The organism is Allobosea vaviloviae (assembly GCF_001298265.1).
In the GTDB taxonomy this organism is placed as follows: Bacteria; Pseudomonadota; Alphaproteobacteria; order Rhizobiales; family Beijerinckiaceae; genus Allobosea; species Allobosea vaviloviae_B.
Window position 1 is genome coordinate 56697 of the sequence record NZ_LGSZ01000019.1, and the last position, 55405, is coordinate 112101.

Annotated in this window: 56 protein-coding genes (2 of these 56 only partly in view); 20 read left to right on the forward strand and 36 right to left on the reverse strand. The window is 66.2% G+C overall.

The window, feature by feature from the left end:
• Positions 1-135: the 3' portion of a hypothetical protein gene (locus AE618_RS03100; RefSeq protein WP_054207593.1), read on the forward strand. It extends 87 nt beyond the left edge of the window; only the last 135 of its 222 coding nucleotides appear in the window; its start codon lies beyond the left edge, outside the window; it ends in the stop codon at positions 133-135.
• A 329-nt stretch (positions 136-464) separates the two neighbouring features.
• Here AE618_RS03100 and AE618_RS27175 read toward each other — a convergent pair whose 3' ends face one another.
• Entirely contained in the window at positions 465-869 is a 405-nt protein-coding gene (locus AE618_RS27175; RefSeq protein ID WP_082364955.1) for a type II toxin-antitoxin system PemK/MazF family toxin, read from the reverse strand.
• A 101-nt stretch (positions 870-970) separates the two neighbouring features.
• On the opposite strand from AE618_RS27175, the gene AE618_RS27180 reads away from it, so the two are divergent.
• Entirely contained in the window at positions 971-2008 is a 1038-nt protein-coding gene (locus AE618_RS27180) for a P63C domain-containing protein (RefSeq protein ID WP_082364956.1), read from the forward strand.
• A 58-nt stretch (positions 2009-2066) separates the two neighbouring features.
• On the opposite strand, the gene AE618_RS03105 is transcribed toward AE618_RS27180, so the two are convergent.
• The 3 genes from AE618_RS03105 to AE618_RS03115 are packed head-to-tail and all read right to left on the reverse strand — an operon-like array spanning position 2067 to position 5313.
• Positions 2067-2699, reverse strand: coding sequence for a hypothetical protein (locus AE618_RS03105; protein ID WP_054207594.1), 633 nt, complete (start codon positions 2697-2699; stop codon positions 2067-2069).
• Positions 2699-4852, reverse strand: coding sequence for a xanthine dehydrogenase family protein molybdopterin-binding subunit (locus AE618_RS03110; RefSeq protein ID WP_197280664.1), 2154 nt, complete (start codon positions 4850-4852; stop codon positions 2699-2701). The genes AE618_RS03105 and AE618_RS03110 overlap by 1 nt, the downstream gene beginning before the upstream one ends.
• Positions 4853-4854: 2 nt before the next feature.
• On the reverse strand, positions 4855-5313 hold the full coding sequence (locus AE618_RS03115; protein WP_054207596.1) for a (2Fe-2S)-binding protein: 459 nt from the start codon (positions 5311-5313) through the stop codon (positions 4855-4857).
• Between the two features lie 191 nt (positions 5314-5504).
• Here AE618_RS03115 and AE618_RS03120 point away from each other — a divergent pair, with 191 nt between their 5' ends.
• Positions 5505-6119: a TetR/AcrR family transcriptional regulator gene (locus AE618_RS03120; RefSeq protein WP_054207597.1), complete on the forward strand. Its 615-nt coding sequence runs from the start codon at positions 5505-5507 to the stop codon at positions 6117-6119.
• A gap of 46 nt (positions 6120-6165) precedes the next feature.
• On the opposite strand, the gene ppdK is transcribed toward AE618_RS03120, so the two are convergent.
• Entirely contained in the window at positions 6166-8850 is a 2685-nt protein-coding gene (gene ppdK, locus AE618_RS03125; protein ID WP_054207598.1) for a pyruvate, phosphate dikinase, read from the reverse strand.
• A 341-nt stretch (positions 8851-9191) separates the two neighbouring features.
• Positions 9192-9686, reverse strand: a complete 495-nt coding sequence (locus AE618_RS03130) for a YcgN family cysteine cluster protein (RefSeq protein ID WP_054207599.1) — start codon at positions 9684-9686, stop codon at positions 9192-9194.
• A 303-nt stretch (positions 9687-9989) separates the two neighbouring features.
• Here AE618_RS03130 and AE618_RS03135 point away from each other — a divergent pair, with 303 nt between their 5' ends.
• Positions 9990-12218 carry a transglycosylase domain-containing protein gene (locus AE618_RS03135; protein ID WP_054207600.1) on the forward strand — a complete coding sequence of 743 codons (2229 nt, stop codon included), beginning with the start codon at positions 9990-9992 and terminating at the stop codon, positions 12216-12218.
• 24 nt (positions 12219-12242) lie between these two features.
• On the opposite strand, the gene mazF is transcribed toward AE618_RS03135, so the two are convergent.
• Positions 12243-12620: an endoribonuclease MazF gene (gene mazF / locus AE618_RS03140; RefSeq protein ID WP_248310728.1), complete on the reverse strand. Its 378-nt coding sequence runs from the start codon at positions 12618-12620 to the stop codon at positions 12243-12245.
• Entirely contained in the window at positions 12583-12825 is a 243-nt protein-coding gene (locus AE618_RS27185; protein WP_082364957.1) for an AbrB/MazE/SpoVT family DNA-binding domain-containing protein, read from the reverse strand. The genes mazF and AE618_RS27185 overlap by 38 nt, the downstream gene beginning before the upstream one ends.
• Positions 12826-12994: 169 nt before the next feature.
• Here AE618_RS27185 and AE618_RS03145 point away from each other — a divergent pair, with 169 nt between their 5' ends.
• Positions 12995-13570 (forward strand): DUF1214 domain-containing protein, encoded by a 576-nt coding sequence (locus tag AE618_RS03145; protein WP_054207602.1) that lies wholly within the window; start codon positions 12995-12997, stop codon positions 13568-13570.
• On the forward strand, positions 13567-14223 hold the full coding sequence (locus tag AE618_RS03150) for a DUF1254 domain-containing protein (protein WP_082364958.1): 657 nt from the start codon (positions 13567-13569) through the stop codon (positions 14221-14223). Before AE618_RS03145 ends, AE618_RS03150 begins: the two co-directional genes overlap by 4 nt.
• 16 nt (positions 14224-14239) lie before the next feature.
• Here AE618_RS03150 and AE618_RS03155 read toward each other — a convergent pair whose 3' ends face one another.
• Positions 14240-15043 (reverse strand): hypothetical protein, encoded by an 804-nt coding sequence (locus AE618_RS03155; RefSeq protein WP_054207603.1) that lies wholly within the window; start codon positions 15041-15043, stop codon positions 14240-14242.
• 377 nt (positions 15044-15420) lie between these two features.
• Here AE618_RS03155 and AE618_RS03160 point away from each other — a divergent pair, with 377 nt between their 5' ends.
• Entirely contained in the window at positions 15421-16551 is a 1131-nt protein-coding gene (locus tag AE618_RS03160; RefSeq protein WP_054207604.1) for a hypothetical protein, read from the forward strand.
• 23 nt (positions 16552-16574) lie between these two features.
• Here AE618_RS03160 and AE618_RS03165 read toward each other — a convergent pair whose 3' ends face one another.
• From AE618_RS03165 to AE618_RS03175, 3 genes are read right to left on the reverse strand one after another with little or no spacing between them, the layout of a single operon-like run.
• Positions 16575-16910, reverse strand: a complete 336-nt coding sequence (locus tag AE618_RS03165) for a DUF1491 family protein (protein WP_054207605.1) — start codon at positions 16908-16910, stop codon at positions 16575-16577.
• Between the two features lie 9 nt (positions 16911-16919).
• Complete coding sequence (locus AE618_RS03170) at positions 16920-17507, reverse strand: hypothetical protein (RefSeq protein WP_054207606.1); 588 nt, start codon at positions 17505-17507, stop codon at positions 16920-16922.
• A 15-nt stretch (positions 17508-17522) separates the two neighbouring features.
• A complete protein-coding gene (locus AE618_RS03175; protein WP_082364959.1) occupies positions 17523-19328 on the reverse strand; it encodes a PAS domain-containing sensor histidine kinase in 1806 nt (601 codons plus the stop codon).
• A 339-nt stretch (positions 19329-19667) separates the two neighbouring features.
• Between AE618_RS03175 and AE618_RS03180 the strand changes: the two genes are divergently transcribed.
• Together AE618_RS03180 and AE618_RS03185 are read left to right on the forward strand one after the other, a co-directional pair.
• Positions 19668-19964, forward strand: a complete 297-nt coding sequence (locus tag AE618_RS03180) for a hypothetical protein (RefSeq protein WP_054207608.1) — start codon at positions 19668-19670, stop codon at positions 19962-19964.
• A 124-nt stretch (positions 19965-20088) separates the two neighbouring features.
• Positions 20089-20517: a SufE family protein gene (locus tag AE618_RS03185; RefSeq protein ID WP_054207609.1), complete on the forward strand. Its 429-nt coding sequence runs from the start codon at positions 20089-20091 to the stop codon at positions 20515-20517.
• 28 nt (positions 20518-20545) lie between these two features.
• Here AE618_RS03185 and AE618_RS03190 read toward each other — a convergent pair whose 3' ends face one another.
• Together AE618_RS03190 and AE618_RS03195 are read right to left on the reverse strand one after the other, a co-directional pair.
• Positions 20546-21370 carry a DUF6456 domain-containing protein gene (locus AE618_RS03190; RefSeq protein WP_156330071.1) on the reverse strand — a complete coding sequence of 275 codons (825 nt, stop codon included), beginning with the start codon at positions 21368-21370 and terminating at the stop codon, positions 20546-20548.
• On the reverse strand, positions 21367-21738 hold the full coding sequence (locus tag AE618_RS03195; protein WP_054207611.1) for a helix-turn-helix domain-containing protein: 372 nt from the start codon (positions 21736-21738) through the stop codon (positions 21367-21369). Before AE618_RS03195 ends, AE618_RS03190 begins: the two co-directional genes overlap by 4 nt.
• Positions 21739-21865: 127 nt before the next feature.
• Here AE618_RS03195 and AE618_RS03200 point away from each other — a divergent pair, with 127 nt between their 5' ends.
• On the forward strand, positions 21866-22789 hold the full coding sequence (locus AE618_RS03200) for an IS1595 family transposase (protein WP_054207612.1): 924 nt from the start codon (positions 21866-21868) through the stop codon (positions 22787-22789).
• A gap of 162 nt (positions 22790-22951) precedes the next feature.
• Here AE618_RS03200 and AE618_RS27770 read toward each other — a convergent pair whose 3' ends face one another.
• From AE618_RS27770 to AE618_RS03210, 3 genes are all read right to left on the reverse strand, one after another.
• Entirely contained in the window at positions 22952-23902 is a 951-nt protein-coding gene (locus tag AE618_RS27770; protein WP_156330072.1) for a hypothetical protein, read from the reverse strand.
• Positions 23868-24389, reverse strand: a complete 522-nt coding sequence (locus tag AE618_RS03205) for a DUF6932 family protein (protein ID WP_432704482.1) — start codon at positions 24387-24389, stop codon at positions 23868-23870. The genes AE618_RS27770 and AE618_RS03205 overlap by 35 nt, the downstream gene beginning before the upstream one ends.
• A 268-nt stretch (positions 24390-24657) precedes the next feature.
• The gene (locus tag AE618_RS03210) at positions 24658-25074 is read right to left on the reverse strand and encodes a MucR family transcriptional regulator (protein ID WP_054207614.1); all 417 of its coding nucleotides are present in this window, start codon (positions 25072-25074) and stop codon (positions 24658-24660) included.
• 392 nt (positions 25075-25466) lie between these two features.
• On the opposite strand from AE618_RS03210, the gene AE618_RS03215 reads away from it, so the two are divergent.
• Positions 25467-27641 carry a S9 family peptidase gene (locus tag AE618_RS03215; RefSeq protein ID WP_054207615.1) on the forward strand — a complete coding sequence of 725 codons (2175 nt, stop codon included), beginning with the start codon at positions 25467-25469 and terminating at the stop codon, positions 27639-27641.
• A gap of 190 nt (positions 27642-27831) precedes the next feature.
• Here AE618_RS03215 and AE618_RS03220 read toward each other — a convergent pair whose 3' ends face one another.
• On the reverse strand, positions 27832-29427 hold the full coding sequence (locus AE618_RS03220; RefSeq protein ID WP_054207616.1) for a hypothetical protein: 1596 nt from the start codon (positions 29425-29427) through the stop codon (positions 27832-27834).
• Positions 29428-29780: 353 nt separating this feature from the next.
• Between AE618_RS03220 and AE618_RS03225 the strand changes: the two genes are divergently transcribed.
• Positions 29781-30383, forward strand: a complete 603-nt coding sequence (locus AE618_RS03225) for a superoxide dismutase (protein WP_054207617.1) — start codon at positions 29781-29783, stop codon at positions 30381-30383.
• 204 nt (positions 30384-30587) lie between these two features.
• Here the strand turns inward: AE618_RS03225 and AE618_RS03230 are convergent, their stop codons facing one another.
• Positions 30588-32216: a methyl-accepting chemotaxis protein gene (locus AE618_RS03230; RefSeq protein WP_054207618.1), complete on the reverse strand. Its 1629-nt coding sequence runs from the start codon at positions 32214-32216 to the stop codon at positions 30588-30590.
• A 173-nt stretch (positions 32217-32389) separates the two neighbouring features.
• On the reverse strand, positions 32390-33217 hold the full coding sequence (locus tag AE618_RS03240; protein WP_054207620.1) for a ChbG/HpnK family deacetylase: 828 nt from the start codon (positions 33215-33217) through the stop codon (positions 32390-32392).
• Between the two features lie 199 nt (positions 33218-33416).
• Here AE618_RS03240 and AE618_RS03245 point away from each other — a divergent pair, with 199 nt between their 5' ends.
• Together AE618_RS03245 and murJ are read left to right on the forward strand one after the other, a co-directional pair.
• Positions 33417-34376 carry a glycosyltransferase family 2 protein gene (locus tag AE618_RS03245; protein ID WP_248310729.1) on the forward strand — a complete coding sequence of 320 codons (960 nt, stop codon included), beginning with the start codon at positions 33417-33419 and terminating at the stop codon, positions 34374-34376.
• 212 nt (positions 34377-34588) lie between these two features.
• Positions 34589-36115 carry a murein biosynthesis integral membrane protein MurJ gene (murJ, locus tag AE618_RS03250; protein WP_054207621.1) on the forward strand — a complete coding sequence of 509 codons (1527 nt, stop codon included), beginning with the start codon at positions 34589-34591 and terminating at the stop codon, positions 36113-36115.
• 3 nt (positions 36116-36118) lie between these two features.
• On the opposite strand, the gene AE618_RS03255 is transcribed toward murJ, so the two are convergent.
• The 4 genes from AE618_RS03255 to AE618_RS03270 all read right to left on the reverse strand — a co-directional run bounded on the left by AE618_RS03255 (position 36119) and on the right by AE618_RS03270 (position 39231).
• Complete coding sequence (locus AE618_RS03255; protein ID WP_054207622.1) at positions 36119-37099, reverse strand: NAD(P)H-dependent flavin oxidoreductase; 981 nt, start codon at positions 37097-37099, stop codon at positions 36119-36121.
• A 5-nt stretch (positions 37100-37104) separates the two neighbouring features.
• Complete coding sequence (locus AE618_RS03260) at positions 37105-37971, reverse strand: branched-chain amino acid aminotransferase (protein WP_054207623.1); 867 nt, start codon at positions 37969-37971, stop codon at positions 37105-37107.
• 248 nt (positions 37972-38219) lie between these two features.
• Entirely contained in the window at positions 38220-38537 is a 318-nt protein-coding gene (locus AE618_RS03265) for an AzlD family protein (protein WP_054207624.1), read from the reverse strand.
• The gene (locus tag AE618_RS03270) at positions 38524-39231 is read right to left on the reverse strand and encodes an AzlC family ABC transporter permease (RefSeq protein ID WP_054207625.1); all 708 of its coding nucleotides are present in this window, start codon (positions 39229-39231) and stop codon (positions 38524-38526) included. Before AE618_RS03270 ends, AE618_RS03265 begins: the two co-directional genes overlap by 14 nt.
• A gap of 418 nt (positions 39232-39649) precedes the next feature.
• On the opposite strand from AE618_RS03270, the gene AE618_RS03275 reads away from it, so the two are divergent.
• Entirely contained in the window at positions 39650-40258 is a 609-nt protein-coding gene (locus AE618_RS03275) for a 4'-phosphopantetheinyl transferase family protein (protein ID WP_054207626.1), read from the forward strand.
• Between the two features lie 10 nt (positions 40259-40268).
• Here the strand turns inward: AE618_RS03275 and AE618_RS03280 are convergent, their stop codons facing one another.
• The 9 genes from AE618_RS03280 to pheS form a co-directional block, all read right to left on the reverse strand.
• Positions 40269-41009 (reverse strand): TerC family protein, encoded by a 741-nt coding sequence (locus tag AE618_RS03280; protein ID WP_054207627.1) that lies wholly within the window; start codon positions 41007-41009, stop codon positions 40269-40271.
• A gap of 19 nt (positions 41010-41028) precedes the next feature.
• Positions 41029-41733 carry a TerC family protein gene (locus AE618_RS03285; RefSeq protein ID WP_156330073.1) on the reverse strand — a complete coding sequence of 235 codons (705 nt, stop codon included), beginning with the start codon at positions 41731-41733 and terminating at the stop codon, positions 41029-41031.
• A 92-nt stretch (positions 41734-41825) separates the two neighbouring features.
• A complete protein-coding gene (locus AE618_RS03290) occupies positions 41826-42905 on the reverse strand; it encodes a tartrate dehydrogenase (protein ID WP_054207628.1) in 1080 nt (359 codons plus the stop codon).
• A complete protein-coding gene (locus tag AE618_RS03295; protein ID WP_082364962.1) occupies positions 42902-43813 on the reverse strand; it encodes an alpha/beta fold hydrolase in 912 nt (303 codons plus the stop codon). Before AE618_RS03295 ends, AE618_RS03290 begins: the two co-directional genes overlap by 4 nt.
• Positions 43814-43962: 149 nt before the next feature.
• Complete coding sequence (locus tag AE618_RS03300; protein ID WP_054207629.1) at positions 43963-44205, reverse strand: hypothetical protein; 243 nt, start codon at positions 44203-44205, stop codon at positions 43963-43965.
• Positions 44206-44328: 123 nt separating this feature from the next.
• A complete protein-coding gene (locus AE618_RS03305; RefSeq protein ID WP_054207630.1) occupies positions 44329-44880 on the reverse strand; it encodes a TonB family protein in 552 nt (183 codons plus the stop codon).
• Between the two features lie 197 nt (positions 44881-45077).
• On the reverse strand, positions 45078-47501 hold the full coding sequence (pheT, locus tag AE618_RS03310) for a phenylalanine--tRNA ligase subunit beta (RefSeq protein WP_054207631.1): 2424 nt from the start codon (positions 47499-47501) through the stop codon (positions 45078-45080).
• A complete protein-coding gene (locus tag AE618_RS03315) occupies positions 47498-48685 on the reverse strand; it encodes a glycosyltransferase (protein ID WP_054207632.1) in 1188 nt (395 codons plus the stop codon). Before AE618_RS03315 ends, pheT begins: the two co-directional genes overlap by 4 nt.
• 28 nt (positions 48686-48713) lie before the next feature.
• A complete protein-coding gene (pheS, locus tag AE618_RS03320; protein WP_054207633.1) occupies positions 48714-49796 on the reverse strand; it encodes a phenylalanine--tRNA ligase subunit alpha in 1083 nt (360 codons plus the stop codon).
• A gap of 127 nt (positions 49797-49923) precedes the next feature.
• Between pheS and AE618_RS03325 the strand changes: the two genes are divergently transcribed.
• The 5 genes from AE618_RS03325 to AE618_RS03345 all read left to right on the forward strand — a co-directional run bounded on the left by AE618_RS03325 (position 49924) and on the right by AE618_RS03345 (position 53349).
• Entirely contained in the window at positions 49924-50364 is a 441-nt protein-coding gene (locus AE618_RS03325; RefSeq protein ID WP_156330074.1) for a hypothetical protein, read from the forward strand.
• Between the two features lie 3 nt (positions 50365-50367).
• Positions 50368-50895, forward strand: coding sequence for a hypothetical protein (locus AE618_RS28380; protein ID WP_054207635.1), 528 nt, complete (start codon positions 50368-50370; stop codon positions 50893-50895).
• 8 nt (positions 50896-50903) lie between these two features.
• Positions 50904-51536 carry an SCO family protein gene (locus AE618_RS03335; protein WP_054207636.1) on the forward strand — a complete coding sequence of 211 codons (633 nt, stop codon included), beginning with the start codon at positions 50904-50906 and terminating at the stop codon, positions 51534-51536.
• 33 nt (positions 51537-51569) lie between these two features.
• Positions 51570-52367: a TIGR00730 family Rossman fold protein gene (locus AE618_RS03340; protein ID WP_054207637.1), complete on the forward strand. Its 798-nt coding sequence runs from the start codon at positions 51570-51572 to the stop codon at positions 52365-52367.
• A gap of 187 nt (positions 52368-52554) precedes the next feature.
• Complete coding sequence (locus AE618_RS03345) at positions 52555-53349, forward strand: hypothetical protein (protein WP_210166440.1); 795 nt, start codon at positions 52555-52557, stop codon at positions 53347-53349.
• Between the two features lie 207 nt (positions 53350-53556).
• Here AE618_RS03345 and rplT read toward each other — a convergent pair whose 3' ends face one another.
• The 3 genes from rplT to AE618_RS03360 form a co-directional block, all read right to left on the reverse strand.
• Complete coding sequence (rplT, locus tag AE618_RS03350) at positions 53557-53937, reverse strand: 50S ribosomal protein L20 (RefSeq protein ID WP_054207639.1); 381 nt, start codon at positions 53935-53937, stop codon at positions 53557-53559.
• A gap of 28 nt (positions 53938-53965) precedes the next feature.
• A complete protein-coding gene (gene rpmI, locus AE618_RS03355; RefSeq protein ID WP_054207640.1) occupies positions 53966-54166 on the reverse strand; it encodes a 50S ribosomal protein L35 in 201 nt (66 codons plus the stop codon).
• Between the two features lie 161 nt (positions 54167-54327).
• On the reverse strand, positions 54328-55405 hold the 3' end of the coding sequence (locus AE618_RS03360; protein WP_054207641.1) for a chemotaxis protein CheW. It continues 1508 nt past the right edge of the window; only the last 1078 of its 2586 coding nucleotides appear in the window; its start codon lies beyond the right edge, outside the window; it ends in the stop codon at positions 54328-54330.

Consider the following 55405-nt stretch of genomic DNA (forward strand, 5'->3'; position numbering starts at 1 on the left):
AATGCGACCAGCATCTGGCCTATGGCAAACGGTTTTTCCGAGATTTGGTTCTTCGCCGCTGGCGACGATGCGCGAAGGTTTTACGTTCGCGAGACGCCGACAGAAATCTTAGCCCTGCGCAAACGCCATGCCTAAAGCCCCCCAAAAGGCGAGAAGCGCCCCGCCGACGTGATCGGCAACGCCGTCCATATCATGCGAATTGCGACGGGCAAGGCCGCGCGGCGCTCGGCCCAACGGCGGGCGCAAGCGAGCCGAGAGCAAGAGCCCTGAACGCCGCGCCGAGATTGCTAAGACGGCAGCGGCGAAGCGTTGGGGGCCTATAACACAAAGCCCCGCGTGAGCGGGGCTTTGGGACGTGACAATATCTAGGCTTCCTCGAAGCTTGTCATCGCTCATTGAGGGGCCTGCCCAGCAAGCTAGGTCTTAGCGCCCGACAACCGGGCTACCAAGCCTATATAGCCGATTCAGTCCTGCTTTTCAATGCGGTCGAGGCCGAGCCCGCAAAGGACCGAGCGCCGAACGCCGGCCAAATCCTCAGCGCTCAATGCAGGGTATTCATATTTCCGCCTACCGACCTTAATTGCTGACAGTCTGTATAGACCAATATTCATCAGCATATCCGCCTTAGCCCAACATGGAAGATCATCATCTTCCATGGGGTGATAATTTTTGGACAGGCGGAAACAGAAAGGCAGATCATGTCTCGGCGGCGTTAAGCTAATCGGAACGATCGCGACAATGTCGGAACGATAGGGTAGCTTTGGTGATACCACGATGACTGGTCGCGGCTTGACCATCTCAGGAATGCGGAAGCCGGAAAAATCGCATATCAAAATCTGCCCCGCACGCGGGTGAAACTGCAGAGCCATCGCGCCCTCGTATAGCAAGCTTGCCAGGCCGGACAGTTAGCATGCTTGCGGTAACATATGCAAGCATGCTAACTCCATCTCCGCAAGCAAGGAGCGCTCTAATGTCCGATGACAGCCCTAAAAGCAAAGGTGGCCGCGCGCGCGCTATCGCGTTATCCCCAGAACGGCGTCGCGAGATCGCGCGCAACAGCGCCGCTTCAAGGTGGGCAGCGGCGGCCGCAATTCCAAAAGCTGAGTTTGGTTCAGATCAATCGCCACTTAAAATCGGCGACATCGAGTTGGATTGTTTTGTCCTGAACAATTCGCTGCGCGTCATATCGCAACGGGGCATGTTCCGAGGCCTCGGCGTCACGCGAGGCGGCCCCCGAGAAGACATGAAGCCCGACGAGGGCGGCGCCGAACTACCGCGTTTTGCTACTCAAAATTGGATTTTTAAGCATCTTTCCAGCGACTTAACGATGGCGCTGAGAAATCCAATTTTGTTCAGCGCCCCCGGCGCTCCGCGCGGCTTAGGCTACCCGGCAACAATCTTGCCTGAAATTTGCGATGCGATCCTTGCCGCTCGGGCCGCCGGCGACACAACGGAAAGGCAAGATGGAATTGTTGCGCGTGCCGAAGAGCTTATTCGTGCGTTCGCTCGGGTTGGCATTATCGCCCTCGTTGATGAGGCTACGGGCTATCAAGAGTATCGCGCGCGCGACGAGCTACAAAAAATCCTTGCTGCCTATGTATCGCCAGAGCTTTTGCCTTGGACGCAGCGCTTCCCGCAAAATTTTTACGCGGAGCTGCATCGCGTTCGGGGCTGGAATTATGCGCCGGGCTCGAACAAGAGAAACCATTACATAGGAAAATTAACAAACGAACTCATTTATAAACAATTGCCGGATGGAGTTTTGGATGAACTTCGGGCAAAAAATCCAGTAGATTTCGAAAAAAAGCGACGTAAAAACCTTCATTATAGATACCTAACCGAAGAAGTGGGCGATCCACACCTACAGAAACAAATTATCGCTGTGACAACTCTGCTTTCGGTATCCGACGATTGGACCGAATTCACTCGTTTGTTCTGCAAGAAATTCAAACCGCAAGCAGGCGACTTATTTGCCCTTCCACCGCCGCCAAGCGAAGATGATGCTTGACGCCAGCGCGGCGGGCTCGCTGGAGCCCGCCGCGCTGTCTTGTCTGCCGATTTGAGTCTCAAGGCGGGCAGACCGCGCCGGTCTCAGCCCAGGCCTTGAACAGCGCGCCGAACTGGTCCTGCGTGCCGGGCGCCGGCTGGCGGCCCGGCCCCGGGCGCCAGGCCCAGCCGACCAGCGTGTCCTCGGCGACATGCTTGATCAGCGCCGCGAGATCGCGGCTGCCATTGCGGTTGGGGTCCTTCATCTGCTCGCAGATCTGGCCCAGCGTCTTGCCTTCCCACGCCATCGAGGCCGGGGCCAGCGCCCAGTGGCCGTCGCCCGGCACGCGCGCCGGATCGAAGTTCTCCTTGCCGTGGCAGGTCGAGCAGGCCATGCCCGGCGCGCCATGGCCGTCCTTGCCGCGCACGACGAGCGGCTGGTGGGGACGCTGGAGATCGGTCTGGCGCGGCCGCTCGGTCGCCGGGTGGCAGTTCACGCAGCGCGGATGCTGCAGAACCTTGCCCATCTCGGTGAAGATCGCGGCAGAACGCGCCTCGCGCTGTCCGATCGACTGGAAGCTCTCGACCGGCCGCAGCGTGCCGGCGGGCGGCGTCGGCGTCTGGGCGAGCGTGAGGGCGGAACCACCGACCGCCAAGCCGAGACCGGCCATGGCGGCGAGAAGGCTCTGGCCAAGAAGGGTTCGACCTTGCATCACGCGACCCCCCCGACCATCGGCAGGCGACGCGGCCGCCCCTGGCCGAGCCGCGCCAGCGCATTGGCAACGGCAGGACCGATCGGCGGCACGCCGGGCTCGCCGACGCCGGTCGGCTTCTCGGTCGAGGCGATGATCTTCACCTCAACCTCCGGCATCTCGTGGATACGCAGCGAGCGGTAGCTGTCGAAATTGGTCTGGACCGGCTTGCCCTTGTCGAGCGTGAGTTCGCCATAGAGGGCATGGCCGAGACCGAAGCCAATGCCGCCCTCCATCTGGGCGCGGATCACGTCGGGGTTGACGGCGATGCCGCAGTCGATCGCGCACCAGACCTTGTGGACCTTCGGCTCGCCGCCCTCGCCCACAGAGACCTCGGCGATCTGCGCGACGAAAGAGCCGAAGCTCTCCGCCACCGCGACGCCCCGCGCGCGGCCATTGCCGGCATCCGGGCCGGTCCATTTCGCCAGTTCGGCGACGGCCTTCAACACGCCCGCCAGGCGCGGCTCCTTGCCCATCAAGGCGAGGCGGCCGGCGACCGGATCCTGCCCCGCGGCCTGGAGCAGTTCGTCCACGAAGCACTCGACCGCATAGGCGGTGTGGGTGTGACCGACCGAACGCCACCACAGCGTCGGCACGCCGACCTTGGCGGTGTGAACCTCGCAGCGGAAATCCGAGACCTCATAAGGCAGCTCGTTGGCGCCCTCGACCATGGTCGCATCGACGCCGTCCTTCACCGTCATCGCCTCGAAGGGCGTGCCGAGGAAGAAGGACTGGCCGACGATGCTGTTGGTCCAGGCGGTGATCCTGCCGTCCTTCACCGCGCCGCGCATGCGGTGGACGAAGAGCGGGCGGTAATAGCCGCCAGTCAGATCGTCCTCGCGGGTCCAGACCAGCTTGACCGGCCGGTTGGGGCCGATCGCCTTGGCGCACATGGCCAATTCCGCCGCCAGATGCTGGCTGACCTGCGCGCGGCGGCCGAAGGAGCCGCCGGCAAGCATGGTCTCGAGCTGCACCTTCTCAGGCGGCAATTCGAGGATCGTGGCGATGGTCTGGTGCTCGGTGGTCTGGAACTGGCTGCCGAAGCGGGCGAGCGCGCCCTGCGCGTTCCATTCGAGATAGCCGTCGAGCGGCTCCATCGGCGCATGCGCCAGATAGGGGAAGACGTATTCCGCCTCGATCACCCGCTCGGCCTTTGCAAGCGCAGCCTCCGCATCGCCGTGACTTCCCGCGACCTTGCCCGGCGTACGGGCGAGCGCGCGATACTCGACGACGAGCTCCGTGCTGCCGCGCTTTTCGGCCTCGCTCTCGTCCCAGACGACCTTGAGAGCCTCGCGGCCCTTGATCGCCGGCCACATGCCCTGCGCATAGACGGCGACACCCGAGCCGATCTGCTTGACGTCGACGACGCCCTTGACCTTGAGCGTCTCGGTCGCGTCGAAGTTCGCGACCTTGCCGCCGAAGCGCGGCGGACGGGCGACGACAGCCGTCAGCATGTTCGGCGCGCTGATGTCGATGGTGAACTTCGTCTTGCCGCGGGCCTTGTCGGCACCGTCGAGCCGCTTCACCACGCCCTCCTTGCCGATCAGCCGGAACTGGGACGGCTGCTTCAGCGGCGCATTGTCCGGCACCGGCAGTCTTGCGGCGGCCTCGGTGAAGTCGCCGAAACGACCCTGCTTGCCCGAGGCATGCGTCAGCACGCCCTTCTCGATCGTGATCTCACCGGGGGAAACCTTCCAGGCCTGCGCCGCGGCCTGCATCAGCATGGCCCGGGCGGTCGCGGCTGCCTTGCGGATCTGATCGAAGGAATTGGCCATGGCGGTGGAGCCGCCCGTGCCCTGCACGCCGAAGGCGAGATTGGCGTAGAGCTTGACGTCGGCCGGCGCATGCTCGGCGCGCATCTGGCCCCAATCGGCGTCCATCTCCTCTGCGACGAGCGTCGCGAGCCCCGTGAAGGGCCCCTGCCCGAACTCGATATGCTTGACCAGCACGGTGACGCTGTGGTCGGGCGCGACGCGGATGAAGGCGTTCGGCGCGAAGGCCGCGGCGCCGGCCGACTGGGCGCGGGCGGCCTTGGGCAGATGCAGCGCGATGACGAGGCCGCCGGCCCCGGCGAGAAGCGAGCGGCGCGAGAGGGTGAGATCGTGGGCGGTCATGCTCAACCCTCCAGCGTGCGGGCTGCGGCATGGATCGCCGTGCGGATGCGGGCATAGGTGGCGCAGCGACAGATGTTGCCGTTCATGGCGAGATCGATGTCGCGGTCGCTCGGCTTGCGGTTCTCCTTCAGGAGGGCGACCGCGCTCATCACCTGGCCGGACTGGCAGTAGCCGCATTGCGGCACGTCGAGGCTGTCCCAGGCGGCCTGGACCGCGGCGGCCTCCTTGCCCTCCAGCGCTTCGATCGTGGTGACCTTGCCTTCGACTGCCGAGACCGGCGTGACACAGGAGCGCACGGGCTGTCCGTCGATCCAGACCGTGCAGGCGCCGCATTGGGCGACGCCGCAGCCGAATTTGGTGCCGGTCAGGCCGAGATTGTCCCGGATCGCCCAGAGCAGGGGCGTGTCGTCGTCGACATCGACGCTATGGATGCGTCCGTTGACGGTGAGTGTGTGAGCCATGGCTGCCTCGCGGATGGAGATGGGGTGTTGAGAACCGGAACGACGCGCCGGCGCGGGGGTTACCTTGCGAACCCTTTCCGGCCTAGCGTTGAACAGCGGCGGCCGTCGCGGCCGCCCGAGAATGGACTGTTTGGATAAATCCAGTCTAGTCGGTATGGTGGCTCAGAGTCTGGAATTCGTCAAGACTGAGAATGAGCACGTCACGAGAAAGCTCCCCGGTTCCGCCGGATGAAGCCAGGACCCGCATCGAGCAGATCGCCGATGCAGCTCTTCGGCGGTTTGCGCGCTATGGCTTCAAGCGAAGCTCGATGGACGACATTGCGCGCGAGGCCAGCCTCGCCAAGGCAACGATCTACCTGCATTTCAAGGGCAAGGACGATGTCTTCCGGGCGATGATCGAGCGTTTCGCGGCTCAGATCGAAGCCCGATGCGCAGCGGTGATGGCGCAGCCCCTGCCCTTTCCCGACAAGCTCACGGCGCTGATGCTGGCCTATTTCGCGACCGGCTATGCCGCCTTCGGAGATGGCGAGCACCTGCAGGAACTCAAGGCGCTGATGGCCAGCATCGCGCTGCGCGAATTGCAGGCGCTGGAGCGGATCTTCACCGTCACCGCCACGGCCCTGCTGGCGCAGTCCGCCTCGTCAGGCGAGATCGCGCTGGGATCGCTCGAGCCGATCGGAATCGTCGAGACGCTGGTCCGCGCCGCCATCGGCGCGAAGATGGGGACGCCGCCCTCGCTGGAGACCTATGAGGCCAGGCTGCGTTTGGCGGCGGCGGTCGCGGCGCAGGCGGTTGCGAAGCGGTAGTCCGACGTCTCGCATAGTCCGGTCCTGACGGCGGCCTGACGGCCGCTCAGCCCTCTTTCGCCCGCACGGCGCCCAGCGCCGCTTGCGCCGCCGCCAGCCTTGCGATCGGCACGCGGAAGGGCGAGCAGGAGACGTAGTCTAGCCCGACGCTGTCGCAGAAGCCGATCGAGGCCGGATCGCCGCCATGCTCGCCGCAGATGCCGAGCTTGATGTCGGGGCGCGCCTTGCGGCCGCGCTCGACGGCGATCTTGACGAGCTCGCCGACGCCCTCCTGGTCGATCGTGACGAAGGGATCGGCGGCGAGGATGCCCTTGGCCGTGTAGGAGCCGAGGAACGAGCCGGCGTCGTCGCGGCTGATGCCGAGCGTGGTCTGCGTCAGGTCGTTGGTGCCGAAGGAGAAGAACTCGGCCGTGCGGGCGATCTCCTCGGCGCGCAGGCAGGCGCGCGGCAGCTCGATCATGGTGCCGACCTGATAGGTCAGCTCGACGCCGCTCTCGGCCGTCACGGCCCTAGCCATCGCGTCGATGCCGGCCTTGACCAGGTCGAACTCGGGCACACCCATCACCAGCGGGATCATGACCTCGGGAATCACCGGCTTGCCGGTTTCCCGGGCCGCGATCACCGCCGCCTCGAAGATGGCGCGGGCCTGCATCTCGGCGATCTCGGGATAGGCGATCGCGAGACGGCAGCCGCGGAAGCCGAGCATCGGGTTGAACTCGTGGAGTTCGGTCGCGCGGTGCTTCAGCGTCTCCGGCGTCACGCCGAGTGCCTTGGCGACGGCCGCGATCTCGGCTTCGCTATGCGGCAGGAACTCGTGCAGCGGCGGATCGAGCAGGCGGATCGTGACGGGAAGGCCCTGCATGATCGTGAAGAGCTGGACGAAGTCCTGGCGCTGCATGGGCAGGAGCTTGGCGAGCGCGGCGCGACGACCCGTGTCGTCATGAGCGAGGATCATCTCGCGCACCGACTGGATGCGGTCTTCCTCGAAGAACATGTGCTCGGTGCGGCACAGGCCGATGCCTTCGGCGCCGAAGTCGCGCGCGGTGCGGGCGTCCTCGGGCGTCTCGGCATTGGCGCGGACCTTGAGGCGGCGGACCTTGTCGGCCCAGCCCATCAGCGTGCCGAACTCGCCCGACAGCTCCGGCTGCTGCATCTTGATCTCGCCGATCATCACCTGGCCGGCGGCGCCGTCGATCGTGATGAAATCGCCGGCCTTCAGCGTGGTCGAACCGACGGTCATCGTGCCCTTGGCGTAGTCGACGCGGATCTGGCCGGCGCCGGAGACGCAGGGCTTGCCCATGCCGCGCGCCACGACCGCCGCATGCGAGGTCATGCCGCCGCGCGTGGTCAGGATGCCTTCGGCCGCATGCATGCCGTGGATGTCCTCAGGGCTCGTCTCGACGCGCACGAGGATGACCTTGCGGCCGGCCTTCCTGGCGGCTTCGGCATCGTCGGAGTTGAAGACGATCTCGCCGGCAGCGGCGCCGGGCGAGGCCGGCAGGCCCGTCGTCAGGATACGGCGCTCGGCCTTGGGATCGATCATCGGGTGCAGGAGCTGGTCGAGCGCACCGGGCTCGACGCGGCCGACGGCCTCCTCCTGCGTGATCAGGCCTTCCTCGGCGAGTTCGACCGCGATCCGCAGAGCGGCCTTGGCGGTGCGCTTGCCGGACCTCGTCTGCAACATCCAGAGCTTGCCCTCCTGGATGGTGAACTCCATGTCCTGCATGTCGCGGTAGTGCTTCTCGAGGATGCCGTAGATGCGGCACAGCTCGGCATAGGCCTCCGGCATCACCCGCTCCATCGAGGGCTTGTCGGAGCCGGCCTCCTTGCGGGCGACCTCGGTGATGTCCTGCGGCGTGCGGATGCCGGCGACGACGTCCTCGCCCTGCGCATTGACCAGGAACTCGCCATAGAGCGCGTTTTCGCCGGTCGAGGGGTTGCGGGTAAAGGCGACGCCGGTGGCGGAGGTGTCGCCCATATTGCCGAACACCATCGACTGGACGTTGACCGCCGTGCCCCAGGCGGCGGGGATGCTGTTCAGCTCGCGATACTTGATCGCGCGGGCGTTCATCCAGGAGGAGAAGACCGCGCCGACAGCGCCCCAGAGCTGAGCCTGCGGGTCCTGCGGGAAGTCGCTGCCGAGCGTCTTCCTGACGATGTCCTTGTACTTGCCGACCAGGACCTTCCAATCCTCGGCGCCGAGATCAGTGTCGAGATGGTAGCCCTTGCGCTCCTTGTAGTCCTCGAGCGCCTCCTCGAAATCGCCGTGGTCGACGTCGAGCACGACGTTGGAATACATCGTGATGAAGCGGCGGTAGCTGTCCCAGGCGAAGCGGGCGTCGCCCGAGGCCTTGGCGACCGCCTCGACGGTAACATCGTTCAGGCCGAGGTTCAGGACCGTGTCCATCATGCCCGGCATCGAGGCGCGCGCGCCCGAACGCACCGACACCAGAAGCGGATTGGCGGGGTCACCGAAGGTCTTAGCCGTCAGGCGGCCCATGTCGGCGAGCGCGGCTTTCGCCTGCGCCTCCAGCTCCGGCGGGAACTGCTTGCCGTTGTCGTAGTACCAGGTGCAGACCTCGGTGGTGATGGTGAAGCCGGGCGGCACAGGCAGGCCGAGATTGCTCATCTCGGCGAGGTTTGCTCCCTTTCCGCCGAGCAGGTTCTTCATGCCCGCCTCACCCTCGGCCTTGCCGTCGCCGAAGGTGTAGACCCATTTCCCGCCAGCCATCACATATGCCTCTTCATCCAGCCCGGCGCAGCAACGCCAGGGCGATCCAAAAGTTTCCGCGAAGCGTCGCCAAGCATGCCAGCGACGGGCTCCGGGTGCTCATGCCGAAAACTGCGGGAACAATCAATCAGCCAACAGGCAAAGACGCCGCCCTCTGCATCGCATCTGGGTCCGGCTGAGCTCTCATTCGCGCGTCACAGGCGACAGCCTTAGAAAGGGTATGCGCTGGTGCGCCTCGTGGGTCATCGAGCGATATCCGGCGACGGCAGTGCCGGCCTCGCGACTATCGCGCAATCCCACCAACTTTTCGACACGCTGCGCCCGCTGGATGCCACTTCGGTTCAGGGCCTTGCCATCCGCGCCTTCTTGGGCCAGCGCAGCGGCCAGGCGACGATGCGGTCGGGCACGTCGTCGTCGGGCACGTCGTCCTCGCTGGCAAAGACGCGGTTGCGCACCGCGACGCCGGCCTCGACCACCGTTTCAGGATCGCCCGAGACCAACGGATGCCACCAGGGCAGGTCGCGCCCCTCGGCGATGAGGCGATAGGCGCAGGTCGGCGGCAGCCAGGGCAGCGTGCGTACGTCATGGGGCGTCAACGTCACGCAATCGGGCACGATGGTGGAGCGGTTTTCGTAGTCCTTGCAGCGGCATGTGCCGGCATCGAACAGGCGGCAGCCGATATCGGTCGCCAGGATCGCGCCGGTATCCTCGTCCTGGAGTTTCACGAGGCAGCAGCGTCCGCAGCCGTCACAGAGCGATTCCCATTGCTCGCGGTTCATCGCCTCGAGCGAGGTGGTGCGCCAGAAAGGTTCGTCTCGATCTTGGTCGCGGGTCATGCCGCCTTATGCGCCGCGGCGGGCTGCGAGGGAAGCGCGGGGCGCCAGATCCTGGCATTCTGCGCGTCCGCATCCGCCGACCGGATTGCGCAGTAAGCGATGCGACGTACTAAAACGGGACAACCTCGCTGGCCCGAAATCTGCTGTCCACCATCGATCGGGCGGCGACCACTGACACCGCGACGAACAGCCATTATGTAATCAGGCGCCGCCGCATTTATGTTACCTAGGCGGCAAGAGCGCGGCAGGGCCATGTCGCCGTCTCATCGAGACGGCGACCCTCATCGGGATGCCAGGACGGCGATGGAGTTCAGGAAGACAGGCTGGGCGACCCGACTGAAGCGCTTTGCGCTGGCGGTCGATTCATGGGTCGATGCCGGGCTGTGGGGCGCGGCGCGGCGCGCCGGCGACACCTATGAACGCATTCGCAGCCTCACCGACCGGCTCACCGTCAGCGGCGGCCAGAGGCTCGCGGCGGAATTCGCCAGCGAGGGGCTGAATGTCGGTATCGTCGGCGCATTCCTGATGCTCTCGCTGGCCATCCCCTCCTTCAACGAGGGGCGCGAGGAGGCCCTGAAGAACCAGGTCTTCGCCGTGACCTTCCTTGATCGCTACGGCGCCGAGCTCGGCCATCGCGGTGCGCGGCACGACGATTCGCTCAAGCTCGACCAGATGCCGGACCATCTCATCAAGGCCGTGCTGGCGACCGAGGACAGGCGCTTCTACGACCATTTCGGGATCGACGTCCTCGGCACGCTTCGCGCGGTGACAGTGAATGCACGGGCCTCGGGCGTGGTCCAGGGCGGCTCGTCGCTGACGCAGCAGCTCGCCAAGAACCTGTTCCTGACCAATGAGCGCTCGCTCGACCGCAAGATCAAGGAAGCCTTCCTCGCGCTCTGGCTCGAAACGCGCCTGACCAAGAACGAGATCCTCAAGCTCTATCTCGACCGCGCCTATATGGGCGGCGGCACCTTCGGGGTCGCGGCGGCGGCGGATTACTATTTCGGCAAGTCGGTGAAGGACGTCTCGCTGGCGGAAGCCGCGATGCTGGCGGGTCTGTTCAAGGCGCCGACGAAATACGCCCCCCATGTCAACCTGCCGGCCGCCCGCGCGCGGGCCAACGACGTCCTGAACGCGATGGTCGACGCCGGCTTCATGACGGCGGGCCAGGTCGACAGCGCCAAGCGCAACCCGGCGACGCCGGTCGATCGGCGGCGTGATTCCAGCCCGGACTATTATCTCGACTGGGCCTTCGAGCAGGTGAAGGCGCTGGCCGACGACGGCAAGATCGGCGCCGACCGGGTGCTGACGGTGAAGACACCGCATGATCCCGCCATCCAGGACCGCGCCGACGAGACGATCGAGTCGATCCTGCGCCAGCACGGGCCGGGCTACCGGGCCAAGCAGGCGGCGACCGCGATCATGGACCCGGACGGGGCCGTGCGCGCGCTTGTCGGCGGGCGCGACTATGGCGCGAGCCAGTTCAACCGCGCCACCGCGAGCCTGCGGCAACCCGGCTCGTCTTTCAAACCCTTCGTCTATGCGACGGCGCTGGCGGCGGGGCTCTACAAGCCCAACACGGTCGTCACCGACCGTCCGGTCTGCATCGGCAACTGGTGCCCCAACAATTACGGCCGCTCCTATGCCGGCTCGATGCCGCTCTATGTCGCGCTGGCCAAATCGATCAATACGACCCCGGTGCAGATGTCGATCGCCATCGGCCAGGCCACCGGCGAAAGCCATGTCGCGCGCGCCGCGCGCATCGGCCGCATGAAGATCATCGAGACGAGCCGGGCCATGGGCCTGAACTCGCCGCTGACCGACACCGTCTCGCTGCCGATCGGCGCGGCGGAGGTCACGGTGATCGACATGGCCGCCGGATATTCCGTCTTCGCCAATGGCGGCAAGCGCGCCAAGCCCTATGCCGCCATCGAGATCCACAACTCGCAGGGTGAGCCGATCTACCGCCACGACCGCGACGAGCCGGCGCCGGCCCAGGTCCTGAGCACCCAGGTCGCCCAGGACATGAACTTCATGCTGTCCAAGGTTCCCACCGAGGGCACGGGCCGCCGTGCCGCGCTGGAGGGCGTGGTCACCGCCGGCAAGACCGGCACCACCAACGGCTACAAGGACGCCTGGTATGTCGGCTATTCCGGCAACCTCGTCGGCGCGGTCTGGTTCGGCAACGACGATTCCTCCGAGACCGCCAACATGACCGGCGGCTCGCTGCCGGCCATGACCTGGAAGGAGATCATGCAGTTCGCCCATCAGGGTCTGGAGCTGAAGCCGATCCCCGGTGTCGCGCCGCCCGATCCGAAGACTGCGACCATCGCCAGGGCCAGCACTCCGTCGAACGCGACGGTCCCGGCGGCAGGGCCCGGTGCCGGTCACATGCCGCGCCAATCCTTCGAGGTGCTCTCTGCTGTCGGCGCGATGTTCAAGACGATCGAGCCCGCCCGCGTTGCCGGGCCGCGCCTGCAGGTGGGCATCCGTGAGGTCTCCGCGACAACAGGCGAGACGCGGATTCGGTAGGGGTTCTGCTGGTTCGGCTTCAGTTCAGGGCTTCGGGAAGATGAGGGCGGAAATCTTCGCTCTGACGTCTGCGACGATCGCATCGGGCATTTTGCGGATCATCTCGGACTGCCGTTCGGCCCAGGACAGGCTTTTGACCTGATCGGAGAGGATCGCGCCGGTCACGCCGATCCCGTCGGGAACCACCACCTCGAAGGGATAGCCTTTCACCTGGTTGGTGATGGGGCAGAGCACGCAAAGTCGCGTCTGCTGGTTGTATTTCTGCGGCGACAAGACAAGAGCCGGGCGCCGGCCAGCCTGCTCGCGGCCCGCCTGTGGATCAAAGCTGATCCAGATGACATCGCCTGCATCAGGACAGTACGGCTCAGCCGTACTCGTTGCCGACCGCAGAATGTGACTCAATCTCGCCATGCAGATTCGACTCGCTGATCCCGGCGAGCAAGTCTGCAAGATCGTAGTGCGGCTCGCTCATCGGCTTGATGACAATGCAGCCATTCTCCACGGAAATATCTGCAATCGCACCCTCTCCAACGGAAATTTCCTGCGCGAAAGCCGCAGGAATCCGAATGGCAAGACTGTTACCCCATTTCGAAAAGCGAGCGTTCATGATGGTGCCACTCCTCACGCCTGCACGGCCTGTCGATACAACGAAGATACATGCAAACGGTACCGAGGCAAGTTGCAAGTTGGTTCAGTGGTGCTGTTGACGCGCTCCCGCCGGCTGGTTCAACTCCCGCGGCTGGCCCTGTCGTTGAGCCGGTTTTGAAAGTGAGGCCGTGCGCGTCTTCCATCTCGCCTATCTGATCGCGCTCGGCGCGGGGCTTGGCCTGACGTCCGCGCATTTCGCCGTGGCGGGCCGGCCGCTGCTCGGCATGGCCCAGATCGGTGCCTGGACGACCTGGCCGCGCAGCGGCGGCCGCGACATCGACCCCTATATGCGGGCCTATCTCGCGCGCGGCGTGCATCTGCCGCTGGGTGCCGGCGAAGGGCTGGAGCTGATCGCCGAGCGGGACGATGAAGGCGCGACGCTCGACGGACGCTGCCGCTATGCGCTGACCGGATCGACGCCGACGACGCGCGGCTGGACGCTCAGCGTCACCGACGCGGACGGACGCCCGTTCAGCCTGCCGCTGGACCGTGGCGGATTCACCGATGCCGAGATCGTGCGCGACGAAAGCGGGAGCTTGCGCGTCGCCGCTGCGGCGACGCCGCAGACCGGCAACTGGCTGCCGCTGCCGACGAGCGGGCGCTTCCAGTTTCGCTTGCGGCTCTACGACACGCCGATCGCCACCCAGGCCGCGGAGACCCGGGCCGAGAGCCTGCCGCGCATCGAGCGGATCGACTGCCCATGAGCGCCATCCGCCAGGACGCGACGGAGGATCTCGTCGCCCCGAAAGCCGATCTTCGGCTTAGCCAACACCGCCTGCCCCGGGGCGCGCGAATCGCCGCCGCCATCCGCCGCCTGCTGCTGACGACCATCGCCGGGGTCGTCCTCGCGGCCATCGTCCATATCGTGGCGATCCTGCTGATCCCGGTGCTGTCGGCCAGTGACGCCAACACCGCCTATCGCATGCTGGGAGCCAATGGGCGGGCCGAGCTCATTTCCGCCAGAGACGGACGCGGTCTGCCCCTGCCGCGGGAGTCCGATCCCGCGACGGTCACGGCGGTCTGCGGCTATGATCTGACGGCCGGGCCGATGCGCGTCGTGGCGCGGGCCGGGACGCTGCCGCTGGGCCTGACGCTGCACCGGCGCGGCGGCGGCGTCGCCTACGCGATCACCGACCGGGCCGCCATCCGCGGCGTGGTCGAATTCGTGGTGATGACGGAAGAACAGCGTGACGAGCGCATCGCACGCGACGAGGAAGGCGAGGCGGCGCGCGAGTTGCGGGTGGTCTCCGAGACCGATCAGGGGCTGATCGTGGTGCGCGTGCTGGTGCCTCGCCCCTCCGACCGTGCCGATGCCGAGGCTTTGGCGAGCGGCGTCGCCTGCGGCATGGCCGACTGAGACAAGGCGACCGGGCTCAGCCCTTGTAGACCACAGGGGGCTTCGCCCCCTCGACCGCGCCGTCCCCAAACACGCCGATCAGCGGCAGCTTGCAGAGCGGGCCGGCCTCGGCCTCCAACGCCATGATGGCGCGTTCGGCGCGGATCGCCTCGCGCGAGGGCATTTCGACGACGAGATTGGCGAGCGCGTAGCGGTAGCTCTCGAGCCGGAAGCCGACGCGCTCGCAGACCCAGAGAATCAGGCCTTCATTCTCGACGACGCGCGCATGGGCCGGATCGATCTGGCTCGGCGCGACATGGGGCGAGGCCTCGGCCGTGCGCATCCGCACCCTGTCGGCCGAGACCACCCGCATCGCATTGGCGCGGAACGGCCCGATCAACAGCCTGTCTGCGTTGGCGTCCTCGGCGAGGCGCGAATAGCGCGAGACCTGCGAGGCGTAAGAGCCCGAGGTCAGCGCGTTGAAATAATCGGAGACTGCGCTCGACTGCAGCTGTACGGGCAGAATCCGGGAATGGGCCAGGTCCGAGACGCGGCCCTGGAAGATGCTGCGCTCATGGCCGGGCATGATGAAGCGCCAGGCGCGATCGCGCAGTTGCTCCTCGTCATCGGTCATGCGGAAATGCGAGGCGGCCTCGCCGCGGAACGTCGCCGACCAGAAGCCGACCTGGGGCGCGACCAGCTGGCTGAAAACATCGGGCCGAGGGCGGCCGAAATCTCCAGGGCCGGCGCAGGCACCCAGCGCGAGGCAAAGCAGCAGCGCGGCCAGCCGGCCGCTCCGCCACGGGGCGGTGCGTGGATCAGCAGCCGTTGCGAAGGTCACGCCGGCTGCCTGGCGTTGGTCGCCTTCCTGGACCGCTTGGGGCCGCCGGCGGGCGTCGACGTCAAGGGTCGGGACCGACGGCGCACCGCCGGCTCGGCTGCCGCCGCTTCGGCCTGCCGCTCGTAGCGAACACCGGTGAAGAACAGAATCGTCGCGGGCTCCTGCCGTGCAGCGGCGGAAGCTTCGGATGGTTGCGCCCGCCGACGGGGCGCTAGAGGGATGACGACGGCCATGATGCGCCTCCGTGTCTTGGCGCCTGGGTTTCGGTCGCGGGAGATCGCTCTTCCGATCAGCATCAGGCCTCGACATGGTTAACGCTCCCTTAAACGCTCGGGGATTACTCTCCGCTGGCGCCAAGAATCACAGCCGAGTGTCCCATGCCGTCGCGAATTTCCGCCGAACTCGCCCATCTCGCCCGCCTAGCGCGTGATGGCGGGCTCGATCTCAGCCAGGTCTCGCTGCGGGTGAAGGCCGACCTGCTGATGTCGACGCCGCATCCGGCGCCCGACGATCTCGCCGCATTCGCCGAGATGGCGGCGGCACTGGTTCCCGGCATCGACGAGGCGACGGCCGTCATCCTGGCGCGCAAGGTCGCGGGCTGGCGCCACGCCCCCGACGCCGTGCTCGAGGCGTTGCGTGCGCGCGGCGGCGCGGTCCTCGCAGCGCTGGTGCGCCACGGCATGCCGCTGCGCCCGACCGAGTTCGAATCTCTTGCCAGCCAGGCCGACGCCGCCCTGGCCAGCGCGCTGACGGGGCGGGCCGATCTCACCGCCACGGCAACGCTGATGCTGGTCGAACGCGGCGACCGGGCGATCGACTTTGCCCTGATGGCCAACACCGCCATCGACCTGCCCCGCGCCGCGCTCGACCTCCTGGTCGCCCGCTCGCGCGAGGATGCCGCCTATGCCCACCCGCTGCTGGCCCGCCGCGACATCTCGAGCACCGAAATCGCACCGCTCTTCCTGTTCGCCGGGCCGGATCGACGGCTCGCCATGCTGGATTCCCTGGCGGCGCTGGATTCGCTCAGCCCCACCGAGCGCCGCCAGCCGGTCTCGCACGACGCCTTCATGGGCTGGCTCGCCATGGCCGCCGACGATCAGAACGGCGCGTTCGGGGCGCTCGCGAGCCATCTCGGTGGCGGGCAGGCCCTCGCCGGCGCAATCGCGGCCGACCATTCGCGCGACCTCGCCGCGCTCGCCCTGACCGCGGCCGGGGCGAGCGTCGAGGATGCGACGCGCTTCCTGATCAGGCTTGGCGACGAGGCCGCCCATTCGGTGGAGCGTATCTTCGCCGTGGTCGCGCTGATGCGCTCGGTGCGACCGACGGTGGCGCTGCGGCTGGTGATGCAGGTCAGCGGCACGCCGATGCCGGCAACGACCCGCAAGGGCCAGCATCAGCCGGCGATGGATCCGAGCGGAACCCCAGCACGGATCGGGCCGGCTCGCCCGGAGAGCGCAATGACCACCGACATTCTGCGCAAGCTTGGCGTGAGGCGCGAGCAGGGCTGAGCGCGCCGCAAAGCGGGCAGGCGCTATTCCGCGACGAGATCGAGCCGCGGATCACCCTGCCGGTTCTCGATCTCGACGAGCCAGAGATCGGAATCGAAGCGCCGCTCGCGTTCGACACGCTCCTCGACACTGCCGGGATCGCTGTCGAGCACGAGTTGGAAGCGGCGGATGCCGTCATCCAGCGCCATGGATTGCGGCGCGGGGCCGTAAAGCGCCGCGGTGCCGTCGAGCCGGTCCAGCTTGACGAAGATCGCCCCGGCCTCGGCGGAGCCGCGCCGTCTCAGCACGGCGACGAGCCCGTCATGTCCGGCCTGCCTGAGATAGGCCGACACCCAGAACTCGCTGGTGAGACGCGCCATCGGCGCGGCTCAGTTTTCCACGCTGCGGCGCGGCGTGGCGGATTTCGCCTGAGCGACGCCGCGGACCTCGGCCGGCGGACGGATGTCGGCGCCGTTGATCAGATCGGCGATCGGATCGCGCGGTGCCGCCGCGCGCGCGACCGGGGCCGGCGCGGGGGCGGCGGCGGGAGCGGCAGCCGTGCGCGGCACATTGGTCACGGCCGCCGGAGGGCGGACCACGGCGTCGCGGGCCTGCTGGGAGAGATCGTTAGGGCGCGTGGGCGGCAACGGCGCCGGTGTCGCGACGCCCGCCGGAGCCGATGCGGCGGCCGGCGTCTCCACCCGGCGTTCGGCATTGCGGGCGGGCGGCGTCTGCGACGGTGCCGAGATCATCGGCGCAGGATGGCGTGCCTTCTGGAAGATCAGCGCATTGGCGAGAATCGCAGCGGAGATGCCAGCGAAGACGACCAGCACGACGGCGCGGCCGGGGCGGCGGGCCGCAAGTCGCGCGATCCGGCCGAACCAGCTGGTCTTGCGGCGTGGCTGCGGCGCCGCACGCCTGACGGGGGCGGACAGCGATGCACTGGAATGGGCGCGGGCGGCAATCGTGGCGGACATGGGGCTCGCTCGTGGTCAGGCGGTCAGACGAAAAGGCGCTTTGGTCTCAAAACCCCGGCGCGGCGCGCGGGCGAAGGTCGCGATACTGACGGGCTGGGACGTATCCGCCACGCCGCCAACCGGCAGCCTGACGGCGACGCGCGTACCGACACCCGGCGCGCTCTCGATGGTCAGGCGCCCGCCATGCAGGCCGACGAGGCCGCGCACGACCGAAAGGCCGAGGCCCGTGCCCTCATAGGCGCGGTCATAGGAGCCCTTGGCCTGGAAGAAGGGATCGCCCAGGCGCGGCAGGTCGCTGGCGGAAATGCCGATGCCGGTGTCGGCGACCGAGAGGTCGATCATGTCGCCGTCACGCACCACGGCGAGCACGACGCGGCCGCCGGCCGGCGTGAACTTGATGGCGTTGGAGAGCAGGTTGATCATGACCTGCTTCAGCGCGCGACGGTCGCCCAGGACCGGCGGAAGGTCCGGCCCGACGACGCGCTCCACCGCGATCTCGCCAGCCTGCGCCCGCAGCGCCATCAGCGCGCAGCAATCGCGGGACAGCTCGGCCAGATCGAGCGGCTCCTGCTCGATCGTCATGGTGCCGCTCTCAATCTTCGAGATGTCGAGCAGCGTGTTGACGACGTCGAGCAGATGATGGCCCGAAGAATGGATAATGTGGGCGTATTCGAACCGCTTCTCCGCGTTGAGCCAGCCCTGCGTATCCGTCGTCAGCATCTCCGAGAAGCCGATGATGGCGTTCAGCGGCGTGCGCAGCTCATGGCTGACGGTCGCCAGGAAGCGGCCCTTGACGTCGCTGGCCTTCACCGCCTCGGCATGGCCGCGAGCGCGCTCGTCTTCGAGAGCCCGACGTGTCGTGATGTCGCGCATGACGCAAACAACGGCGGCGCTGTCGCCGGGAGCAGCGGTCTCGATCCGGTGCGCCTTCATCTCGAGCCAGAGCGAGACAGGCTGATGCTGTTCCTGCTCGTCGCGCGGGACGAAGAGGGTGCGAAAGCACGCCGTCGCGGAGCCGGCGCCATGGGCGGCGTCGCTCAGAGCCTTTAGAAACAGCGGACGGTCTGCAACATGAACCCGGTCGAACAGGCCGCGCCCGTGCAGTTCGCGCGGCTCGGCACCGGCCAGCGACCGGGCGGCGTCATTGGCGAACACCACCGCGCCGCTGGCATCGTGCCAGGTGACGAGGTCGCCGACATGGTCGAGCAGGAGCTGGGCGCGCTGATCGGATGCGCGATGCTCGCGCAGTTCATCGCGGCGACGCCGCAGGAAGCCGACGGCCACGACCATGGCCTGCAGGATCGCGACGATCACCAGGGTCGGCATCAAGCTGTTCGCCCAGGGCGCCTGATCGGCGAAGATGTCGAGATGATCGAGCAGCACGACGCCAGCCAGCGCGGTCGCCGCGATCGCACTGGCGCGGGTAACATACTGCCGCGAGCCGAAGAACATCGCTTCGGCCGGCACGGCGGCGAGCCAGAGCAGCAAGGGCGAGGCGGAGCCGCCGGTCATGCCGGAGACGGCACCGACGAACAGCGCGAGAGCCGCCGCTGACATGCAATGGGCGATGTCGAGGCGCCCGGTGCGGGACAAGACGACCGCCGCGAGCAGCGGCAGGGCGCCGGCCACGACCACGGCCGCTTCCAGGCCGCCCAGCGCACCGCGCCAGGCCAGATAGGCCGGAGCAAGCCCGAGCGCGACCGCGCCGACCAACAGCCGGGTCAGGATGAAACGCTCATGCCGCATGCGCTCGAGCGAATTGGGCAGCACGGATGCGTGCACCATCGCCGCCACCTGTGTCCTGACCGCCAGCAACTTCATGAGCAACGCAACGCCTGACTGCGCGGACCCTGCGCCCGCTTGGCCCACAATCTCGCTTGGGCGGTTTAAGCGGGGCTTAAGGCTGACGCCGGCAAACGGGCAACGAGACCGCCGAGTTTGCGGTTTTATGCCGAGATATCAGTCACCTAGACACCGGTTTCGACAACCGTCCCAGCCGACCTCGATGTTGGCAGCAGGGTGAACGGAAGCTGAAGATCGGCTGATGCCTTTGAAACGCATTTGACGGTCTGGAATGACGCGATTTTTCCGGATGCGGGTCTATGGTCGTTTCCGGAGCGAGGCGCCAGCCGTGCCAGCTTCGGGACAACGGGGACCGGCATGGCCTATATCCTGCGAAGCCTGGCAGTGATCGGCGTGATCGCGCTGAACTCGCCTGTGCATGGTGAGCGATCGGAGCCAGGCGGCACCGTTGCGACGGTTCGCAACGTCGCCAGGGCCGCCACGCAGATCGATGCGCATAGCGCGATGTCCAGCATCACCGCAGCGCGTGAAACCGCGCAGATCCTGGCGGGGCTCGACCCCGAGACGCGGCAGCGCCTCATGGCGCTGGCCGCAGCCGCTGCGAGCGGCAAGAGCGAGGTTCGCGAGCGCGGCCCTGCGACGGCGACGCGCTGACACGCCACAGGCCCCTCACCCTGCCTCGCGCTTGACGGCGCCGCCCGACACGCCGAAGACGCTGGCCTGAAGCCTGACAGAGCGGGAGCCGGCCTGCCGCTCGGCGGCCGGCAGCGGACGGGACATGAGCGCGACACTCGACGAGATCATCGCCAATTTCGACCTGCTCGACGAGTGGGACGACCGCTACCGCTATCTGATCGAGCTCGGCAAGGGCCTCGAGCCCCTTCCCGAGGACGCCCATAACGAGACCAACAAGGTGCGCGGCTGCGCCAGCCAGGTCTGGCTGGAAGGGCGCTCCGAGGGCGGGCCGGGCCCGGGGACGCAGCTGCATTTCCGCGGCGACAGCGACGCCCATATCGTGCGCGGGCTGGTCGCCTTGGCCCTGGCGATCTATTCGGGCCGCACCGCCTCCGACATCCTGGCGACGGACGCCTTCGCGATCTACGAGAAGCTCGGGCTTTCCGCCCATCTGACGCCGCAGCGCTCCAACGGCGTGCGCTCGATGATCGAGCGCATCAAATCCGACGCGCGCACCGCGACCGGAGCGTAAATCCCGGCCGCCGTCGCACCTGCGGTTTTCAAGGGGTGCGTTCGGGCATGAGATGGGGGCGAGCGTTCTCGCCCTGCCAGACCGTGCCGGCCCGCGAAGGACTGCGACGCGGCTCACCGATGCCGTAATGTGTGGCCAGCGCCTTGAGCGCCAGGCGCAGCACCACCTTTGCCGAGCGCGCCGGCCAGCCACGCTCGCGCTCGACGCGATCGAGCCCCTTCAGGAAGCCGCAGACGTCGATGGCAAGGCCCGACAGCTCCGGTCCGAGCCGGTCGCAGGCCGTGTTGACGCGCTGGCGGGCGGCAAGGGCCGTGTCGGAGGCGCCGGCGGGGTCGCCGCCCCCCGGCCCGCGTGAGCCCGGCGCGAGCGAGGCGTCCCAGTTCATCGTGGTGCGCGGCATCATCCGTGCGACGGTGAGGTCGGAGCGGAAACGCTCGCCGGCAGCGAACTCCTCGGCGGAGATCTGCGGCTGGCCGTCCTTGCCCGGCCGGCGATGCAGCCAGAGCAACGGGCTCTCGCGCTCGTCCAGCATCACCGTCTGCTCACGGCCGTCGACGTGAATGACGGCCTGGGCGAGTGCGCGCGCGGCACCGCCAGCGGGCTGAGCGGCGAGCAGGCGCCGGGCGTCCCCCTCGCCCGTCCAGATCGCCCGACCATCGGCGAGGAGGGCGTCTGCCGCCTCGGACGGCACATAGCCGGCGCCGAGGCTGGTGCCATTGGTGCTCTTGTAGAGCGCGATCCGTCCGCAGCCCAGCGGCGAGATGCGGCCGAACGCGCCGGGCTGGGCAAGATGGCGCAGCAGCCTGCCCACCGTGGCGCTGTCCCCGCCATGCGTCTCCCCTGCCCGGCTCATGACCGGACCTGCGGTCGGATCGCGGGGGCGAGCGAACCGGACAAGGCGAGCAGGCCCGCCTCGAGCGCCGACAGGGCGAACTCCAGCGCCGGATCGTCGCGGCGATCCTCGATCAGGGCGCAGGCATGGCGCACGGTCGTCCGATCGCGGCCGAAGCAAATTCCAACGCGGGTGAAGGTCAGCCCGAAGGCGACATGAGCGAGATACATCGCGGTCTGCCGCGCCAGCGCGATCGGCCTCCTTCCACGCCGCGGGTCTCGCAGCGTCGCGGTCGGCACCCGCGTGATCGCCGCCACGGCCACTTCCGCCAAGCGTGCCAGCGCCGCGTGGCGAACGGGATCGATCGCTTCAAGCTCCAAACTGTTCATGATATGTTCCTGATGCCCCGGCCGGGATCGGCAAGGTCGGTCCTCAGAATGCATGAAAATATTCGCGATATTATACTTGACGTACCCAAATCGCCTGATAAGGTAGCTCGCATAAGGAGTTACCCCGATGTCGTCCGTTCTTTCTGAGAAGCACTTCCACAACGAGGCCGCCGCCTACGCGTTCGTTGAGGCGCGCGTTTGGCCGGAAGGTCCGATCTGCCCGCATTGCGGCGGGTTCGAGCGCATCGGCAAGATGGGCGGCAAGAGCACCAGGATCGGCGTCTATAAGTGCTATCAGTGCCGCAAGCCCTTCACCGTGAAGGTTGGCACCGTGTTTGAAGCCAGCCACGTCCCCATGCACCTGTGGCTGCAAGCGATGTTCCTGCTGTCCTCCAGCAAGAAGGGCATCAGCGCGAATCAGCTCCACCGCACTTTGGGCGTCACCCTCAAAACCGCTTGGTTCATGGCGCACCGCGTTCGCGAAGCCATGCGGCTTGTCGGCTTCGAGCCTATGGGCGGCGCGGGCGCGGTTGTCGAAGCCGACGAAACCTATTTCGGCGACAAGGAACTCGTCACCAAGCGCACCAAGAAGGGCAAGAGCGGCCACAGCAGCAAGCGCGCCATCGTCGCTCTGGTTGAGCGCGGCGGGCAGGCCCGCACCTTCCATGTGGACCGCGCCGACAAAGTCACTGTGACCGAGATCGTCTCCGAAAACATCGCCCGCGAAACTCGCCTGATGACCGACGAGAGCCGCCTTTATGCGGACGCTCTGAACCACGTCGCAGAACACGACCACGTCAAGCACTCGGCTGGCGAATATGTGCGCGGTGACATCAACACCAACACCGTCGAGGGCTATTTCAGCATTTTCAAGCGCGGCATGAAGGGGATCTATCAGCACTGCTCAGAGAAGCACCTTCACCGCTACCTGTCTGAGTTCGATTTCCGCTATAACAACCGCGTCGCGCTGGGGGTGAACGATACCGCCCGCACCGACGCGGCCATTCGCGGCATCGTCGGGAAGCGCCTCACCTATCGAACGATTAACTGAGGGACCAAAGCCCTATGGCGAAGCAGCCAAAGCCCAAGGCCACAAGCACAAAAGACGGCGCTAAGGCGCAATCCGAGCGGTTTATACAAACCGCTCGCGAGCTTGGGGCTGACGAGAGCGGTGAGAAGTTCAACGATCTCATTAGCAGGGTAATTCCTGCGGTCAAGAAGCCGAAGGGTTAGTTGTTACCGGCTTAAGGTCAAGCAGATCGTATGTGTTTTCGACTCTTTGTGTTGCATAGAACTCTTTGGAAGTTCTTTTTATAATTGCAACGTACATTTCTCCAAGCTTCAAAGTCCGATACTTATCAAAATTCTGATCTAAATTACCTTTGTAACTCTCGCCATTGCTTTCTACGAAATGGAAACGAGACGAAATAACGTCCCCGCCAGCGAGCATCCCTATTGTCTCGAATGTATCGCTTTTTTGGTCTGAGGTTCGTTCGATAATTTCAACAATGTCTACCATTTTTCGGCGCGGTACCACTTGTCCCAACAGGCGGCCACTAGAGAGTTTCCAACGGACATCAGCCGAATAGCCACCAGCAACATTCGCGGCTGACCAGTCGTGCAATCTTTTGATGACGCTGCCACCTAGGGCGCGAGCAACATCGCGGACATCGTGCTGGTCGTCTATGTTCATGGTTTGGTAGAGCGCTTCAATCGACTTATCGAGTTTGCCTTCAAAGAAATTCCTGTCAGCCCGTGTCATAAGAACGACTCCGAGAGAGCCTTCATATGAATACCCGAACTCTAATTCGCTTTCAGATAATGCCTGCGCACCAAAAGTGCTTTTGGCCTTCTGAACTCCATTCTTTACAGAGTCGTGTATCTGAGTAAACAAACCTTGGTAATTCAACAGCGACCGCGATATTATTGAGATCGGGAACGCATCTTTGATTTCTGGAAGAAGCTTATAATCACAGATTTCAATCTGGTTATATTCGGCCAGTTGTCTCATATGAGCGTCTGCTTTACGCGCGCGCTTTTTCTCCGCCGCTAAGTTGATCTGCAAATCAACGCGGTCTGGATGCTGCCGAAGAGCGCTCTCTAGTCTTGCGACCGAAGAGAAAGCTCTTCTAGCTTGATCTGCGACATATGCGTAGTCCGACATGGGTTTCCCAGATCATGAGGCTCACATAGCCCTTCAGCCACTCACGGTCATTTTGCAGCCCGTACATCTCGCCTTCGGCCAACATATCAAGAGCGCATCCCCTGAATGGATGGCCAATACCGTAGCTGACATACGATGAAATGTCTAGGTCTTCGTGGTAAAAATCTTGGTTTAATTGACTTAGAAAGTTAATCTGGTCTGTATCTAAAAGATCAGCGACTTCGCTATCGACGTACACTTTAACATCTATATCACTTGGCATTGCCTTGAGTGTAAGGAAGCTGCCGTTTATCACAAGCTCGCACCTGATATTTCGTACGAGCAAATCTTGAATAGCCTGCTCCAGATGCTGAAACAGCCGACCTCGGCGTTGCTGGCCATGCCACTCAAAAGGCTCAACGGCGAGATTGTGCAACTCACTCATGGTGAGAATGTGCCTGCCAGGCGGCAGTAGCGGCTCAAGGTCGGGTTTCCTGCCAACGCCCAACGCTTGACCCCTTTATTGCGCCCCGAAATTGCATCACAAAACGGGCGCTAGAGTCAATGGGTACGTCAAGTATAATATCGCGAAAATATTCCTATATCAAGACGGCCGCCGAGCGCCGGGCCCTTATCCCCGCCAGATCATGGCAGGAGCCTGTTCCTCCGGACGCAGGCGTCCGTGCCATCTGCGGGCCATGGGCCGGCATGAAAAAAGGCCGCCGGCATGCCGGCGGCCTTTCGAATGGATCCAGCTTGCGCCCTGGGGCGTCGGCTCAGCGGCGCTTGCGGCGCTGCTGGCCCAGGCCCATCTTCTTGGCGAGCTGCGAGCGTGCCTCGGCGTAGTTGGGAGCAACCATCGGATAGTCCGGCGGCAGGCCCCACTTCTCGCGGTACTGCTCAGGCGACATGTTGTACTGCGTGCGCAGGTGACGCTTCAGCGACTTGAACTTCTTGCCGTCCTCGAGACAGATCAGATAGTCCGCCGTGATCGACTTCTTCACGGGAATGGCGGGCTTGGGCGCCTCGGCCGGCACGGCCGGAGCGACACCGTCGACGACACGGCCGAGCGCGGCATGCACATCGGCGATCAGCGCAGGCAAGTCGGACGCGGGAACAGAATTATTCGAGACATAAGCGGACACAATATCCGCGGTCAGTTCGATAAAATCCGATCCGTCAATATCAGCCATGATGGCGCCACTCCTTCAGACGTGTCTCTTCAGAATCGTTGATCACCGACCTCATCATCATGCATCGGTGCCTTGTGTGGTCCTGATCAACAGGACAAAGCACAATCGACTCAGACTCACCCTCAATGGGTCGATGATGACCGTCTAATCGATGCGCCACGGCGCCGCAAGACGTCGCGCCTGCGCGAATACGATTATCACAATGAAATATTGCAGTGATGTCCAGATGATCATTGTAACTGGAAACCGCGCAAGCCTGCCTCTGCCTTCACGTCGCGGGTCTTGCCACAGTGAGCGTCTCGCCACGCCAGCTTCTTGCCAAGCTGAGCTTCTTGCCACACCGGGCTCTGCTCTCTACCTATCCGAGCCAATGGATGGTGGAGACGTCGGCAATGCGCTCAAATACGGTTTCGGGCGCAAAGACGCCCCGGCGACGCAAAGCCGCTGCGCCGCGTGCCGAAATTCGCACCAAGGTCACCACCGTCCATGGCGTCGAACTCCGCGACGACTATGACTGGCTGCGCGCCCAAAACTGGAAAGAGGTTTTGCGCGAGCCCGAGGCGCTGCCCGCCGACATCCGCGCCTATCTCAAGGCCGAGAACGCCTACTCAAAGACGTTGATGGCGCCGACGCGGAGCCTGCAGCGCGACCTCGTCAAGGAGATGCGCGGCCGGATCAAGGAAGACGACGCCAGCGTCCCGCAGCCGGACGGGCCGTTCCTGTACTATTCGCGCTATCGGCGGGGGGGCGAACATCCGCTGATCTGCCGCAGGCCGCGAACGGGCCAGCCGGCCTCGGCCGAGAAGAACACTGGCAACAGCCGCGAGCAGATCATGCTCGATGCCGACGCGCTGGCGAAGGGCAAGGACTTCTTTGATCTCGGCGACACTGCCCATAGCCCAGACCATCGCCTGCTCGCCTGGAGCGCCGACGAGGCGGGCTCCGAGCTTCACAGGATCCGTGTCCGATATCTCGCCAGCGGCGAGGATCTGGCCGAGTGCATTCCCGACACGACGGGCGACATCGTCTGGGCCGCCGACAGCCTGTCCTTCGCCTATGTCGGGGTCGATGCCGACCACCGTCCCTCGAAAGTCTTCCGGCATCGCCTGGGCGACGATCCGGCGCGGGATACGCTTCTGCACGACGAGGCCGATGCCGGGATGTTCGTCGATATCGACCAGACGCAGTCGGGGCGCTTCCTGCTGATCTCGATCAGCGATCACGAGACATCCGAAACCCGCCTCGTCGACCTGTCGCAGCCCGATGCCATGCCCGTCACCATCGCGGCGCGCGAAGTCGGCCGGCAATATGATGTCGAGCATCATGGCGACGACCTGCTGATCCTGACCAATGCGGACGGCGCCGAGGACTTCAAGATCGTCGCCGCGCCGGTGGCCGACCCCTCGCCCGCGAACTGGCGCGACCTGATCGCCCACAAGCCGGGCCGGCTGATCCTGAGCCATGTCTGCCTGAAGGGCCGGCTGATCCGGCTGGAACGCGAGGACGGCCTGCCGCGCATCGTCATCCGCGACCTGGTGACGGGGACGGAAACCAGCATCGCCTTCGACGAGGAAGCCTATGGGCTCGGGCTGGATGCGGGCTACGAGTTCGACACCGCCACCTTACGCTTCATCTATGCCTCGATGGCGCGTCCCGCCGAGACCTTCGACTACGACATGGCGACGGGCGAGCGCGTGCTGCTGAAGCGCCAGGAGGTGCCCTCGGGCCATGATCCGGCGGCCTATCGCGTGCGCCGCATCTTCGCCACGGCGAAGGATGGCGCGCAGGTGCCGATCTCGATCCTGCATCGCGCCGACACCCCGCTCGACGGATCGGCGCCCTGCCTGCTCTATGGCTATGGCTCCTATGGCTCGGCGATGTCGGCCTCGTTCCGGATCAGGCCGCTCAGCCTGGTCGATCGCGGCTTCGTCTACGCCATCGCCCATGTCCGCGGCGGGACCGACAAGGGCAGGCGCTGGTATCTCGACGGCAAGCGCGACAAGAAGAGAAACACCTTCACCGACTTCATCGCCGCGGCCGAAACGCTCGCCGACAACAGCTTCACCACGCGCGGCCGCATCGTGGCGGAGGGCGGCAGTGCCGGCGGCATGCTGATGGGTGCCGTCGCCAACATGGCGCCTGCGCTGTTTGCCGGGATCATCGCGGAAGTGCCCTTCGTCGACGTGCTCAACACGATCCTCGACGACACCCTGCCGCTGACGCCGCCGGAATGGCCGGAATGGGGCGATCCCATCCGCGACGTCTCCGCGTTCAACAACATCCGGAGCTACTCGCCCTATGACAATGTCACGGCGCAGGCCTATCCGCCGATCCTGGCGATGGGCGGCCTGACCGATCCGCGCGTGACCTATTGGGAACCGGCGAAATGGGTGGCGCGGCTGCGCGCGACCATGACAGGCGGCGGGCCGATCCTGCTGCACACCAACATGGAGGCCGGGCATGGCGGCTCGGCCGGGCGCTTCGACTCGCTCAAGGAAACCGCCCTGGCCTATGCCTTCGCCATCCAGGCGGTGGGCGAAGGCTGGCCGGAGACGGGCTCGACCTGATCAACGCCACAAGCCACCGCCATTCCGGGGCGCCCGCAGGGCGAGCCCGGAACCCATAACCACCATCGGCCCAAGAAGGAGCGCGGCGCGCGCTCACATCATTCTGTCCGTTCAGCGGTTATGGGTTCCGGGCTCTTCGCTTCGCGAAGCCCCGGAATGACGGCAGATGGACCTTGAAAGCCGCGCGCGCTCAGACGCCCAGCCGGCTCTTTTCGCTGGCGAGGTAGATCTTGAGCTCGTCCATCGAAGCGAAGCTGTAGTCGCCATCGGGCGTGCGGGCCTGGATCGAGCCGTCGGCATAGATGGTGAAATGGGCCTCGCCGACCTGATAGGCGCCGACGATGCCTTCGTCGGAGGCGTCAGGGCTCTCAGGCTGCGCTCCGGCATCCGGCGCAGCCGGGGCCGGCGCGAAGGGCTGCGTTTCGTTGCTATCGGCCGGTTCGGCGGCGTGCTCCTGCGCCGAAGCGGCCGGCTCGGTCTCGAATGCTGCCGCTTCACGGGCCTGCGGAGGCCATGGAAGCGTTTCCGGCTCGGGCACCGGCACGGGCCAGGCCTGCTCGGGAAACGCCGGCTCGGGCCAGGCCGGCTCGAACTGAGCAGTCTCGGACATTCTGGTCTCGGGAACGGTCCCGGGCTGCGCCGCATCCTCACGCGGCGCTTCTTCCTGTTGGACGTCCCGCTGTTGCGTTTCCGCCGTGTCGGCGAACCATGGCGCGCGACGTTGCAGGGTCGGGTCCATCCAGTTCTCGGCCGCGGCGAGGTCGTCGAGACGATGGCCGATCCCCTCCGTCGAGAACGCCCTGCCCTCGTCGCTCCCGGAGAACGAGGGCTCGATGCGGCCGTCGGCGGGCTTCACGTCGCGTTGCAGCGCCGTCAGGCTCGCGCGCAGCTGGCCGAACTCGTCGGCCTCCCGCGCTGTATCGGCCTCGCGCGCGTTGGCGGCCATCAGGTCGGGCTCGAACGGATCGTCGATATCAGTCGGGCCGGGACCGATGGGTAGAGCCGGCGCGTCATCGGCCGAGGCTTCCACGGAGGCTTCGGCCGGCGCGCCGGCCGCGTCGCGCTCGCTATCGACCAAGGCGTTCGCATCGGCTAGTGCGGCGGCAAACCTCGGGGGCTCATCTCCTGCGTCGAATGTTCCGGTGCGCGCCTCCAAATCCGGCACGCCCTGCGGGTCGATCGGCCGGAACGGATCGAAGGCCGGGATCGCGTCGACATCGGGCTCGCCCGTCCCTTGGCGCTCGCCTGCCCCTTCGGGCTCGCCTGTCCCTGCGGGCACCACGGGCGCCTCATCGCCACGCAGGCCGGCTTGTTCGGCGGTGGATTGCGTGGCCTCGCCGCCGAGGGGACCGGGTTCGGCAGGCTCCTCATGCGAAGGCTCGTCACGAGCGGGCGTACCCAAAGCCTGCGTCGCGGCAAGAACCGCACCGGCCCCGGCCAGCGCTCCGATGCCGGCAGCCGGCGCCTGGGATGGTACGGTGGCCGCCGCATCGACGGCGCTGGCTCCCGGCTGCGGCAAAGCGGGATCGCGCTCGCTGGCAGGGCTGGCGAAGCCAGACGCGACCGACATCGCCATCGCCGCATTGGACAGCGTCTTCTTGAGCCGCCTGATTTCGACGAGGACCCATGCCAAAGCCAGCATCAGAACACCGGCGGCAGACACCACCGTGCCGATGATGACCTGCGTGAAGCCGCGCTCAAGCACCATATAGGGCAGGCCGTCGACGATCGCGGCAGCGCCGCCGCAGAGGAAGCCAAGGCCGAGCAAGATGAAAACGATGATCAAAGTCCAGTCCCCAGGAGCACGCTCGAAAGCCAACTTGGCAGGTCGCCCGGCCGGCCGAGGCCGGCCCACCTGTCGCGCTATCTTGTAACGTATTGAATAAGAGAGAGTTTCAAATCAGCTTTCCGCATAGCGGAAAGGAATCGGGCCTTAATGAGGCGCGTCCGCCGCAATGAGATCGCGCGATCGCCCGGTCAGACGGTTGCCGGGGAGCCACTGGGGGCTTAACTAACGATGGGAATGGCGGGCGCCCACGCGGCAACCACCCGGCCCGGGCCGTCCAACGGCAAGTCATTCTCCGTTTGGGACGCCAGTCCCCATCTACGCGATTTTTGCCAGCCCCAAGGAGAGGCCCCATGACCTTCACCCTTCCCGACCTGCCTTATGCCCACGATGCTCTGCAGCCCTTCATGTCGAAGGAAACGCTCGAGTTTCATCACGACAAGCACCACCAGGCTTACGTCACCAACGGCAACAACGCGATCAAGGGCACCGAATTCGAGGGCAAGTCGCTCGAGGAGATCGTCAAGGCCTCGCATGGCAAGAACCCGGCCGTGTTCAACAATGCCGGCCAGCACTACAACCACCTCCACTTCTGGAAGTGGATGAAGCCCAATGGCGGCGGCGCCATCCCCGGCGCGCTGGAGAAGGCGATCATCGACTCGTTCGGCTCGGTCGAGAAGATGAAGGAAGACTTCGTCGCCGCCGGCGTCGGCCAGTTCGGCTCGGGCTGGGCCTGGCTCGAGGTCAAGGGCGGCAAGATCGCCGTCTCCAAAACCCCCAATGGCGAGAGCCCGCTGGTCAATGGCGCTTCCCCCATCCTAGGCTGCGATGTCTGGGAGCACTCCTACTACATCGACTACCGCAACCGCCGTCCCGACTATCTCAAGGCCTTCCTCGAGAGCCTGGTGAACTGGGAATACGTCGCGGAAATGTACGACGCCGCAGCCAAGGCCTGACCGACCGCGTCCGACTGAATGGAAACGGGGCCTCGCGGCCCCGTTTTCTTGTCTGGCGGGACGCAGAGACCGTCTCGAAACTCGCTCCGGGGAGGCGGCTGGCGTGGTTTTCGAGAACCGGAGCGGAGCGGACTTTCGTCCGTGAGCACCGGAAGCGCAGAAAGCCGCGTCAGACGACCGCCGGAGTAGAGTTTCGAGACGGGCTCAAGCGGCGACGCTCTGCAGGAACTGGTCGACCGTCGTGCGCAGCCGCAGCGCCTGGGCCGCGACCTCGCCTGCGGCGCCGCGCACCTCCTCCGCCGAGCGCCCGGTCTCCTCGACCGAATCGGCGAGCACGCTGAGATCGCTCGACACAGACAGCGACGAGGAACTCGCCATCGCGACGCCACTGGCGATCTCGCCCGTGGCGATGGCCTGCTGCTCGATCGAGACCGCGACCGAATTCGCGAAGTTTTCGATCGCGCTCATACGTTCGGCGATGTTCTGGATCGAGCCGACGACCTCGCCTGTCGCGCCCTGGATCGCGCCGACCTGGGCGACGATGCGGTCCGTCGCATCGGCGGTCTGCGAGGCGAGGCTCTTGACCTCGGACGCGACGACGGCAAAGCCACGGCCCGCTTCGCCCGCACGTGCCGCCTCGATGGTGGCATTGAGCGCGAGCAGGTTGGTCTGTGCGGCGATGTCGCGGATCAGGTTGACGACCTCGCCGATGGCGCGCGCCGTCTCGTCGAGGGCGCGCACGGAGGTCGCGGTGTCCCGGGATATCGAGGCCGCCTCGACGATCTCGGTCCGGACCCGCCGGATCTGGAACTCGACCTCGCGGATGGCGGCGCCCATCTCCTCGGCCGCCTGCGCCGCGCTCTCGACGTTGCCGGAGGCGCCATGTGCGTTATGGGCGGCGCGCGCGGCACGTCCCGACGATTCGGCAGCCACCCGGGCAAGCCCATCGGAGGCCTCGCTCATCCGGTCGGCATTGCTCTTGAAAGCCTCGAGCGCGACCCCGACCTCGCCGCGGAAGAGGCCGATGGCCTCGTCGACGCCCTGCTGGTGCAGGCGTCGCTCGGCCTCGGTGACATGCTGTTTCTCCTGCAGCGCCGCGCGCTCGGCCAGCCGCAGCTTGAGGATGCCGAGCGCATGGGCGATGGCGCCGATCTCGTCGCCGCGTGCCAGAGCATCGATCGGCGTGTCGAGCTTGCCGTCGGATATGCTGACGATCGCCTGCGTCATGCTCTTGAGGGGCTTCATCGTCTGCGACAGCGAGATCCAGAGCAGCGGCCCGAAAATCAGCAGGATCAGCACCCCGAAACCGATGGTGGCGACCTGCTCGTAGCCGGCTCGCGCGATCAGGCGGGTCTTGTCGAAACGCAGGGCGATATAGCCGATCTGCTTTTGATGGCCGCCGACCCTGACGACATGGAGCTTGGTCACGAAGGTAGCGTCTTCGATTTCGGTCGAGACCATCTCCTTCAGGGCGTCCCAGGGGTCGCGTCCGAGCTTGGCCGCAATCGAGCGCGGCGTCAGCGCAAGGCGGGCGGCCTCGGTTCGTCCCGAACTGGCCAGGGCCGAAAGGTCGTCGGCGACGAAGCCGGCCTCGAAATCGGGATCGCGCCGGAGCGAGTCGAGAATGTACCCCAGCGTGTTGGTGTCTCGCGCCAGGATGAGCGAAGGCGACGCATTGACGACCATCAGCGTCAAGGCCGTCATCTTCTGGTCGAGGTCGTCACGTGTCTTGGAATCGTTGTAGCGCGCCGCCGCGATCACCACGATCATGATCGCCAGCGCAACGATGGCGACCGCAGCAGCCGCGATCCGGCTGCTCAGCGAACGGCCCAATCTGCGCTCCGCGGGAAATGCCTGCGTAGCGGTCTTCATTCCGGCCGCTCGCTTGAACCACGTCATTGCGCAGATGATCCCCGAACCCGGCTCCGGTCAGCGACTGTCGCCGCGGACGGGCCTCGACAGCGACGCTGCCAGAGTCTGGTAAACAATCGATTGCGCAGGCGCCATCAACGCAGCTGGGCGAACCGAACCATCGCCAGCCCTGCCGGCACGAAAGCAGCCAGCACCGCATGCTCGATCGGGCGCGTGGCGATGACCGGATCGAGCCGAGCCAGCTCATCGTCGATGAAGCCGGGGTGGCACATGACGAGATGGCCAGGCCCGGGCCGCAGCAGGAAGCGGGCGAGATCGGCGCCGAAGTCTCGGGCCGGGTCGAAGGGGGCGACCCCGGAAAATCCGCGGTTGACGGGTATGCCGCGCCGCAATGCCGCCCCCCGGAAGCCGAGCGCCAGCGCGGCGATCGTCATCGCCTTGCCGACCGCGACACCGCGTGCGCGGATCGCAGCGGCTGAATCGGCGGGGTCGCGCAGATAGACGCTGCCCGGCGCGTAGCGGCTCGCGACCGCGTCGAGAAGGCTCCTGCGCACGCCCGGAAGCACATGGACATGCTGATGGCCGTCGATAAAGTCGGGCGGGCGGCCGAGCCTGTCCTCGAAGGCGTCGAGCTGGCGGCCGATCTCGGCTGCGATCTCGCGGCGCGCGACCAGCGATGTCGCGGCCGCGCGTGCGAGATCGCGCAACGCCGGAAACTCGCCACCCGGCGCCAGACGCGGCATCGCGCCGAGTGGTGCGGCGCAGGTCAGGTTGAGATGCAGGCCGAGATCGGCCTTTTGCGCTAGCGCGCCAAAGTCCGCCGCGAAGGTCACCCAGTGCGGCCGGTTGGTCATCGCGCCCGCCGCCGAGAGCTTGCCGGCCTCGATCAACGCCAGGATCGACCGGCTGACACCTTCGGTCAGCGCGAAGTCGTCGGCGCAGAGAACAAATCCGCTCGGCATCTCGTCTGTTGTCCCCCGTTCAGCCACGATGAGCTAAAGGCCCATCGGGCTTGTGAGCCTGCAAGCTTTACGGTTCTGTGCGCGCCGCGTCACCCGCGGCGGCGCCGCCAAGAGGTCAAGACCAGTGTCCGAGATATCGCCAGCCTCCCCTCGAAGCGTTCCACCGCCGCCCTCCAACCGGCCTGAGCTGACAATCGTCGTGCCCGTGCACAACGAGGCCGAGAATCTGCCGCTGCTCGTCGAGCGCCTGAAGCAGGTGCTGGACGGCGCCGTGGCGTCGTGGGAACTGGTCTGCGTCGATGACGGCAGCCGGGACGGCACGCTGGCCGTGCTCAAGCTGCTGAGCGCCCAGGACACGCGCATCAGCGCCGTCTCGTTCAGCCGCAATTTCGGCAAGGAGATCGCGATCGCGGCCGGGTTAGACCACGCCTCGGGCGAGGCCGTCGTGATCATGGATGCCGATCTGCAGCACCCGCCGGAGACGATCCTCGCCTTCCTGGAGAAATGGCGCGAAGGCTATCTCAACATCTACGGCCAGCGCTCCGATCGGGACGGCGAAAGCCGGCTGAAGCGCAACTTCGCCAAGCTGTTCTACCGGCTCTTCGCCAGCTTCGGCGAGACCGAACTGCCCGAGGGCGCCGGCGATTTCCGCCTGCTCGACCGCAAGGTCGTCGATGCGCTGCGTGCCCTGCCGGAGCGGGCGCGCTTCTCGAAGGGGCTCTATGCCTGGGTCGGCTTTCCCTCGACGGGCGTGATCTTCGACGTCGCCGAGCGCGAGCATGGCGAGACGAAGTTCCGCTACCGCAAGCTGTTCTCCTTCGCCTTCGACGGAATCTCGTCCTTCTCGACCGTGCCGCTCAAGATCGCGACCTGGGCCGGGGCCATCATCGCGCTGATCTCGACCCTGACGGCGTTGTTCTTTCTTCTGCGCACGCTGTTCTACGGCACCGATCTGCCCGGCTTCCCGTCGTTGATCGTTTCGATCATGTTCTTCTCGGGCATCCAGCTCGTCTCGCTGGGCATGATCGGCGAATATGTCGGGCGGATCTTCGCCGAGGTGAAGCGCCGGCCGCTCTACCTGATCGGCGAGCGTGTCGGCTTCGACGCCCGCACGGTCGACCATCCACGCGGCGACGCGCTGCCGCCGCTGATCCGGTAGACGCAAGCCGCCCGATCTGGGATGAAGGCGGCAGCCTTTGCCGCCGGTCCTTGCCGACACGCATCGTCATCCCGGACAAGCGGCGAAGCCGCGCCGATCCGGGATCCATTCCGGAGCGTCTCCGCGTTAGGCTCAGGCATGGATCCCGGGTCTCCGCTTCGCTCCGCCCGGGATGACGGCGTGGTGGTTGTGAGAAAAGTCGTCACGCCCTGATGCTTCGCAAAATCCTCTCCGTCGGCGGCTTCACCCTTCTGTCCCGGCTGTCGGGGTTCGCCCGCGACATCGTTCTCGCAGCCGTGCTCGGCGCCGGCGCGATGATGGATGCCTTCTCGGTGGCGCTGCGGCTGCCCAACCATTTCCGCGCCATCTTCGGCGAAGGCGCCGTCAACCAGGCCTATATCCCGGCCTATGCGCGCATCCGCCAGCAGGGCGGCGAGGCAGCGGCTGCGCTGTTTTCCAACCGCGTCTTCAGCCTGAACCTGATCGTGCAGCTCGTGCTGGTGGCGATCGCCCTGCCTCTGATGCCGGAGATCGTGCGGCTGCTGGCGCCGGGCTTCGCAAACGATCCGCAGCGCTTCGATCTCGCGGTCGCGCTGACGCGGATCACCTTTCCCTATCTGCTCTTCATCACGCTGGTGACGCTGCTTTCGGCCAATCTCAACGCGGTCGACCGCTATGCGGCCGCGGCGGCGGCGCCGATCCTGATGAACATCTGCCTGATCGCGGCGCTGGCGGTGGCCTTCCTGTTCCCGAGCGCGGCCTATGCGGCCGCCTGGGGCATGGCGGCGGCGGGCGTGCTCGAATGGCTCCTGGTCGCCATCGCGGCGCGCCACGCCGGCGTCGCCGCCGCGCTGACGCGCCCGCGCCTCGACGCCGATGTCAGGAGCTTCTTCAAGGCCTTCGGCCCGGCCGTGATCGGCTCCGCCGGCGTTCAGATCGCGCTGTTCGCCGACACCATCATCGCCTCGCTCCTGCCGGCCGGCGCCTATGCCTCGCTGTATTACGCCGAGCGGCTCTATCAGCTCCCGATCGGCGTCATCGCCATCGGCGTCGGCACCGTGCTGCTGCCGACGATGAGCCGCCTGCTGGCGGCGGGCAACGAGGCCGGATCGGACAAGGCCCAGAACCGCGCGGTGGCTCTGACGATCGTCGCGGCCGCGCCGTTCGCCGCCGCCTTCCTGGCGATTCCCGAGCTGATCGTCTCGGCCTTGTTCGAGCGCGGCCGCTTCGATGGAGCCGCGAGCCAGGCGGCGGGCGCGGTGCTGCTGGCCTATGCGGCCGGCCTGCCGGCGATCGTGCTGATCCGGACGCAGCTCTCGACCTTCCAGGCGCGCGGCGACACGACGACGCCGATGCTGGTGTCGCTCGCCGCCATCGGCGCCAATGTCGCGCTGAAGCTGTTGTTGTGGCGCGATTTCGGAGCGCCGGGGCTGGCACTGGCGACGGCCGCAGGCGCCTGGATCAATCTCGGCGCGCTGTTCGTGCTCGGCGTGCGGCGTGGCTGGGCGCGTCCGGATCCGCGGCTGGCAACGCTGATCGCGGTGACGCTCTGCGCGGCCGTCCTCGCCGGGCTGGTGGCGCGTGTCGCCACGCCGGTCCTGCTCGCGGCGATGGCAGGCTTTCCCTACGAGCCAAGGCTGGCTGCGCTCGCCGTCGTCGGCGTCATTGCGGGCGGCCTCTATGCGGTCGTGGTCGCGGGCGGGCTCAAGGCCTCGGGGACGTTGCGGCTGTTGCGCTGAGCCTCAAGCGAGGAAGCCCCTCGCCGTCTCGCCGAGCAGGATCGCGGCCTCCTCGACCATGCGCGTGACGATCTCGCCGGCTGGCGGAACATCCGTCACCAGACCCACCGCCTCGCCGACGATCGCCGCGGCGTTTTGCGCATCGCCCGCCATGAAGGCCTCGCGATAGGCGGGCGCCTCCCGCTCGATATCGGAGCGGAGCTCGTCGTCGCGGCCAGCCCAGCGCGCGGTGAAAGCGTTTGCGGCGACGCGGATGTCGAAGGGTTTGGGCCAGTCGAGCCGGCGCGCAATGTCGGGCAGCGAGGTGCGAAGCGTGCCGTCGCCGGTCGCGGCAAGCGCGGCTGCATGGTGGCCTTCATGGACCAGCGCCTCGCGGCTCGCCCAGAAACGGGTGCCGACGAGCACGCCGTCCGCACCCAGCATCAGCGACGCCGCAAGTCCGCGGCCGTCGGCGATGCCGCCCGCCGCCAGAAGCAGCGTGTCGGGGCTCTGGCGGGCAAGCAGGTCGGCGACCTCGGGCACGAAGGGCAGCGTCGCGCGGCGGTGGCCATGCCCGCCGGCCTCGCCGCCTTGCGCGACAATGATCGCCGCTCCCGCATCGAGCGCCTGCCGGACATGGTCGAGCGACTGGCACTGGCAGATCAGCGGCACGTCGGCGGCCGCGATCTCGGCGGCGAAGGGGGCGGGATCGCCGAAGGACAGCATCATCGCGGCGGGACGATGCGCCAGCGCCTGCGTCAGCAGATGCGGCTGCTTCGCCATCGACCAGGTGATGAAGCCGCAGCCGATGCGGGTATTGCCGGCCTGGCCGAATTGCGTCTCGAGCCAGGGCCCGTCGCCATAGCCGCCGCCGATCAGGCCAAGGCCGCCGGCCCGCGTTACGGCGGCAGCGAGCGCGCCGCCAGCCGCCAGCGCCATCGGCGCCGACAGGACGGGGTGCTCGATGCCGAGCCGCTGCGTCAGCCGGGTGACGAGGCGGGCCATGGTTCTCAGACCTTCGCGCTGTTGGCGAAGTCCATGTAGATTTCTCGCGCGTGGCGATAGAGCGGGCCGGGCTGGAGCTGGCGGCCGTCGATGCGCCCGACCGGCACGACCTTCGAGTAGTTGCCCGAGGAGAAGATCTCGTCGGCCTGCTCGAAATCGCTGTAGCGCAGGCTGACCTCCTCGACCGTGACGCCGCCCTGCCGGAGCAGGCCGATGACGCGCTGGCGCGTGATACCGTTCAGGAAGGTGCCGTTGGGAACAGGCGTCTTCACGATGCCGTCCTTAGCGAGGAAGATGTTGGAGGTCGCGGTCTCCGCGACATTGCCGAGCATGTCGAGCACCAGCGCATTGTCGAAGCCGGCCGCCTTGGCGGCTTTCAAAATGCGAGCGTTGTTGGGGTAGAGGCAGCCGGCCTTGGCGTCGGTTGGGGCGGTCTCGATCGAGGGGCGACGGAACGCTCCTTGCGTCACCGAAAGCCCGCCCTCGGGCAAGCCCATGGGCGCCTCGAACAGGCACAGGCAGAACTGCGTCGACTCCTCGTCGGCGATGATGGTCGAGACGCCGTCGGCCTCGGCCCAGTACATCGGCTTGATATAGAGCGCGGTCTCGCCGCTGAACTTCTTGATGCCCTCGCGAGCCTTGGAGACGATCTCCTCCGCCGATTGCGTCGGCTTCAACCCGAGCGCCAGGGCGGAGCGGTTGACGCGGGCGGCGTGCAGATCGAGGTCGGGCGCCAGACCGTCGAAATAGCGGGCGCCGTCGAAAACGGAGGAGCCCTGCCAGGTCGCATGGCTGCGCGGGCCCATGATCGGCGGATTGCCCTCGTGCCATTCCCCATCGAACCAGGTCCAAGTCTTCGAATACCAGGCCATCAGGCGCTCCTGCTGTCGCAATCGACGTTGCGCGCACCGTCTGCCCCGGGCCTTCCTTCGTCAACCTGAAGCCCTGCACAACCCGATGACGGGATGTGATGGAAGCGATCGGTGCCGGTGATGTTTCAGCCAGCGCGTCGTCTTCGTCATTGCGAGCAGAGCGAAGCAATCCAGAAGGTCTCGCTCGACGTCCCCTGGATTGCTTCGCTGCGCTCGCAATGACGGAGGCGGTGCCGGGGCGGGCGAAATCAGAATCCCAGCGCGCGCAGGCCCGCGATCGTACCCATCCCCACGAGCAGAGCCAGCAATTCGCTGCGGCGGAGCACCATGCTGCCGATCGCGGCCAGGAGCGCGACCGCCGCCGCCGGTCCGAGACGCTCGATCAGCGGCAGCACGGTCGCCGCGATGATCGAGCCGGGCAGCGCCGCGAGCCCGCGCCGGACATGCGGCGTCAGCGGGATGAAGCCCATCAGCACCACGCCGGAGATGCGGCAGAGATAGGTCGCCAGCGCCATGGCGAGGATGGCGAGGACCGGCCCCCAGATGCCGGGCTCAGGCAGCGTCATCGGTAAACGCTCCCACGAGCGCGCCCGAGAGCGAGCCGACGATGATGAAGGCGTAGCCATCGACCAGCTTGGAGGTGACCAGCGCCACGATGCCGGCGACCAGCCAGGGCACGGCCGCGCGCTTGCCCCGCCAGAGCGGCACGATCATTGCCGCAAAGAAGATCGGCAGGACGAGGTCGATGCCCAGGCGACGCGGATCGGCCATCAGGGCACCCAGTGCATGGCCGGGAATGGTGAAGAGGATCCAGACGAGCCAGAGCGCCAGGCCGGCCCCGATCAGGACGCCGAGATCGCGGCCGCCCTCGGTATGGTAGCGCGTGCCGATCACCCAGTTGGCGTCGGTGAAGAAGAACAGGTGGAAGGCGTTGAGCGATTTCGGATAATGCGCGAACCAGGGCTGGAGCGAGGCGCCCTGCAGCACCATCCTGGCGTTGACCGTGGCCGTCAGCGCGGCGAGAGCGACGATCCCGCCCCAGCTCCATTCCGGCCGCCACAGCTCCAGCGCGATCAGCTGCGAAATGCCGCCATAGACCAGCGCGCTCATCAACAGCGTCTCGAACAGGCTCAGGCCCTTCGCCGAGGCGGCCGCGCCGAACGCCACGGCGAAGATGATGACGCCGGGCATCAGAACCGAGACCCTGCGAATGCCCAGCAGCATGCCTGCGGCCGAAACCGGAAAGGCAGCATGACCCATCGCCTCGCCCTCCTTCGGCCTTCACGCACGGTTCCGCAGCCTGGATCGCTCCGAACCGCAACGCGACACCGCTCTTTCCAAGGCCGAAGCCGGCGCAAGGTCAACGGCCCGGAGCGGAAGGGCCGCATGCCCCCCGCACAGAACGGCTTCGGGAACCGTTGGGCGATCGCCTGAAGGCCGGGCTCGTTCCCTTCCCCCCGCTTGCGGGGGGGAGGGGGGGGGGGGGGGGGGCCGTAAAGCAGGGCGCGCATTCACTGTTGCCGTCGCGCCGAGCGGCACTGCCCCCCCCCCCCCCCCCCCCCCCCCCCCGCGGGGGGGGGGAGCAGCAACCGTCGCGCCCGAGGTGCTTCAGCCTATGGCCGTGCAGGAACCGGCGGCGACGGTTACGGCAACGGGTCGACTGCTCTAATCTGCCGGGATGATCTGGCTGACCTCTCCCGACATGACCGCCGCGACGTTGCCTGCCGCCTGGCTGATCGCGACTGGCGCTCAGCCCGGCAATCTGACCGAGCGGTCGCAACTGCGGCGCGAGACCGCGCGCGAGGTGATCGCGCGGCAGCTCGGGCTGCCCGTGAAGGCCGTAACGATCGGACATGACGGGAAGGGGCGGCCCCTTCTGACAGGACCGGATGGTGCGGGGCTGCATCTGTCGCTGGCGACGCGCGCAGGGTTGGTGGCGGTAGCGCTGGCGCGGCGGCCGGTCGGCATCGATGTCGAGCGCGTCGATGCCGCCGCTGCTGCGCCGCTGGAGGTTCTCCACCCGGAGGAGGCGGCAATGCTGCGCGGTCTGCCGGAGTCGTCGCGCCCGCTCGCCTTCGCCCGTCTCTGGGCCGCCAAGGAGGCCTATGTGAAGGCGCTCGGCAGCGGCTTCCTGCGGGCGCCGGAGAGCTTTGCCGTGACGCTGCTGGCAGCAGACAGGTTTGCGGTCGCCGACCCCTTCAACGCCGGCGCGATCGAAGGTGCTGTCCGGACCATCGAAAACGGCGGCCAGGAGATCCTGGCCGCCGCGATGGTGATCCTGGACTGAGACCTCGGTCTCAGCCGGGCTGATCGGCCGGCTTCTTCTTCAGGGCATAGGCGATGGCGCAGACCAGCGCCGCCCCGATGATCGAGCTGACATAATGCGGCATGTCGGCCGGACCGATGCCGATGGCGCTCTCCTCGATCGGCACCTTTTCGATCCAAGTCGGCATGTTGACCTCGAGCCAGCGCAGCACGGCGATGTCACCCAGGATCATCTCGGCGGCGATCCAGCCGAGCAGGGCCGCACCGAGCCAGATCAGGATCGGGTACTTGCTGATGATCGCGGTCAGGAACTGCGCGCCCATGATGATCAGCGGGATCGAGAGCAGTAACCCGAAGATGAAGAGCTCCGGGTGTCCGCGCGAGGCCGCCGCGATCGCGATGACGTTGTCCAGGCTCATCACGGCGTCGGCGATGGCGATCGTTCGCACCGCCTGCCAGAGCGTGGAGCCGCCATCGATATCGGCGTGCGATTCGTCCTCCCCCATGGCGAGCTTGACGGCGATCCAGAACAGCAGCAGGCCGCCGATGATCTTCAGATACGGCACCAGCAACAGATAGGTCACGACCAGCGCGAAGATGATGCGCAGGCCGATCGCCGCCGATGCGCCGAGCCAGATACCGACCTTGCGCTGGTTTTCCGGCAGTTGCCGGCAGGCGAGCGCGATCACCACCGCGTTGTCGCCCGACAGCAACAGGTCGATCCAGATGATCTGGAGCAGCGAAACCCAAAATTGGGAGGATGAGAAATCCATAGGTCGGTCAGTCCCTTTGTCAGAGGGCCGGATCTGGCCGGCGGTGCTTCAGGAGGTAGCCAAGTCCGACGACGAGCAGTGCGCCGATCAGGGCTGCGGGGTATTCGAAGCGGTGGACCGTCTCGGCGCCGAAGCGGGCGACGAGCCAGGGATCGGTGTCGAACATCTCGCCTGCGACCCAGCCGAGCAGTGCGGCACCCGCCCAGACCAGGATCGGGAAGCGGGTCAGGAGGCTGGTGATCAGCGAGGCGCCGAGCACGATCAGCGGAATCGAAATGACGAGGCCCGCGACCAGCAGCGGAATCGAGTCCTTGGCGACGGCGGCGATCGCCAGCACATTGTCGAGGCTCATCACGATGTCGGCGATCGCGACCGTCTGGACGGCCTTCCAAAGCTTGCTGCTGGCGGTGATCGAATCCTCGTCGCTCTCGCCATCCTCGATAATCAGCTTGACCGCGATCCAGACCAGCAGCACGGCGCCGATGATGTGCAGGAACGGCGTGTTGAGCAGCGAGGCGATCAACACGGTGAAGATCACGCGCAGGACGACGGCGACGCCAGCCCCGAGCGCGATGCCCTTTGAGCGCTGTTCAGGCGAAAGCGCCCGGCAAGCCAGTGCGATCACCACCGCATTGTCGCCCGACAGCACGATGTTGAGCGCGATGATCTCGAGCAGCTTGCCCCAGAGGGCGGGATCCAAAAACGAGATCGAGGAGAAATCCATGAACAGCAGCCCCCTTTTCGGCCCTTAGCGGCCTGGTTTCCAATTTTTTCTTCTCCCCTCCCGAGGGAGGGGAGCGTTCTTTCAGCGTCGTCTCAGCCCAGGGCCTGCTCGACAGCCTTGCCGGCGGCCTCGGTTCCCAGCACGCCGCCGAGATCGCGGGTGCGGGTGCGGGCATCGCCCAGCGCCCGCTCGATCGCGGCCTCGATCCCCTTGGCGGCTTCCGTCTCGCCGAGATGGTCGAGCATCATCGCCGCCGACCAGATCTGGCCGATCGGGTTGGCGATGCCCTGCCCGTAGATGTCGGGCGCCGAGCCGTGGACCGGCTCGAACAGCGAGGGGAACTCGCCAGTCGGGTTGATGTTTCCGCTGGGGGCGATGCCGATGGTGCCGGTGCAGGCGGGGCCGAGATCGGAGAGGATGTCGCCGAACAGGTTCGACGCCACGACCACGTCGAAACGGTCGGGGTTCAGCACGAAATGCGCGGTCAGGATGTCGATGTGGTACTGGTCGACGGTGACCTCAGGATAGTTCTTGGCCATCTCCTTCACCCGCTCGTCCCAGTAGGGCATGGTGATGGCGATGCCGTTGGACTTGGTCGCCGAGGTCAGTTTCTTGCGCGGGCGGCGCATGGCGAGCTCGAAGGCGTATTTCAGGACGCGGTCGACGCCGACACGGCTCATCACCGTCTCCTGCATGACGATCTCGCGCTCGGTGCCGGCATACATCCGGCCGCCGACTGAGGAGTACTCGCCCTCGGTGTTCTCGCGCACGACGAAGAAGTCGATATCGCCGGGCTTGCGGCCGACCAGCGGGCCGGGCACGCCGGGCATCAGCCGCACCGGGCGCAGGTTCACATACTGGTCGAATTCGCGCCGGAACAGCAAAAGCGAGCCCCAGAGCGAGATGTGGTCGGGCACCTGGGCGGGCATGCCGACCGCGCCGAAGAAGAGCGCGTCATGGCCGCCGATCTGCTCCTTCCAGTCGTCGGGGAGCATCTTGCCGTGCTTGGCGTAGTAGTCGCAGGACGAGAAATCGAACTCGTCGAGACGCAACTCGAAGCCGTATTTCTTCGAGGCCGCCTCGAGGATGCGAAGACCCTCCGGCATGACTTCCTTGCCGATGCCGTCGCCCGCGATGGCGGCGATGCGATAGACGCGGTTGGTGCGGGTCATGGCGTGTCTCCAAAGAAGGCCGTGAATTCGGCAGCGACGAGATCGGGGATCTCCTCGGCCAGATAATGCCCGCCAGGCAAGCTGCGGCCTTGCACATTCTCCGCGCGGAGGCGCCACAGCGCCAGCGGATCGAAACATCTGCCGATGATGCCGTTGCCGCCCCAGAGCGCCAGCAACGGCTGCGTCAGCTTGCGCTCGCCATCCTCGTCGTCATGGCGGATGTCGATCGTGGCGGCGGCGCGGTAGTCCTCGCAACTGCCATGGATGACGGCCGGATCGGCAAAGCAGCGCAGATATTCGGCGAGCGCCTCGGGAGCGAAGGGCGTCAGGCCGGCCGAACCCGAGCCGCATTTCTTGCGCCAATAGGCTTCCGGGTCGGAACCGATCATCCTCTCCGGGAACGGCGCAGGCTGGATCAGGAAGAACCAGTGCCAATAGGCGCGGGCGAAGGCGTCGGTCGTGCCGGCATACATCTCGCGCGTCGGGGCGATGTCGAGGGTGGCGAGCTTTGTGACCCGCTCGGCATGGTCGAGCGCGAGGCGATGGGCCACGCGAGCGCCGCGATCATGGGCGCCGACCATGAAGCTGTGATGGCCGAGCGCGCTCATCACCTGCGCCATGTCGAGCGCCATAGCGCGCTTAGAATAGGGGAAATGCTGCGCGTCCGTCGCTGGCTTGTCGCTGTCGCCATAGCCGCGCAGATCGGCGCAGACCAGCGTGAAGCGGTTTCTCAGGCGCTCCGCGAGCTTGTGCCAGAGCACATGCGTCTGGGGATAACCGTGCAGCAGCAGCAGCGCCGGCCCCTCCCCGCCCGTCCGCACGCGAATCCGCGCGCCCGACGTCGTGACGTCGAGCAGACGGAAGCCTGGAAAGAGGCTGTCGGTGACGGGCAATTCGGTGATGGACATTCAGCAACTGCAGGGTGAACAATCCTGTGCGATTACCCTGAATCCCACGCGATTGCGTCGATCGATTATTACACAATCAGGATCAATAACGGCGATATGGGACTCGCGCGTGCGCGCATCACCGGTGGCGTTGGCTCCTCGGAGAACCTTCACCGCCGGTCGATCTTGTCCGTCACATGCCAGGCCCCGGCGAGAACGAGCAGGCCGAACGGGATCATGACCGCATAATAGAGCAGCACGCTGCCGATCTGCTTCAGCCAGGTTTCCAGGCTCAAGCCTGCCGCCGCGATCGGCAGGAATGCGAGAGCGGCCGCATAGCCCTTCCAGTGTATGACCTCGAACCGACCCAGCCAGCGCTGCCGAAACCAGTACTCCTTGCCGGCTGACGGCATGCCCCGCTCACGATCCCCCATCGCGCGATCATTCGTCTCTGTCAGCCGGCCGGCGGCCGCACGAAGGCATTGTTCGGGATCGAAGGAGGGATCGCCTCCGCCCTATGAATGACGATCCGAGGGTCACCGTTGGGCGGCCGGAGGCTGCGCGGCAGCGCCTGCCTCCGCGCCTTCGAAATTGATGATGATTTGAAGGCGGGTGATCTGGTCATCACCCGCGCGCGGGGGCGGAGCGGGAAATTTCGCTCCCGCCGGTGCCATCGCCAGGGCTGCGGCATCGAGTTCTGGCCTGCCGCCTGTCGTCACGACCGACGATCGAAGGATCTCGCCTGTCGGAGCGAATTCGACGGCGATTTTGACCTGACCCGATAGCGCGACCCGTCGGACCTTCCGTCCATTCCTCTGCACCTCTTCGGGAATGACCTTGCGCTTCTCGAGCTCCTTCGCGAGGAGAGCCCGCCAAGCCATGGTGGCCGTTTGCGCGGTGGACGTTTCGGGCAGCCGCCCCAAGCTGGCCCGTTCCTGGGAGACCGGAAGTTCGCCGGCCTGGACCGACACGATGCACAGAGCGGCGGTCAGGACACAAAGGCCCGCGAGACGCCATCGCATCGCCAAGACACGTTGGGCGCCAGCCATGCGCGCCACCGTTGCGACCTCATCGATCTCGCCTTGCATGCGGGCACCTCGCGCGCGGACCAAAGGCCCTGCTTGCCGCCCATTCTGAAGAGATCTTTGGGAACGTCGTCCTTCGAATGAGGGAAGCCGGAGAATCGAGTGTCCGCGCGCCATGGTGGCCGTCTCTGAAGCCGCGCACTGCACGGCTGGCACCGGGTCGAGGGCGCGCGTCGGAGACGCGATGGCGCAAAAGCGCCCTACCCCCGCAGCGCCGCCCCATAGCGCTTGGCCATCTCCGCGACGATCTTGGCCCCGACAGCCTCGATCTCGGCTTCCGTCAGGGTCTTCTCGACCGGCTGGAGCGTGACCGCGAGCGCGACCGACTTCTTGCCGGGTTCGACGCCGGCGCCCTCATAGAGATCGAACACCGAGACGTCCGAGATCAGCGCCCGGTCGGCGTTCTGGGCCGACTTGACCATTTCGCCGGCGGCGGTGGCCTTGTCGACGATGAAGGCGAAGTCGCGCGTCACCGGCTGGAAGCCCGACAGGGCGAGCTTCGGCTTGACCTTGGTCGGCTTGGCTTTCGGCAGCGGCAGCGCATCGAGGTGAATCTCGAAAGCGACCAACGGCCCCTTGACGTCGAGGGCCTTGAGCACGCGGGGATGGACCTCGCCGAAAGCGCCGATGACGCCCTTGGGGCCGAAGCGCAGCGTCGCCGAGCGGCCGGGATGAGCCCAGGCGGGACCGCCGGGCACGACCTGGAGACCGCCCGTCGGCACGCCGAGGCCGGCGAGCAGCGCCATCACGTCGGCCTTCGCGTCGAAGGCATCGACCGGCTTGGCCGCACCGTCCCAGTGGCGCCCGGCGCCTTCGAGACGCGCGGTGCCGCGGCGCAGGCCGGTTGCGGCGATCAGCTGGCCTTCCGGCGCGTCGCTCTGGAAGATCTGCCCGACCTCGAAGATCGCGACATCGCCCAGGCCGCGATCGGCATTGGCCTGGGAGGCGCGGATCAAGCCCGGCAGCAGCGAGGGCCGCATGTCGGAGAGATCGGCGGCGATCGGATTTGCCAGCGTGAGCGCGGGCGATCCGCCGCCGAAGAGCGTCGCCTGGTCATGCGAGATGAAGGACCAGGTCACGGCCTCGACCATGCCGCGGCTGGCGAGCAGGCGCTTGGCGCCGCGGGTGCGCTTCTGCAGCACGGTCAGGACCGGCTTGATGACCTCGCCCTTGATGCGCGGCAGCGGCGTCGAGACGACGCGGTCGAGCCCGGCGATGCGCAGGATCTCCTCGACGAGATCGGCCTTGCCGCCGACATCGGCCCGCCAGGAGGGGGCCGTGACCTTCACCTGCTCGCCCGCGCCCGAGACGTGGAAGCCGAGCGAGGTTAACGCCCGCTCCATCTCCGCCACCGGCAGGTCGAGCCCGGTCAGGCGCTTGACCTCGGACCAGGGCAAGTCGATCGCAGGGGCGCTCTCGGGCAGTTCACCGGCGAAGACCATCTCGGAGGCCTCTCCGCCGCAGAGCTGCAGGATCAGCGCCGTGGCGAGATCCAGCCCCGGCCGGCAGAACTCCGGATCGACGCCGCGCTCGAAGCGGTAGCGCGCATCCGAGTTGATGCCGAGCGCGCGGCCCGAACGGGCGATGTTGAGCGGGTCCCACAGCGCGCTCTCGACCAGCACGTCGGTGGTGCCCTCGTCGCAGCCCGAGGCCTGCCCGCCCATGATGCCGGCGATGGATTCGACGCCCGCCTCGTCGACGATGACGACCTGCTCGTCGGTCAGCGTATAGGTCTTGCCATCGAGTGCGACGATGCTCTCGCCCTCACGCGCGCGCCGCACGACGAGGTCGCCCTTGACCTTGGCGGCGTCGAAGACGTGCAGCGGCCGGTTGCGATCGAGCGTCATGACATTGGTGATGTCGACCAGCGCATTGATGGGCCTGAGGCCGACCGCACGCAGGCGGGCCTGGAGCCAATCGGGCGACGGGCCGTTCTTCACCCCGCGCACGAGACGCAAGCCGAAGGCCGGGCAGAGCGCCTTGTCGTCCGGGGCAAGCTCCAGCTTCACGCCGACCGGGCAGGGAAAGCTGCCGCGAACCGGCTGGACCGATGGCGTCTTGAGCTTGCCCAGGCCAGCGGCGACAAGATCGCGCGCGATGCCGGAGACGCCGAGCGCGTCGGCCCGGTTGGGCGTCACCGCGATCTCGATCACCGGATCGCTCAGGCCGGCATAGGCGGCGTAGGATTGGCCGACGGGGGCGTCCTCCGGCAGATCGATGATGCCGTCATGATCCTCGGAGAGCTGCAACTCGGCCGCCGAGCAGAGCATGCCGTTGGATTCGACGCCGCGGATGACGCCCTTGCCGAGCGTGATGTCCTTGCCGGGGATGTAGGTGCCCGGCGGCGAGAACACGCTCTTCATGCCGGTGCGGGCATTGGGCGCGCCGCAGACCACCTGCACGGGTTCACCCACGCCGGTATCGACCATGCACACGCGCAGGCGATCGGCATTGGGGTGCTGCTTGGCCTCGACCACATAGGCGATGGTGAAGGCGGCGAGCGCCTTGGCCTTGTCCTCGACGCCCTCGACCTCGAGCCCGACGCGGGTCAGGGCCTCGCTGATGGCATCGACGGAATCGGTCGTGTCGAGATGGTCCTTCAACCAGGACAGAGTGAACTTCATGATTGTCCGTCACTTCTTAGTTTGGCGTGGGACAGAGCGGCCGGGGCGGCATTCAGCTCGTCCTCACCATCCGTCTTGATCTTCATGGAATTGCCGCGCCAGCTCACCTCGCCGGCGATGAAGGCATAGGCCCAGACGCCGGGGAAGATGATGTCGCGGATCAGCAGCGCCAGCGGCATCCGCCAGGAGGAATACCAGCCAACGCCGTAGGCCAGCGCCAGTTCGGCGACGTACCAGGGCAGCAGGACGAGCAGGGGCGCGAGCCAGGCGGGCTGGCCGAAGCTCGGCAAGGCCAGCGCCAGAAGCAGCACCGGCAAGAGCGGTCCCGACAGGATTTCCGGCAGGAAGAAGGGCAGGAAGGTGACGCGCCGCAGCCTGGCCCAGCGGAACTGGCGCTGGACGACGTCATGCAGGCTGCGCCGACCCAAGGGCTGCTCGAAGGGCTGCCCGACGAGATGGACATGCTTGCCGGCGCGGCGCACCAGCTTGGTCGCCGCCGCATCCTCGGCGATCTCCTCGCCGAGGATCGCGATGCCGCCATTGGCGTCGAGGAAGGGCTTGTTCCAGAGCATCGACTTGCCCTGCGCGAAGCCGAAGCCGCAGGCCTCGCCGGCATATTGCCAGCGCGCCTGGAAGGTGTTGAGGAAGGCGCATTCCAGCTCGGACCAGAAGCCGACCGGCCGCGAACCGGCCGGCGTCGAGCAGACCAGCCCGGTGTCGTCGCGCCAGGAGGCCAGCATCCGCTGGATATAGTCCTTCGGCATCATCACGTTGGAATCGGCCAGGATGACCCATTCGGTCGTCGCCGCCTCCCAGCCCTTGACGCAGTTGTTGAGCTTGGGATTGGCGCTGACTGCGACATCGCCGGTGATCAGGCGCGCGCGCGCCTCGCCATGGATCCCGATCAACTCCTCGATCAGTGGCACGACCGGATCATCGGCATCGGCGACCGCGAAGATCGTGACGTAATCGGGATAGTCGAGTTCGAGCCCCGAGATCGCGGTCTCCCTGCTGAAGGCCTCGATGCCGCGCAAGGGGCGCACGATCGTCACCGGCGGCAGCGCCGCGAGCAGCGCGGTTGGCCGGTCCTTGCGACGCAGGCGCACGAGGGCGATCGCCTGGCACAGCAGATTGGTCGCAACGAGCAGCGCCGCGAACAGCACCGCCCATCCCGCCGGGCTCATCGCGCCCCCCCTTGGAGCCTTTCCGCGCTCACGACGACAGCCCGCCCGTCAGCGTCGGCAGGTCGAGCGGGCGGAAGCCATAATGCTGGAGCCAGCGGACATCCGCCTCGAAGAACGGGCGCAGATCCGGCATGCCGTATTTCAGCATGGCGATGCGGTCGATGCCCATGCCCCAGGCGAAGCCCTGATAGATGTCCGGGTCGAGCCCGCAATTCCTCAGCACATTGGGATGGACCATGCCGCAGCCGAGGATTTCGAGCCAGTCCTCGCCCTCGCCGAAGCGGATCTCGCCGCCCTTGCGCGAGCACTGGATGTCGACCTCGACCGAAGGCTCGGTGAAAGGGAAGAAGGACGGCCGGAAGCGCATCTTGACCGTGTCGATCTCGAAGAAGGCCTTGCAGAACTCCTCGAGGATCCATTTCAGGTGGCCCATATGGGCGTTTTTGTCGATGACGAGGCCCTCGACCTGATGGAACATCGGGGTGTGGGTCTGGTCGGAATCCATCCGGTAGGTGCGGCCCGGACAGATCACGCGGATCGGCGGCTCTTGGGCCAGCATGGTGCGGACCTGGACCGGCGAGGTGTGGGTGCGCAGCAGCTTGCGCTCCCCGCTGGAATCCGGATGGAAGAAGAAGGTGTCATGCATCTCGCGGGCGGGATGGCCGACCGGAAAATTCAGCTTGGTGAAATTGAGGTCGTCGGTCTCGACATCGGGCCCTTCGGCGACGGCAAAGCCCATATCGCCGAAGATCGCGGTAATCTCGTCGATGACCTGGCTGATCGGGTGAATGCGGCCGCGCGCCTCGGGTCCGTCCTGCACCGGCAGCGACACGTCGATGCGCTCGGAGGACAGGCGCGCCTCGAGCACCGCCTCGGCCAGCGCTTCCTTGCGCGCGCTCAGCGCGGTCTGGACCCTGTCGCGCAGGCCGTTGATCAGCGGGCCCTTTTCCTTGCGCTCGTCGGGGGTCATCGCGCCCAGCGTCTTGAGCAGGGCCGAGATCGATCCGGCCTTGCCCAGTGCGGCGATCCTGACCTGTTCCAGCGCCGCCTCGTCCTGCGCGCCGGCGATTTCGGCAAGAAGGCTCGCGCCCAAGTGATCGATCTCGTTCATACCTGCTCTGGTCCGTTTGCGAGGCATCTTCTAGGGTGTCGCCAGCACCGATGCTAGAGGCAATCACGCCGGCAAAGCAGCGCCGCGACGGTCAATCCGGAGTCTTCGCCATCATGGCCGCACTTGCATGACACTGATGTCGCATTGGCGAAGCCTCGCGGCGGCATCGCTGCTCTCCATTCTCGCGGCCTCGCCAGCGGCCGCGCAGGACGGGCGGCGCGTCAGCATCACCGGCGAGATCAGCGACACCTGGTGTACGATCAGCGGCTTGATGTTCGCCAAGGGCACGGCCCATCACCAATGCGCGGTCTGGTGTGCGCTCGGCGGTATTCCGGTGAGCATCCGCGACGCCCAGGGCGATCTCTACCTGATCCTCAAGATCGGCGACGACGAGGACAGCGTCGCCAATCCCCGTATCGCGCGCATGGCGACGCATGAGGTCACCGTCGATGGTGAACTGCTTGAGCGCGACGGGGTGAAATATCTGCTGGTGGACAAGATCGCCGACGACAAGGGGATCATCACGATGACCCATGACGAATACGGCATCCAGCCGTTCGGGAACTGAGCGATGGCACGCACAGCGCGCCTTGCAGCCTTGTGGACGTTGGCCAGTCTGTGCGCCGCCTCGCCAGCTTCGGCCGCCGAGCTCTGGGGCATCCCGCACGAGAAGCCGCTCTTGCTCAAGGGGCGGCTGGTCGATGCGCTCTGTCATCTGAAAGGACGTTGCGTGCCCGATTGCGGCGCCGGCAAGCGTCAGCTCGGCGTCGTCCTCGCCGATGGAACGTTCCGGCTGATCGCCAAGGGCAATGTCGATTTCGCGGCTGCGATACCGGATCTGATCGGCTTCTGCGGCAAGGCGATTGAGGCGGACGGGCTCCTGATCGAGAACCCGGCCGTCACGGTGTTCTTCGTGCAGGGCGTCCGCGCGGAGGGCAGCACAGAGCCCTTCGTTCCGGCCGAGCGCTTCAAGGCGGAATGGGAGGCGCGCAACGGCAAGGCCGAGGAATGGTGGCGCGCCGACCCGCAAGCCAACCGCATCATCGCGGAAAACGGCCCCCTCGGCATCAAGGGCCTCGTGCCCAAGCCGATGCCTTGAGGCCTGGCATGCCGGGGGTCATCGCACGCCGGACTTTGCTGGCAGGGCTTGCCGGTTGCGCCGTTGCCGCCCCCCTCGCCTGCGCGCAGGCGCAAAGCCGGGGCGGCCATGTCCATGGCGGTGCCGCCGCACCGACGCCCGACCCGCTGGCCGGGCGGTTCGGCGGTTCGTTTTCGCTGACCGACCACAGCGGCAAGCGCGTCAGCGACATGGCCTATCGCGGCCGCTTCATGCTGGTCTATTTCGGCTTCACGCGCTGCGCCGACACCTGCCCGATCGACCTGCCGACCATCGCCCAGGCGCTCGATGCGCTCGGCCCGCTGGCGGAGCGGGTCGTGCCGCTCTTCATCACGGTCGATCCGGCTTTCGACACGCCACCGGTGCTCGCTGCCTATGTCGCGGCCTTCCATCCGGCGCTGATCGGGCTGACCGGCAGTGAAGCCGAGATCGCCGCTGCGGCAAAGGCCTACAAGGTGCATCGCCGCAAACTGACGCAGCCGCATCACGGCCAGGGCGAATACGCCGTCGACCATGGCTCTCTGACCTATCTGATGGATCGCGAGGGCCGTTTCCTGAGCTTGCTGCCCCACAACACGGAGGCCGCGCGCATGGCGGCGGTGCTGCGGAGCTATCTGGCGTAGGCTGTCGCGAAACGCCGGAACGGATTTGCGATCATGCCCGACAACGCCACCACACCCGTACCCGCCGCCAAGCCGGACAGCTCGGCCCAGAAAGCGTCGCCCTCCTATCGCCTGGCCGCGCTCGACCCGGATTTCCTGCTCGGCGATTCGACGCGGGGCGCGCGCTTCATGCTCGAATACCAGAAGGCCGAGGACCACTTACGCGCGCGCGGCATCCTCTCGACCATCGTCGTCTTCGGCTCGGCGCGGGTGCGCGAGGGGCAGCCCTGGTACGAGGCGGCGCGCGCTTTCGGCCGGCTGGCCTCGGAGCGGGGCGGCGCGCTGGCGCCGGGCGATCTCGGGCGCGACCATGTCATCGCCACCGGCGGCGGGCCCGGCATCATGGAGGCCGCCAATCGCGGCGCGACCGAGGCCGGCGCGCTCTCGATCGGCTTCAACATCACGCTGCCGCATGAGCAGGAGCCCAACGCCTGGTCGACGCCGGACCTGACCTTCCGCTTCCACTATTTCGCGATGCGCAAGATGCATCTTGCGATGCGGGCCTCGGCGCTGGTGGTCTTCCCCGGCGGCTTCGGCACGCTCGACGAACTCTTCGAGATCATCACATTGGTGCAGACCGGCAAGATGCGCCCGGTTCCGATCGTGCTTTATGACGGCGCCTATTGGAAAGCGCTGCTGAACCTCGACGCCATGGCCGATGCCGGGATGATCCGGGCAGAGGATCTCGCCCTTTTCTGCTATGCGGAGTCTCCCGAAGAAGCCTATGCCCGCATCGTCGAGGGCGCGGGAGACAACTGGCGGCCGGCGACGGAGGACCGCGTCCAGACGTAAGGGGCAGGCCGTAAGGCGCGTGCCAGTCCATCACAGATGATGCGGGTGGTTGTCGCGACTGCTGACCGGGCGCCCCCGCAGAACGCGAGGGACGCCGTCTGCGTCATAAAATTGCTGACAGAATGCCCCAAATGGAACTATCGCTAACGCCGCGATGCCGCACGTTCATGGGCCAAGGCTGTCTTTGATGTTTTCGACCCGCTCTCTGATGACCGATCTTGTTCGTCAATCGAATATACCGGCATGCCTGTCGACAATTGGCGTTCACGACTCGCGCTATGTCTCTGCCAACGACAGATATTTGCAGATGATCGAGCGGATATGGCCAGAGATTGAGAACAAGGATCTCGTCTCAAATGGCTCCGCCATCGATAATCCGCAGCGGGACCGCCGTTTATGGTTATTGGACACCCAAGGTTACTACGATTCAGAAACAGCCGAGATCCGCGTTGCAACCGGGCGGATCATCAGCGTCCAGATCAGCTCCCAACGTGTGTGGTGCAGCGGGACGGCCTGCGACGTCGAGTTCTTCCGTCCGCTGGCATCGGCAAATCTCGCGGCGTCAGGAGCGATTCGCAACACGCAATCATCCAAGAAGGCTCTTTTACAGCCCAGTATCGGCCAAAATCTGAAAATGATGGCACTGGTCGACAAGAGAATTCTCGTCAGTCGCATCTTATCGCTTGCTGCGGAAGGCGCGATACTCGCCAGTCAAATGTCCAAATCCGAAAACACCAAGGAACGATTATTAAATACCGTTGATGTTCTGGAAAATTTTCGAGTGTTTGATCGATCAAGTCATGCACGAATTGGTTTTGATTTTTCAGATCTTGACTATTGTTCACTTGAAGATTTGTTGCTTCAATTTACCGGCGAAATCTGGATGATTATTTTGTGCTGCAAGGAACCAGACGTCGCCGAAATGCTCAGATATCTGGTTGCAGAATATACCAGGCCCAAACCACTGGTGGTGAGTTCCTGAAGACGCACGGAACGCGACCGCTGATGCTTGCGACGGGTGCGGTGGCAGCGCTTGCGCTCCCCGAACAGACATTCAGGCCAACCCACCATTCGTCATTCCCAGTCTCATCGCTGCGCGCCGCTCTTCAAACGCCAGCGCGGATGCCGTGACAAAGAAAAAGGCCGGCATCGCTGCCGGCCTTTCCATATCTCGTCAGTGCCCGAAAGCTCAGGCAGCCTTGGCTTCCGCATCGGAACCGAGCGCGGCCTTGACCATCTCCACCACCGCGGTGAACGAGGCGGCGTCATCGATGGCCATCGCCGAGAGGGTCTTGCGGTCGAGCTCGATGCCGGCCTTGTGCAGGCCGTTGATGAACATCGAGTAGACCAGGCCGTGCTCGCGCACCGCCGCGTTCAGGCGCTGGATCCAGAGCGCGCGGAACGAGCGCTTCCGGTTCTTGCGGTCGCGATAGGCGTACTGCATCGAGCGATCGACGGCCGCCTTGGCGGCGCGGATCGTATTCTTGCGGCGGCCATAGAAGCCCTTGGCGGCCTTGAGTGTCTTCTTGTGCTTGGCATGGGACGTTACGCCCCGTTTCACGCGAGCCATGTTTGATCTCCGGAAAGGTTAGGGGGCGTCAGCCGTTGGGGAGGAAATACTTCTTCACGTTGGCCGCATCACCCTCGAACAGGGTGGTGGTGCCGCGGTGATTGCGGAGCTGCTTGTTGGTCCGCTTGATCATCCCGTGACGCTTGCCGGCCTGTGCGTAGAGCACTTTCCCGGTTCCGGTGATCTTGAAGCGCTTCTTGGCGCTCGACTTCGTCTTGATCTTGGGCATTTTCGCTCCTCATAGGTCGCGAGCGCGCAAACGGCGCCGCTTCATGTTTGCTTGCTGGAAGCAAAGATCGACCGCCACGGCAGCCCTTATCAGCCGGGCGATCGAAGGCCGCGCGTATGACAGAAAAGCGCGGGGGTGGCAAGTGTGGGTAAGGCTTGCCCCTACTCCGCGGCCTGGATCAGCGCGCCCTGCCCGCCCTCACCCTGAAGCCGCGCGCCCAGCCGGTCGACGTCGAGCACCATCAGCATGCCGGCCGGCGCGCCGCGGGCATCGCGCGTGGCGACGACGCCCAGCGCCGGCACATCGGCCTTGGCGGTGATGTCGCGCAGCGGCCGCAGATCGGAAACGGCGATCTCCGGAATCAGGCCGAGCGAATCGACGACCAGCCCCAGCGTCAGGCCGGCGGCGCGCACGATGACGATCTGCTGCTCCTCAGACGACGCATCGGGAATGCCGAGCAGGCGGGCCAGCCGCAACACCGGCACCGGCTGGCCCTGATGGAGCTTGTAGCCGGCGAGCAGGCCGTCGCCGGCCTTCCGCGCCGACGGCTTCAGCCCGACGATGTCGACCGCCTCGACGACGTCGCGCGCCCTGACGCCGAGCCAGTGCCGGCCGATATGGAAGGTCGCGACCTCGAAGGCCTCGACGCCGTCGGCCGGCTTGTGCGCGGCAAGCGTACCCCGCCCTTCGCCGCCTGCCGCCGTCTTCGCGCCTGCGTCGGCCGCGACCTCGCCCAACGGCACGGCACAGATCGCCACGACATCGGCACGGTGCCCGTCGCTGGTCTTGTATTCGCGATAGCCCTTCGAGAGCGCCGCGCCGACCGCCATGTGCCTGCCTTCGTAGGTCCGGATGCAGGCGAGGTCACCGTCCCGCTCAAGCGCAGCGGCATCGACCGGCAGCGGGCTCTCGGAGCCGATGGCGAAGCGCGGATCGCTCGAGGATATCACCCGCCCGTCGCTCCCGACCAGTACGGCGAAGGCGCCGGCGAGGGCTGCGCCATCCTCGTCCGTCGGCAGGGAATCGGCCAGGATCGCAGCGAATTGCGGGGTCGAATCGAAGACGATCGCGATGCCGCCGAGGACCCTGCCGCCGGACGGAGCCTGGACCGCCGCCGTGTAGACCAGCGTCGCGGCGTCGTCGTAAAGCGGGGTCGGCTCGAAGGCGGAGACGCCGTAGTGCTGGCCCGAACGCAAGGTTAGCGTGCGCGCGACCCATTCGGCGTCCAGCGTGGTGCCG

What these genes read in the sequence shown, in the direction of transcription:
- AE618_RS27180 (WP_082364956.1), top strand. Translation starts at nt 971, where the DNA reads ATGTCCGATGACAGCCCTAAAAGCAAAGGTGGCCGCGCGCGCGCTATC.
- murJ (WP_054207621.1), top strand. Translation starts at nt 34,589, where the DNA reads ATGCTTCGCAAAATCCTCTCCGTCGGCGGCTTCACCCTTCTGTCCCGG.
- AE618_RS03295 (WP_082364962.1), bottom strand. Translation starts at nt 43,813, where the DNA reads ATGTCCATCACCGAATTGCCCGTCACCGACAGCCTCTTTCCAGGCTTC.
- AE618_RS03335 (WP_054207636.1), top strand. Translation starts at nt 50,904, where the DNA reads ATGCCGGGGGTCATCGCACGCCGGACTTTGCTGGCAGGGCTTGCCGGT.
- rplT (WP_054207639.1), bottom strand. Translation starts at nt 53,937, where the DNA reads ATGGCTCGCGTGAAACGGGGCGTAACGTCCCATGCCAAGCACAAGAAG.
- AE618_RS03105 (WP_054207594.1), bottom strand. Translation starts at nt 2,699, where the DNA reads ATGCAAGGTCGAACCCTTCTTGGCCAGAGCCTTCTCGCCGCCATGGCC.
- AE618_RS03190 (WP_156330071.1), bottom strand. Translation starts at nt 21,370, where the DNA reads ATGAGCCGGGCAGGGGAGACGCATGGCGGGGACAGCGCCACGGTGGGC.
- AE618_RS03135 (WP_054207600.1), top strand. Translation starts at nt 9,990, where the DNA reads ATGGAGTTCAGGAAGACAGGCTGGGCGACCCGACTGAAGCGCTTTGCG.
- pheT (WP_054207631.1), bottom strand. Translation starts at nt 47,501, where the DNA reads ATGAAGTTCACTCTGTCCTGGTTGAAGGACCATCTCGACACGACCGAT.
- AE618_RS03270 (WP_054207625.1), bottom strand. Translation starts at nt 39,231, where the DNA reads ATGGGTCATGCTGCCTTTCCGGTTTCGGCCGCAGGCATGCTGCTGGGC.
- AE618_RS03305 (WP_054207630.1), bottom strand. Translation starts at nt 44,880, where the DNA reads ATGCAAGGCGAGATCGATGAGGTCGCAACGGTGGCGCGCATGGCTGGC.
- AE618_RS03290 (WP_054207628.1), bottom strand. Translation starts at nt 42,905, where the DNA reads ATGACCCGCACCAACCGCGTCTATCGCATCGCCGCCATCGCGGGCGAC.
- AE618_RS03260 (WP_054207623.1), bottom strand. Translation starts at nt 37,971, where the DNA reads ATGGCCTGGTATTCGAAGACTTGGACCTGGTTCGATGGGGAATGGCAC.
- AE618_RS03115 (WP_054207596.1), bottom strand. Translation starts at nt 5,313, where the DNA reads ATGGCTCACACACTCACCGTCAACGGACGCATCCATAGCGTCGATGTC.
- AE618_RS03195 (WP_054207611.1), bottom strand. Translation starts at nt 21,738, where the DNA reads ATGAACAGTTTGGAGCTTGAAGCGATCGATCCCGTTCGCCACGCGGCG.
- AE618_RS27770 (WP_156330072.1), bottom strand. Translation starts at nt 23,902, where the DNA reads ATGTCGGACTACGCATATGTCGCAGATCAAGCTAGAAGAGCTTTCTCT.
- AE618_RS03265 (WP_054207624.1), bottom strand. Translation starts at nt 38,537, where the DNA reads ATGACGCTGCCTGAGCCCGGCATCTGGGGGCCGGTCCTCGCCATCCTC.
- AE618_RS03120 (WP_054207597.1), top strand. Translation starts at nt 5,505, where the DNA reads ATGAGCACGTCACGAGAAAGCTCCCCGGTTCCGCCGGATGAAGCCAGG.
- AE618_RS03180 (WP_054207608.1), top strand. Translation starts at nt 19,668, where the DNA reads ATGGCCTATATCCTGCGAAGCCTGGCAGTGATCGGCGTGATCGCGCTG.
- AE618_RS03170 (WP_054207606.1), bottom strand. Translation starts at nt 17,507, where the DNA reads ATGTCCGCCACGATTGCCGCCCGCGCCCATTCCAGTGCATCGCTGTCC.
- AE618_RS03300 (WP_054207629.1), bottom strand. Translation starts at nt 44,205, where the DNA reads ATGCCGTCAGCCGGCAAGGAGTACTGGTTTCGGCAGCGCTGGCTGGGT.
- ppdK (WP_054207598.1), bottom strand. Translation starts at nt 8,850, where the DNA reads ATGGCTGGCGGGAAATGGGTCTACACCTTCGGCGACGGCAAGGCCGAG.
- AE618_RS03345 (WP_210166440.1), top strand. Translation starts at nt 52,555, where the DNA reads ATGTTTTCGACCCGCTCTCTGATGACCGATCTTGTTCGTCAATCGAAT.
- AE618_RS03315 (WP_054207632.1), bottom strand. Translation starts at nt 48,685, where the DNA reads ATGAGCCCGGCGGGATGGGCGGTGCTGTTCGCGGCGCTGCTCGTTGCG.
- AE618_RS28380 (WP_054207635.1), top strand. Translation starts at nt 50,368, where the DNA reads ATGGCACGCACAGCGCGCCTTGCAGCCTTGTGGACGTTGGCCAGTCTG.
- AE618_RS03110 (WP_197280664.1), bottom strand. Translation starts at nt 4,852, where the DNA reads ATGACCGCCCACGATCTCACCCTCTCGCGCCGCTCGCTTCTCGCCGGG.
- rpmI (WP_054207640.1), bottom strand. Translation starts at nt 54,166, where the DNA reads ATGCCCAAGATCAAGACGAAGTCGAGCGCCAAGAAGCGCTTCAAGATC.
- AE618_RS03130 (WP_054207599.1), bottom strand. Translation starts at nt 9,686, where the DNA reads ATGACCCGCGACCAAGATCGAGACGAACCTTTCTGGCGCACCACCTCG.
- AE618_RS03200 (WP_054207612.1), top strand. Translation starts at nt 21,866, where the DNA reads ATGTCGTCCGTTCTTTCTGAGAAGCACTTCCACAACGAGGCCGCCGCC.
- AE618_RS03150 (WP_082364958.1), top strand. Translation starts at nt 13,567, where the DNA reads ATGAGCGCCATCCGCCAGGACGCGACGGAGGATCTCGTCGCCCCGAAA.
- AE618_RS03325 (WP_156330074.1), top strand. Translation starts at nt 49,924, where the DNA reads ATGACACTGATGTCGCATTGGCGAAGCCTCGCGGCGGCATCGCTGCTC.
- AE618_RS03215 (WP_054207615.1), top strand. Translation starts at nt 25,467, where the DNA reads ATGCGCTCAAATACGGTTTCGGGCGCAAAGACGCCCCGGCGACGCAAA.
- AE618_RS27185 (WP_082364957.1), bottom strand. Translation starts at nt 12,825, where the DNA reads ATGAACGCTCGCTTTTCGAAATGGGGTAACAGTCTTGCCATTCGGATT.
- AE618_RS03160 (WP_054207604.1), top strand. Translation starts at nt 15,421, where the DNA reads ATGCCGTCGCGAATTTCCGCCGAACTCGCCCATCTCGCCCGCCTAGCG.
- AE618_RS03175 (WP_082364959.1), bottom strand. Translation starts at nt 19,328, where the DNA reads ATGAAGTTGCTGGCGGTCAGGACACAGGTGGCGGCGATGGTGCACGCA.
- pheS (WP_054207633.1), bottom strand. Translation starts at nt 49,796, where the DNA reads ATGAACGAGATCGATCACTTGGGCGCGAGCCTTCTTGCCGAAATCGCC.
- AE618_RS03185 (WP_054207609.1), top strand. Translation starts at nt 20,089, where the DNA reads ATGAGCGCGACACTCGACGAGATCATCGCCAATTTCGACCTGCTCGAC.
- AE618_RS03280 (WP_054207627.1), bottom strand. Translation starts at nt 41,009, where the DNA reads ATGGATTTCTCATCCTCCCAATTTTGGGTTTCGCTGCTCCAGATCATC.
- AE618_RS03340 (WP_054207637.1), top strand. Translation starts at nt 51,570, where the DNA reads ATGCCCGACAACGCCACCACACCCGTACCCGCCGCCAAGCCGGACAGC.
- AE618_RS27175 (WP_082364955.1), bottom strand. Translation starts at nt 869, where the DNA reads ATGGCTCTGCAGTTTCACCCGCGTGCGGGGCAGATTTTGATATGCGAT.
- AE618_RS03225 (WP_054207617.1), top strand. Translation starts at nt 29,781, where the DNA reads ATGACCTTCACCCTTCCCGACCTGCCTTATGCCCACGATGCTCTGCAG.
- AE618_RS03240 (WP_054207620.1), bottom strand. Translation starts at nt 33,217, where the DNA reads ATGCCGAGCGGATTTGTTCTCTGCGCCGACGACTTCGCGCTGACCGAA.
- AE618_RS03285 (WP_156330073.1), bottom strand. Translation starts at nt 41,733, where the DNA reads ATGGATTTCTCCTCGATCTCGTTTTTGGATCCCGCCCTCTGGGGCAAG.
- AE618_RS03255 (WP_054207622.1), bottom strand. Translation starts at nt 37,099, where the DNA reads ATGGCCCGCCTCGTCACCCGGCTGACGCAGCGGCTCGGCATCGAGCAC.
- AE618_RS03275 (WP_054207626.1), top strand. Translation starts at nt 39,650, where the DNA reads ATGATCTGGCTGACCTCTCCCGACATGACCGCCGCGACGTTGCCTGCC.
- AE618_RS03210 (WP_054207614.1), bottom strand. Translation starts at nt 25,074, where the DNA reads ATGGCTGATATTGACGGATCGGATTTTATCGAACTGACCGCGGATATT.
- AE618_RS03165 (WP_054207605.1), bottom strand. Translation starts at nt 16,910, where the DNA reads ATGGCGCGTCTCACCAGCGAGTTCTGGGTGTCGGCCTATCTCAGGCAG.